The organism is Streptomyces sp. NPDC001020 (genome assembly GCF_053599115.1).
Window position 1 is genome coordinate 55,999 of the sequence record NZ_JBSFLQ010000005.1, and the last position, 57,671, is coordinate 113,669.

Sequence of the window (57,671 nt, forward strand, 5' to 3'; positions counted from 1 at the left end):
CAGGGCGGCGGAGCCACGACGATGCTGCCGCCGATGAACCCGGACGACGGCGGCTACGGCTACGACGACCGCCCGGCCCGCCGCCGCCAGAAGAAGTCGAACCTGTCGACGATCCTGCTCGCCGTCGCGGCCGTGCTGGTGCTGGTCGGTGCGATCCTCATCGGCAAGTGGATCACCAGCGGCAAGAGCCCGAGCAATGACACCCTGCCGACGCCCAACTTCGTCGGCCTCTCGCAGAAGGCTGCCGAGAAGAACGCCGAGAACGCCGAACTGAAGCTCTCCATCTCGAAGAAGCCGTGCGAGGAGCAGCAGAAGGGCTACGTCTGCTCCCAGAACCCCCAGAAGAACACCGACGTCAAGAAGGGCGCCACGATCACTCTGGTGTTGTCCACGGGCGCGCCGAAGGTGACTGTGCCCGACGTCAGCGGGCAGAACGCCGACGACGCGAAGACGAAACTCGAGGGCGACGAGTACCAGTTCAAGGTCGAGCTCAAGTCCCAGGAGTCCACACAGACCCCGAACACGGTTCTGGGGATGGATCCGCCGTCCGGCAAGGAGGTGGAGAAGGGCTCCACCATCACGCTCACCGTGGCGCAGCAGCCGTCGCGGGTGATCGTTCCCAACCTGGCGGGCCAGTCAGTCGAAGGGGCAAAGGCGGCTCTGCAGGCCCAGGGCCTGGTGCTGGGTACCGTGACGGAAGGGGAGTCGGCCGACCAGCCCGAGGGCAAGATCTTCGAGCAGAGCCAGCCCGCCGGCTCGGAGGTAGCCCGAGACACCACGATCAACGTCAAGACCGCCAAGGCACCGCCGCAGGAGGAGAAGTTCGCGATGCCGAAGGTGACTCAGATGACGGTCGCCGACGCCAAGCAAATCCTCGACCAGCAGGGTTTGACACTCAAAAAGGTGCAGGGCCCGAAGGACGACAACGCCACGGTGCTCGGGAGCTACCCGCAGGAGGGCCAAGAGGTCAAGAAGGGCGACGAGGTCATCCTCATCGCCGTCGGCGGCGGCGGCGACCACTAGAACCGGCGACGCGACCACTGCGGGAAGAGTTTATCGAGGGGCCTGGAATCCGGAACGGATTCCAGGCCCCTTGTGCATTGTTCGAGGTCGCTTGTCCGCTCCAACAGGGCTCGGGCGCCCGGCCTGTTATGCGAACTTCGACCATACCTTCATATGCCCTGACTCGTTGTACAGGTCGGGCTGGAAACAGACCTCTGCCCCGGCACACCCACAACGGCACACCTCGAAGGGGCAGTAGAAGTGATCAACGAAGCCGCTCTGCTGGAATCGAAGGCTCTGCGCACCACCGTGCTGGACCGCACGGACGTGCTCGACAGGGTGAAGGCGCTGTCGCTGCTGCCGGACGGGATGCATGTGACGACGGCGATGGTGGCGACGTACTTCGGTGTCACCGTCGAGACTATCCGGCAGTTGGTGAAACGCCACCGTGAAGAACTGGAAGTCAACGGCCTGGTCGTACTACGGGGCGCTGACCTGCGAAAGTTTGAGAGTGACAACATGTCACTCTCGCTGGGAAGTTATCCACAGTCCCGTCGGAGTCTCACCGTCTACTCCCGCCGAGCCGTCCTCAACATCGCCATGCTCCTACGCGACAGCGACGTCGCCCGTCAGGTGCGTACTTACCTCCTGGACATGGAGTACCTGGCCCGTACTAAGCCTGTGAAAACTGCCCCGACCGACGTCCTCGCCCTGGACGACCACATCGACCAGCGCATCGCCCTCATCCTGGGCAAGACCGTCGTCCCCATGTTCAACACCTTGATCGAGAGCTCCGGCGAACACCGCCGCGAACTCATCAGCCTCCGCGAGGACATCGAGAACGTCGAGCGCAGGCTCTGCTGGCATCACCAGCGGATCAGCACGCTGGAGGGCGCTGAGCCGAGGAACCCGATCAGCGCATCCATCAGCAAGATGGACTGGCAGTCGTTCGAACGCCACGTCGCCGACCTGCTGCGGCGCGACGGCTGCACCAAGGTCGTCGTACGGAAAGCGCAGAGCGACCGAGGTATCGACGTCACCGCGCGCACGGCCGACGGACGCACGGTTGCCGTCCAGTGCAAGAAGCACAATCACCGGCAGTACGTCTCGAGCGCCGACATGCAGAAGTTCGCCGGCGCCGCACGGACCGTCGAGCCCGCGGACATCGCCCTCTTCGTCGCCACCTGCAACTTCACCCATGAAGCACAGGCGATCGCCAGGCTGAGCGGCATCGTCCTCGTGGACCGCGGCGATCTGGAAGCCTGGACCGCCGGAGTACGCCTCAAGGCTCTCGGCTAGTACGGCACGGCAAAGACCCGAAGTCGCAAGTCGAAGTTGCGGCTTCGGGCCCTAGGCATCCTACTCAGCGCAGCTCCTTCGGCGGCGTCCGCTTGCCGTCCACCTTCTCCACCCGCTCCAGTTCGCCCCACACGATGTACCGGTACTGCGACGTGTAGACGGGCGTGCACGTCGTCAGCGTGATGTAGTGGCCCGGCTTCTTCACGCCCGCTTCCTTCGGGACGGCGGTGAGGACCTCCACGTTGTACTTCGAGGTCTCCGGAAGGATCGCGAAGACCTTGTAGACGTACCAGTCGTCCTTCGTCTCGAAGACGATCGGATCGCCGTCCTTCAGCTTGTGGATGTTGTGGAACTTCGCGCCGTGCCCGTCCCGGTGCGCGGCCAGCGTGAAGTTGCCGTTCTTTCCCGTCATCGGCAGCGTCGCCTTGACCGGGTCGGTGTAGTAGCCGGCCACGCCGTCGTTGAGGATGCTCGTCGACGTGCCCTTCTCGACCAGCACCTCGCCGTTGCCCATCGCCGGCACATGCAGGAAGCCGATGCCGTCCCCCGTGTCCAGGGCACCCGGACCGCTGTCCTTCTCGGCCGCCCAATGGTCACGCACCTTGTCACCCTGCCGGTCGGCCTTGCGGTCCGCGAGGACGTTCGTCCACCACAGCGAGTACACGACGAACAGGCCGAGCACCAGGCCCGCCGTGATCAGCAGCTCCCCGAAGACACTGATCGCCAACGCGATCCGGCCGCGCCCGCGGCGGCGCGATGCCGAAGGGGAGGCGAAGCCCGGCGCCGACGCATCGGTCTGCTCGCCCTGGTCGGTCGTCACTCCCACTGCATCTGCCCCGTCTGTTCCACGTGCCCGTGCATCCACGTGCCCTACTGAATGAGCGCGTCCGGTTTTCCCTTGCTGCGCGGCCGTTCCTCGACCATCTTGCCCCAGACGATCAGCCGGTACTTGCTGGTGAATTCCGGCGTGCAGGTGGTCAGTGTGATGTAGCGGCCCGGTTTGGCGAAACCCGACCCCTTCGGAACGGGATCGAGGACACTCGTGTTCGACGGCGAGGTCACCGGAAGGGTCGACGCCGTCTTGTAGACGTAGTACGCGTCCTGCGTCTCCACCACGATCGTGTCACCCGGCTGAAGACGGTTGATGCGGCGGAACGGCTCACCGTGCGTGTTGCGGTGGCCCGCGAGCCCGAAGTTGCCCGTCTTGGCGTCCGGCATCGCCGTCTTCAGACTCCCCTCCCCGTAGTGCCCGACCATGCCCTTGTCGAGCACCGCCGACTTACTGGTGCCCTCCGCGATCGGCACCGCCACGTCCAGCTTCGGTATGTGCAGGATGGCGAAACCCTGCCCTGGCGCGAACTCCCCCGGTTCGCGCTTGCCGCTCGCCCAGTCCTGCTGGAGGTGCTTGGCGGCGTCGCCCGCCACCTGGTGCGCCCGCACGTTCGACCACCACAACTGGTAGGTCACGAACAGCAACATCACCACACCGGTGGTGATGAACAGCTCACCGATCACCCGGCTCGCGATGACCGCCACACCGGGCTTCCGCGCCCGCGCGGCCCGCCGGGCCTCCACACGGGACAGAGGCGCCTCCCCGGCGCTCCCAGCGGGCTTCTCGGCCGTCTGCGGCCTGCCTGCATGCCGTCCGTGCCTCCTGGCCGCCTTGCGTCGCGCGGCACGGCCCCCGGGCGCGGGTACAGAGGACTCACCGGCCCCGTCCGCGGCCCGCAGTCCCCCCGTGACGTCCGAGGCGCGCAACGCGACGGTCTCGCTGTCCACGGAAGCCTCCGCGGGCGCGAAGCCGCCCAGCTGAGCGGGCACGTCGTACGCCGCCGTGGCCGCGGGGTCCTCGTACGAAGGAACGGCCTCGGGCCGCTCGTACACGGGGAGCACCGCCGTCGCCTCGTACGACGGCTGCGGCACCTGCTGCCCGTACGGCTGGCCACCGTGCCCCGCGCCCTCATGCCACTGCTGCCCCTGCCACGCACCGGCGCCCTCGTACGGCTGCTGCCCGTACGAGGCCCCGTCGTCAGCGGCGTCCCCATAGGGGGCGCCGGTCTCGCGCTCGGGGCGCAGCGCGGTCACGCCGTGGACCTGCCCACCACCGGGGCGAGCCCCGCCGACCTCGCCACGGCCCCCTGGTCACCACACTCCACCAGCCAGTTGGCCAGCATCCGGTGACCGTGCTCGGTGAGCACCGACTCGGGGTGGAACTGCACGCCCTCGACGGGAAGTTCACGATGCCTGAGGCCCATGATGATCCCGTCGTGCGTACGCGCCGTGACCTCCAGCTCGGCCGGCACCGTCTCCGGCGCGGCGGCCAGGGAGTGGTAGCGCGTCGCGGTGAAGGGGGAGGGCAGCCCGGCGAAGACGCCCTTGCCCTCGTGCTCGACCAACGAGGTCTTGCCGTGCAGCAGCTCGGGCGCACGGTCGACGACACCGCCGTAGGCCACCTGCATCGACTGCATGCCGAGGCAGACGCCGAAGACGGGGATACCGGTCGTGGCACAGTGCCGCACCATCTCGACGCAGACGCCCGCCTCCTCCGGGGTGCCAGGACCGGGAGACAGCAGCACACCGTCGAAGCCTCCCCCGTCGGCGTGCGCGGTCGACACCTCGTCGTTGCGCAGCACCTCGCACTCGGCGCCCAGCTGGTACAGGTACTGCACCAGGTTGAAGACGAAGCTGTCGTAGTTGTCGACGACGAGAATGCGCGCGCTCACTGGTTGTCCACCGTCACATCATTGAAGGGCAGCAGCGGTTCGGCCCACGGGAAGACGTACTGGAACAGGACGTAGACCACGGCCAGGACCAGCACGACCGACATCAGCGCCCTCACCCAAACGTTCCCCGGCAGATGCCGCCAGATCCAGCCGTACATGCCGTCCCTTCCGTCTCCACCACGGCATCGCACACACGCCGTACACCACCAGACTAACGGCGCGGTGCCCCCGATTTCCCGGCCTCCACAGGCTGTGTGGAATCGAGACGCGCCCAGACGACCAGCCGGTGACTGCGCCCCGCTTCCGGACCGCGCGTGGTCGACGTCGAACAGCGGCCCGGACGTGGATACCCGGACTTACGGGGCACAGCGTCGATCACCTCGATGTCCGTGGACACGGTTTTTCAAAGGCCTTTGTCGATCCGATACGCGAACCAGGATTTCCGTCGGTGCGCCCACGTCGCCGGGGGGCTTGTTCCACGTGAAACCGAGGCGTGGGAGGTGCGTGACGGAGAAGGCACCCGGACACGGCGACCGGACTCACCGGGTCCCCCCGGCGGCCACTGCTCCGGGCCTTCTACTTCACGGGCTCGGCGTAATGCAGATCCACGGCGCCCGAGTAGCCGGGAAGAGTCGCCGTCCCGTCCTCGGTGACTTTCCAGCCCAGGCCGTAGACGTTGACGTACACCATGTAGTTCTGGATCGCCGGCGAGGCGGCGAGAGCCTTCTGGAGCTCGTCCGGGTCCCCGACCGCGGTGATCGTGTACGGGGGCGAGTAGACGCGGCCCTGGAGGATCAGGGTGTTGCCGACGCAGCGCACCGCGCTGGTGGAGATCAGCCGCTGGTCCATGACCTTGATGCCCTGGGCTCCGCCCTGCCACAGGGCGTTCACCACGGCCTGCAGGTCCTGCTGGTGAATCACCAGGTAATCGGGCTGAGGCTCGGGGTAGCCGGGGAGCTTGGCAGTGGCGTTCGGCGGGGCGTCGTTCAGGGTGACGGTGACGGCCTTGCCCGTGAGCTTATGAGTGCCCGCGTTCTTCTGGAGCGCAGCAAGCCGCGCTCGATCGGCCTTGCTGGTGCCGCCGCCGGTGCTTTTGGCCAGGGCCTCGACGTCATCGCGCAGCGCGGCGTTCGCCCCGTCGAGCCGGGCGTTCTTGTGGCTGCGCTCGTGCACGAGGTCGGAGAGCTTCAGCAGCGAGGAGTCCGTGCGGATGTTGGTGCCCTTGGCCGTGTTGAAGCTCGTGAAGAAGATGAGCCCGGCGAGGGCGAAGACACCCACCGTGAGCACACGCACGGGCCGGAACCGACGCGTGGGCGAGGACGCGGGCCCCGTTTCCGAAAAATCGGACGTACCGGAACCCCCCTGGGGCGAGTCGGCCGTTTCGCTCACGTACCCTTATCTCCTTCGGCGCCTCGGAAGCACTACGCTAACGGACGCCCGGGGGAGCGCTAATGTCCCCTTGTACGCTGCCCCGGAGCCCGCCCCGTTCCCTGCGCGGCCACGCAGCGCATCGACAGGAGAGACTCTCGTGCCGAAGTCACGTATCCGCAAGAAGGCCGACTACACGCCGCCGCCGTCGAAGCAAGCGGCGACTGTCAAGCTGGGCAGCCGCGGCTGGGTCGTACCGGTCATGCTGGCCATGTTCCTCATCGGTCTCGCCTGGATCGTCGTCTTCTACGTGACCGATGGCTCCCTACCGATCCACGCCCTGCGCAACTGGAACATCGTGGTCGGCTTCGGATTCATCGCGGCGGGGTTCGGCGTCTCCACACAGTGGAAGTAGCAGGTCCGGTCCGTCCGCGGCCGGTTCTGCCCACACGCCGTACCCCGAGTTATCCACAGCACTGTCCACAGGACGCCAGGTCAGTGGAAAAAGAACGACGATCTGTGGATAACTCATCGAGGCCTTGACACCGGTATGACGGAATCACCGGGCCCCGCAAAAACGTTCGCCCCCTGTCTCACCTGGGAAATCTCCGGTCGGTGACAGGGGGCACGCGTGTTCCCGGGGACACACACAAGATCCACCGGTGGCCTGTGGACAACGCTGGGTACAACCTCGGGCTACGGCCTGTGCATACCTGCCACTCAGGTGAGCTGGGCAGTCCTCAGCACTGTCATGACGACCACCGCGAGCAGCACCACCGCACACACCCCGTACTGGACGAGGGCCCGCCGCTCGCGTGGCGCGTGAACCATCGCGTAGCCGACCACGACACCGCCGACGAGTCCGCCGACGTGCGCCTGCCAGGCGATGTTGCTCAGCCCGAAGGTGAAGATCAGGTTGATCACCAGTACGGCGATGACCGGACGCATGTCGTAGTTGAGCCGGCGCATCAGTACGGCGGTGGCGCCGAGGAGCCCGAAGATCGCGCCGGAGGCGCCGAGCGAGGGCTGGTTGGGCGCGGCGATCAGATAGGTGAACGCGCTGCCCGCCAGCCCGGCGGAGAAGTACAGCGCGAGAAAGCGGGCGCGGCCCAGGGCCGCCTCCAGCGGGGCGCCGATCCACCACAGGCTGAGCATGTTGAACAGGATGTGGAGAAAGCTGTGGCTGTCGTGCAGGAACATCGCGGTCAGCAGCCGGTACCACTGGCCCTCGGCGACGCCCTCTATCGAGCCGAGCAGCGGGACGTAGGCCTGGCCGAGGAGTTCGAACCGCTCGGTGAAGCGGTCACCCACGGAGAGCTGGACCAGGAAGACGGCCAGATTGATGCCGATCAGCAGCTTGGTGAGCAGCCGGGGGTCGGCGGTGACGGTGCCGCCCGCGAGCGTACGCGGCCGGGAGGCGGCCGGGGAGTGGCCCGTGCCGGAGCCACCGCGGACGCACTGTGGGCACTGGAAGCCCACCGATGCGTTGACCATGCACTCCGGGCAGATGGGGCGCTCGCAGCGGGCGCAGCGGATGCCGGTCTCTCGGTCCGGGTGCTGGTAGCACACCGGCAGTTCCCTAGCGCCGTGCGGTCCCTGGTTCTGCGGGTCCTGCGGGCTGCGTGGCGCCTGGTCCATGCGGTTCCCTCACTTCTCCGTACGACGGGGTGCCCCGCCCCTCCTTGTACGGATGGGCGGGGCGCTTTTGTTCCCTCGTGCGGTGTGGCCCGTGGGGCTCAGCCCTCGCGGGTCTCGATGACGACGGATTCGATCACGACGTCGTTGACCGGGCGGTCCGTGCGCGGGTTGGTCTGGGTGGTGGCGATGGAGTCCACGACCTTCTTGCCGGCCGCGCTGGTGACCTCGCCGAAGATGGTGTGCTTGCGGGTCAGCCAGGCCGTCGGCGCGACCGTGATGAAGAACTGCGAGCCGTTGGTGCCGGGGCCGGCGTTGGCCATGGCCAGCAGGTAGGGCTTGTCGAAGGCGAGGTCCGGGTGGAACTCGTCCTCGAACTGGTACCCCGGGCCGCCGGTGCCGTTGCCCAGCGGGTCGCCGCCCTGGATCATGAAGCCGCTGATCACCCGGTGGAAGACCGTGCCGTCGTAGAGCTTCTTCGTGGACTTCTCGCCGGTGGCGGGGTCGGTCCACTCACGCTCGCCCTTGGCGAGCTCGACGAAGTTACGGACCGTCTTGGGCGCGTGGTTCGGCAGGAGCCGGATCTCGATGTCGCCGTGGTTGGTCTTCAGGGTGGCGTAAAGCTGCTCAGCCACGATCTGCCTTCCGTTGTCCTCTGTGACTCCCAGATCCTCGCACGGGACGGGCGGTGCGTCGCCCGGCCACGGCAGCTCGGCACGTATCCGACGGGGATCCCGTGGTGCACAGGGAGGTGGATACCGGTTCTGGGCTCGTTGGAGGCCTGGTCATGGACTCCGGGCGCGCGGAAATCCGGTCGAGTGCTGCTGTCACGCGGCGCGGCGCGACGATCCGTGGCATTGTCGTCGGCGAAGCTCCTGTTGCCCCGTATTCGTCTGCTTTTACACGTGATCAGGCATTGTGCCTGATCGTCCCGATCGTCGCTCACCTGGATTCGGAGCGGATTCGCCCCTGGTCGGAGTGGATTCGCCCCCGGAAGACCCCGTGACCCGGATGCCTGGCCTCGCATGCCTGGTAGCCCTGTGCGAGGCATGATCCGTAAGAGGCTGGAAAGTCGAAATACCGTACGCCACCGAGGAGGAGGAAGCCGTGACCCGCATCGACAGCGTGCGCGCCGCGACCGGCTCGGCGAAGGACAGCGTGCTGCACGCCGCGGAAGTGGTGGCGCCGTACGCCGACACGGCCAAGGACATGGCGGCGCATTATGCGCACGAGGCACGTGTCCGTCTCGCGCCGAAGATGTCGCAGGCCGCCGAACAGGCCCGCGTCCAGTATGGCGCCCGTCTCGCCCCCCGCCTGGTACAGGCCCGCACTCATGTGCCGCCCAGGATGGACCAGGCGGCCCAGGAAGCTGCCGCCTATACCCGTAAGGCCGCCCGGCAGGCAGCGGAGTATTCCCGCCCGAAGATCGAGCAGGCGGTTGCCGTCGCCGGTCCTGTACGGGAGGAGGCCGCGGCCCGTAGTGCCGCGGCGCTGGCGGCGCTGCGCGGCCAGGTCTCGCCGCAGCAGATCCAGAAGCTGGTGCGCCGGCAGGAGCGGCGGGCCCGAGCGGCTCGCGTCGCGAAGGGTCTGGCGGTGCTGGGCGTGGTGGTCGGCGGTGCCTTCGCCGCCTGGAAGTGGTGGGACAAGCAGGCCAACCCTGACTGGCTGGTCGAGCCGCCCGCCGCGACCGAGGTCCCGCAAGGCGACCGTCTGGCGTCGGTGGACGGCAGCGGGCCGAGCGCGCTGGACCCTGAGGTGCAGGCGAAGCAGGCCGACGACGAGGGGGAGGACGACGACCGCCTCTGAGCCCGTTCCGGACACCCTGGCCGGGTTCCAACCACGTCGTGGGGCAGGAGACTTGAGGTCTTCTGCCCCACGGCGTCGTTTCACGTGGAACACCGCGGGCCTCGTGGGCGACGGCCACTGTCGCGGGGGCGTTTACGCCTTACTGTCTCGATGACGTTTGCAACGCACTTCCTGTGCGAGTTCCGTGGAGACTTCCTTTACGGAATGCATCCTTCTGCTTACACATCCTCGGACATACCAGCCCGCACAAGGCTCGTCGCGCCACCCTGCATCGCCCTCCGCCCCCGCCGGACACTCGTGCGAGCGCTGCGGACCTCCCGGCCGCCCCTGGCCGTTTGCGCAAAGAATGGCAACGACTGCAAAGGGTTTTGTGTGACACGGATCACCGCACACGAAAAACCGGTCAGCCGCCGCGAAGGGCACCTGACCGGTCCGAGGTGTGGAGCCTAGGGGAGTCGAACCCCTGACATCTGCCATGCAAAGACAGCGCTCTACCAACTGAGCTAAGGCCCCGGAGGAGATGCGTCCGGCCGGTGCTGACGCGGACCGGCAGGCGCTGCGGACCAGCGTACCGGGTCTTCCCCTGGATCTCACAAAAAGAGGGGGGGTCCCCGTGGACAACCACTCTCCGTAAGATGCTCGTCGTGGTTCGCTACAGCGAACCACGGTATTTGGGGAAGCGATGGGGAGACGCAATGGACGCCGCACAGCAGGAAGCCACCGCAAGAGCGCGGGAGCTGCAGCGGAACTGGTACGGGGAGCCGTTGGGGGTGCTCTTCCGTAAGCTCATCGACGATCTCGGTCTCAACCAGGCCCGTCTTGCCGGTGTGCTGGGGCTGTCCGCTCCGATGCTGTCGCAGCTGATGAGCGGTCAGCGCGCCAAGATCGGCAATCCCGCGGTGGTCCAGCGGGTGCAGCTGCTGCAGGACCTGGCGGGGCAGGTGGCGGACGGCAGTGTGAGCGCGGCCGAGGCGACCGAGCGGATGGACGAGATCAAAAAGTCGCAGGGGGGTTCGGTGCTCAACAACACCACGCATTCGACGAACAGTTCGGGCGCGCCCACGGTCAAGCGGGTGGTCCGCGAGATTCAGTCGCTGCTGCGCTCGGTGGCGGCGGCTGGGGACATCATCGAGGCGGCGGACACCCTCGCCCCGACCCACCCGGAACTGGCAGAGTTCCTCCGGGTGTACGGCGCCGGCCGCACGTCCGACGCGGTCACCCACTACCAGTCCCACCAGAACTGATCCGGCGTCTCGGCCGCCGGGGGCTCTCGCGCCGGGGGTGCGCGGGAGTCCTCACCGCCGTCCGGAAGGGGGAGCGACGCACGACCATGGGTGAGGTCTTCGCCGGACGGTACGAACTGGTCGACCCGATCGGGCGCGGGGGAGTCGGGGCGGTCTGGCGCGCATGGGACCACCGCAGGCGCCGCTATGTGGCCGCGAAGGTCCTTCAGCAGAGCGACGCCCACGCGCTGCTGCGGTTCGTACGCGAGCAGGCGTTACGGATCGACCATCCTCATGTGCTCGCGCCCGCCAGTTGGGCCGCGGACGACGACAAGGTCCTGTTCACCATGGACCTGGTCGCCGGGGGCTCGCTTGTCCATCTCGTCGGGGACTACGGCCCGCTTCCTCCGTCCCTCGTGTGCGCTTTGCTCGACCAGCTGCTGTCCGGGCTCGCCGCCGTGCACGCGGAAGGGGTCGTGCACCGGGACGTCAAGCCCGCCAACGTGCTCCTGGAGGCCACCGGCACCGGCCGGCCCCGGCTGCGGCTGTCGGACTTCGGCATCGCCATGCGCCTGGGCGAGCCGCGGCTGACGGATACCGACTACGTGGTGGGAACGCCCGGTTATCTCGCGCCCGAGCAACTGATGGGCGCGGAACCGGACTTCTCTGCCGACCTGTTCGCCGTGGGGCTGGTCGCGCTGTATCTGCTCGAGGGCGCCAAACCGGACGCCAGGGCACTGGTCGAGTACTTCGTGGCCAACGGCACGCCAGGGGCTCCGCGCGGCGTTCCCGGGCCGTTGTGGGAGGTCGTGGCGACTCTGTTGCAGCCGGACCCGGCCGCGCGGTTCCGCACCACCACGGGGGCGCGCAAGGCGCTCGCCGCGGCCGCGGAGCTGTTGCCGGAGCCGGGCCCCGTCGACGAGCAGGTGGAGATCTTCGACCAACTCGGTCCGCTGCCGCCCGGGTTCGGCCCCGAGGGTCCTTCGCGTACGGCGTCGGGGGTGACGGACGGCCCCGCACCGACCCCACTCCAATCGTCGGGCACGGTCGCGGGCCGGGCGGAGGCGATACCGCCCGGTGGGGCGAGTGACGTTCCCCGCCCTCCGCACGCCGCCCCTTCGACGGCAGGCACATCCGGCGCCGCGACCAGCCACTCGAACGCGGCGGTACCGGCTACCGCTCCGCCGCCGCACACCCCGTGGACGGGCAGCGGCCCGGCACGGCTCGCGGCCGGCCCGGTGCCACCGCCGCCGGCCACCGCTCCTTCGCCCCCCGGCACCGGCGCGTCCACCCCGACAGTCCCCCGTCCCGGCACGTCCGCAGCCGTACCCCCGCCTCCCGCGGGCCGACCACAGCCCGCGCCCGTCGTCGTACCGCCCAGGCCCGTCGTCGATCCCCCGCCACCCACGCAGCCACCCACGACGCAGCACACCGGGAGCTTCCCCCTGCCGCCGCGCGAGGCGCTCCCTACGTCGCCTCACCCGCCCGAGCAGCCTCCCGTACCGCCCGCCGGTGTCGTTGCCCATCCGGCTCCCACGGCGGCCTCCCACCCCTCGCGGCACGACCCCGCGCGCATGCCCTCCGCCGGTCCGCCCACGGCGCCGGCGGCAGCCGTACAGCGATCCGCCCACGCGGCCGCCGTTCCGTCCCCACAGGCCCACACGCGGCCGCAGGAGACCGCGCGGCACCGCCGCAGACCCGTCGCCCGGCGCCCGGGGCCACCGGCGAAGCTCGCCGTCCCCGTCCTGCTCCTCGCGCTGGCCTGCTTCGCGGTGGGGTTCTGGGCTCTCGCCCGGATCTGAGCGGCGGTCAGCCGGCCCACCGGCGCGCCCGCCGCCGGGCGGCCGCCGTCCATGCCCCGAGCCACAGGACGAGAACGCTCCCGGTGCCGATCCCGCACACGGCGACCAGCTTCATCGTGCGACTGTCCCCGCCCACGCCTGCGGCATCGGCCCGCGGTGCGTGGCCCGCCGACGTCGCGGAGCCGTCCTCCGCGCCGCCCCGCGCCGTCCCGGCCGCCGCCTCCTCCCGGTCCGCCGCCGTCACCTCGAACGCGTCGCCCGGCACGGGCCGCCCCGCGTACGCCGGGCCGGACTGCGGTGTCCCGCTCACCCGCACCCGCAGCGTCAGCCCGTACGGCCGGTCCCCGAACCTGTCCGCGACGGGTGCGCCAAGGTGCACGACGAGGTAGTACCAGCCCGCGAACCGCATACCGCTCGTCCGGTTTCCCGGGACTTCGCGGTTGGCGTGGTCTACGGGGGGCAGCGGGTCGAGCACGGCCGAGGTCTGGGCGCCGCTGTAACCGGCGCCGGCATCGTCCACCTCGGCACGGACCGGGTTGTACAGCGACATGGCCAGGGCAGTGCCCACATAACCCTCGCCGCCGGTGGAGCTGCCCATCTCGGCGGTGGCGGACAGTCGCTGGCCCCAGTCGACGGGGACCTTGTAGAAGAGGGTCTGCCCGGGGCTGATCGTGTCCTGCCAGACGCCCTGCCCCAGGGCGCTCGCCGAGGCGAAGCCCGCCCCGCCCGCGCGGCGCGTGGCGTCGCCCAGGACGGACTCGGGAGTCGCGGAGTCCCAGGCGGGTGGCGTGGTCGTGGCGGCCTGCCGTAGGGCTGGTTCGGAGACATAGTCCAGCTCCAGGTCCCAGTCGCCATGGGCGGCGCCCAGGCCGCGCCGCTCGACGACCATGTAGTACGACCCCGCCCCCTTGCACACATAGGTGCCGGGGCCAGTACCGCGGGAAGCCCAGGCGGCGACGGGGTGCGGACTGCGGGTGGGGCCGACGTAGGTGGTCCCGGAGGAGCAGGTGGTGCCGCGGGCGTCCTGGACGGACACCTTCAGGCCGTCGGAGGAGGACACCGTCGCCCCCGCCCGGGGGACGGCCGTCGCGGAGACGTACACGGTGGCGGTGGCGTCCAGTTCGAGGCGGTAATAGCGCTTGCCGTCGGCGGGCAGGGCGCTCCTGTAGGTGTGTCCGGGATCCAGGCGTACGGCGTCCGCGGTCCCTGGGGCGCCTTCGACCGCCCTGGCGTCACGGGCGAAGGCGTACGGGAACGGTGTGCCGTCCACAGTCGCGGAGACAGGCGCGGCACGCGCCGGAAGCGCCATGGTCGCGCCGACCGTCGCCACCGCGCCCAGGGCCACCGCCACGCGTGCCGGCGTCCGGCGGCGCCACCGCGCCCCGCGTCCCGCCTCCGTGCGCCGCCCCCTCACACTCCACCCCCTACGGCCTACGTCCCGGGCCCGGCCCGCCGCCCATCCTGCCCCGCGCACCACGACGGCACCGGTGCTTTGCGTACGTGCGGCCGAAACTTCTCCTCCACGGCGCTTGCGCCCCGCGTCTGAGAGACAACACAAAGCCCCGACCGCCGCTGCGGTCGGGGCCTGCTCTGAACCTTTTGTCTGTCGGAACTCACGAACCCGTGGGCACGGAGTCAGTCGCCTCCGTCCACAGATCCTGCTCGGCGCGATCCGCCTGGATCTGGCGGTACACGAGGAGCCCGCCGATGGCGGCCAGTGCGACCAGGAGAAGCTTCTTCACCGCGCGACCTCGTCTTTCCTTGACGTAGGGGACCTCTGGCGCCCGACTATACACACCGATCGATATCGATCGGTGACCTGCATCGTCTCCCCAACTCCGGTCCGGCACAGCGCTTTACGGCGTATGACGACCGGACGGTGCCGCTCCGGACTCCAGGTGATCGCAGGCGACAGACTGTGATCTTCGCCGCTCTCCCCGCCTTTTCCTGAGTTTTCCGGGTCTTTTGCGCCCATCAGAGTGGTGTTCATCCGAAGATCGATACGCCGCGGGCGTCGGTCCACCACTTCGGAACCCTCATACACATCATGAGGAAAGTACGCAAATCGCCCGACCCGAAAGTGAGGGGCCATGACCAGGAACAAGGTCATGACGCTGTGGACCGCCTTCGTCACCGCCTTCCTTGCACTGTGCACCGCGCTCGGACTCATCACCACGGCCGCCGCGGCGGCGGTACCCCAGCCCCAGCCGGAGCACAACAGCAGCACGCGTCTGACGCCACCGAGGCCGAAGCCGCCACTGCAACGCAGAACGGCCCGTGAACGGTCCCTGCCCCCCACAATGAAGCAACGCATCCACGCGGAAGCCCACAACACCATCCCGGCCTGTCGCCACCGCCCACTCATGGACATCACCGCAGGGGAACCGCTTCCCCCCTCGGTGCCCCGGCCCCGCAGCGAGCCCCCCAACCCTTTCAGGCGGACGGCGCGCCTCCAACTGTGATCCACCCCCCCTCCCCCTGCGGGAGGCCCTGAAGGCTCCAGCGGCGAACTTGCGTACCAAGCCCCGCACGGTGAACGGCCCGGCACCTGTTTCCAGGTGCCGGGCCGTTGTTGTCGGCCTTCGCCGACGTCACCAGCACATCAAGATCCGCGACCGCCACGGTTCCACCACTCCGGGCGGCCTGCCCGGCACCGCGGCCGCGCGGTCCCGGGCTCTGCCCTGCGCACCGTTCACTGATCGCCTGTCGCGGTCACGCGGGCCCGGTGTCGTCCATCCGCTCGCCCTCCGCCTGGGACGGCTCGGTCCTGGGCACGTCCGGGTGCTGTTCCACAGCCGAACGCTCGGCCGGCTCGTCGCGCTCGCCCTCGGCCTGGGACGGGGTGTGGGAGTAGAGCCAGGTGTCGTAGTCCGAGGCTCCGGTTTTCATGATGGCCTCCCTCGGTCGCTCACCTCCCATGGTCCTCCCTGGACGGCCGCCCGGCGAGACCAGGACGCCGCGTCGCGCCGGGGACCGGGCCTTGCTCGGTTCTCCACCGTGGTCGCCACCCCTTTGATCAGGATCGGTTACACAGGGCGTGGTCGATCAGTGCGTTGGTCGCCTTGTTGAGGGTGGGCAGGTCCGGCATGGTCGAGGTACTGGTGATGGAGACGGTTACGGCGCGACGGCCGTCTGCTGTGACGGCGGGCCGGGTGTAGACGCCGATTCCGTCGCCCTCGTGTGCGTAGGAGTAGCCCCCGCACGACAGCGGGATCTTTCGCAACCCGAGGCCGTAGTCGCCCAAGGGCTGTTCCTTGACATCCTCGGGGTCGTCGGTGCGTACGACCGTCTGTCGCATCTCGCGCCACTGCTCGGCCGGCAGGAGTTCTCCGCTCGCGAGAGCGCGGAAGAACGTGTTGAGGTCCTCGGTGGTGCTGACGATGCCGGAGTCGGCGGTGTGCATGTAACTGTTGTCGGTGATGTCCAGCGAGGTGCCGGGTCCGGTGCTGAGGGAGACGCGTACGTGCGGTGCGGGCAGGAACGGGTTCGCTCCGGGTATCACGGTGTGACGCAGGCCCAGCCGCGCGATGATGCGGTGCTCGACCAGCTCGCGCCAGTCCGCACCGCCCGCCTTCTGCGCGATCATCGCCGCCAGCAGGTAGTTGGTGTTGGAGTAGGACCAGCGGGTACGGCCACCGGGCTGCGGGACGAACAGGGGCCGGTGCCGCATCGCGATGGCTACAAGTTCGGCGGGCGGAGTGGCGTTGTAACGGTTGGCGTCGAAGTCCTGCAGCATCCCTTGTACGCCGGGGTCATCGGTGTAGTTGAACAGACCGCTGGACTGCCGCAGCAGATCCCGCACGGTGATACGCCGTCCGTCGTTGCCGTGACCTGCCACCACTCCGGGCAGCCAGTGTTCGACGGAGTCGTCGAGCGACAGCCGTTTCTCGGCGGCGAGTTGGAGGACCACGGTGGCAACGAACGTCTTGGTGGTGCTAGCGATACGGAACTCCGAGCCCCATGGCACAGGCGCCGTCGAACCGGCGGCAGCGGAACCGGCTCGGGCTTGCAAGGGCCCACCCGGCGTATCGACCCGTGCCACCACGTTCACCTCTCCTCCGCCCGCCTGCCGGACGGCGGCGACATCGTGCCGCAGCTGGGCAGCGGAGTAGCCGGTCGAGCCCGACCGGGCCGACGCCGCCGGTGCGAGGACCGCTGCCGCCAGCGAGCCGACGACCAGCAGGGCAGTGGCGGTAAGTGAGGTGCTGCCGAACGACTTTGCGCGTGTGGCCATGTGCCGTCTCCTCCGTGGGCTTCTTCAGTGCGACCGGTGATCAGTCAACTCGGCGTCGGCGTGCTGGGACATACGGGAGACCACCATGCGGGGAGTGGGGAAAACCCCCACCGGAGCCTCGGCGCCGGGGGACGGAGACGTGCTGCGACCTTGCCGAGCCGTTCGGCGTCGGGCGGGCCGCCACCACCGCGGGCGGGAAGTACGGCACACACTCACGGCGAAGAGGAAACGTACAGATGGCGCGCCCGGTGGGGAGCCGCCTTCTGGGCGATCAACGCCGACGACACCTGAAGCCCGGCCCGGGCCACGCAAAAGCAGAGCAGGCACCGCCCGGGTGGGAAGCGCCTGCTCTTTGCGATCTTCATCTGTGGGGCTAACAGGATTTGAACCTGTGGCCTCATCCTTATCAGGTCGATCACAGGGGACCGTCGAGGTCGGTTAACCGGGCCTGCGCCTCGGCCGATCGTCCACTGAGGTCCGGCGCCGACCGTTGCCGTTCGCGCTTGTTGGTGTCAGCCGCTGGTGTCAGCCGCCCCACGTGGCCTTGACAAGCAGCTAGCGCGCTCCCCTTGATACGGGCACGCAACGGGTACGCGGCCAGGGATCTCTTGGCGCTGTGCCACTTCAGCAGGACTCGTCAATCAGCAGCAGGATTCGTCCATCCTCTGAGGCGAACTTGAAGGCGCAGTAGAGCGGTTCCTTCGGCCACTCGGGACCTTCGACCTTGCCGCCGGGACCCTCGTAGCGTCGGCTGGCCGTCTCCCAGACTGCGGCGCGCTGCTCGGCGGACACATCCTCCAGCTGAGTACTGCCTCCGCGTCCCAACACCATGAGGTCGGCACTGACCGCCAGTCGTCGGGCGACTCGTACATCCAGTTCTTTTCCGGTCAGGTGCCAGGTACCCCCGGCCCAATCGTCGATCACGCCGGTGTTCACGACGGAGAGCCAGACCTCATGAGTGCTCCCGGGGTCCAGAGAATCCATGATCTCTTTGAAGGTTGCGCGATGCTCGCCCTTAGCCATGGACCTAGTCTGGACTGCATCCATGGCTAAGGGCGGGTTGGTCCCCCATTGCTGCACCCGCATCCTTCCGCTACCCACCACCCGCCCCAGCTCCCATCCCGTCCGCCGTCGACCCACACACCGTGGAGCGGGCGTGGTTCAGGGCGTCCAGGTGGAGCGCGCCACTGTACGAACGACCTGGACGCCCTGGGCCGCGTCTGCTCGGCTCTGCCTGGGTCGACGGTGGACGGGATGGGAGCTCCCCGCGCACGCCACCACGGACCCGCAGTCGGCGGCGGCGCCCCCGCTATCCCGGTGCCGGCCGATCCCCCGCCGGAGGCATTGCCTTGACCGCGGGCCGCTCTATGCGGTGATTGACTCATGGCCACCGGCCCTATCCACACGTGGGCGCGCGTCGGCGCAGCGCGCGCGGAGCGGGCCGAAGGCAGGAGCGCAGCGCGGAGCGCAGCCGGGCGCCTTGAGCACATCGTGGAGCCGGAACGCGAGCACAACACGTACGTAAAGTACGAGTCCAAGGTCCGGCTGTACTTGCTGCCGCATCTGGGCAAGAAGCCCTTGGTGAAGCTCACGCCTGCCCAGCTCCGCACGTTCATGGCGGCGCTGAAGCGTGAGAAGGTCGGCGCGGCCACCCGCTTCGAGGTGCTCCGCGTCCTCCGGAACGCGCTCAACCGGGCCATCCGTGAGGAGCTGCTGACGCGCAACGTCGCGCTCCTGGTTGACATGCCCAAGGTCGCCAAGGACAAGGGCAAGGCGTGGAGCGCGCAGGAGGCCGTCACGTTCCTTCGCTCGGTCCGCGCTCACCGCCTCTACGCGGCCTGTGTGCTCGTCCTCGTCCTTGGGCTCCGCCGCAGTGAGGTCCTGGGCCTGCGCTGGCAGGACATCGACTTTGGGGCGGGTCAGTTCACCCCGGTCAAGCAGGTGCAGCGGGTCAAGGGCGCCGGCCTGGTCCTCAAAGACCTCAAGACCGAGTCCTCACAGGCCGTGCTCCCTCTACCGGAGTTCTGCGCCCGCGCGCTGGAAGAACGGCGGGAGCTGCAAGAGCTGGAACGGAAGATCGCCGGTGACAACTGGTTGCAGGAGCCGGGCCATGACCTGATCTTCTCCTCAGAGCATGGCGGCATGATCGATCCGGTGGGCTTCTCCCGCACATTCGATCGCCTCGTCAAGCGGGCCGGCGTCCGCCGCATCACGGTCCGGCTCGCCCGGCACACATGCGGCACTCTGCTGGCCTTCCTGAAGGTGCACCCCAAGGTGGCCCAAGCGATCCTTCGCCACAGCCAGATCAGCATGACCATGGACGTCTACACGCACGTGGTCGGCGAGAGTGAGCGGGAAGCCGTCGCGATGCTCGCCGAGCTGCTGGAGGACCCGCTCATCGGCTGATTCGGCGCTGTTGGTGTCAATCGTGGGTGTCAAAAGACCCCCGGCCCTAGTGGGCCGGGGGTCTTTTCGCTGGTGGGGCTAACAGGATTTGAACCTGTGGCCTCATCCTTATCAGGGATGCGCTCTAACCAACTGAGCTATAGCCCCGCCGCGCTTTGCGGTGTGTCCCGCGCGCTGACTCCTGAAGATTAGCGCACGACGTGGGAAGTCCCAAAATCGATAGTCGGCGCCGGGCTCCTGGCACCCGGACGTCAAAAGAGCGCACCCCTGACCGGGATGCGCTCCGGCCGCCCGAAGGGCCGCCCCCGGCCGGCTACTCGTCCTCCGCCAGGGTCAGCTCGACACCGCCCACGAAGCCTGCCGAGATGTTGTAGATGAACGCGCCGAGCGTCGCGAGAGCGGTGGCCAGGACGACATCGATGACCGCGATGATCGTCGTGAAAGTCAGGACGCGCGGCAGCGACAGGAACGACTGGAGATCGAAGCCGTTCGACTCGCTCGAGCCGGTGGCCTCCGAGATCGTGCTGCCGACCGTCGAGAAGACGCCCATCGCGTTCATGACCATCCACAGCACCGCCGCCGCCACGATCGTGCAGATGCCCAGCGCGATGGAGAGCAGGAAGCTGACCTTCATCACCGACCACGGGTCGGCCTTCGCCACCCTCAGGCGGGCCTTGCGGGTGCGGGGCGTGGTGCGCGCACCGGTCCGCGGACGGCGCACGGCGCCCGCCGGCTCCGCCTGGTAGGCCTGCGGCGGGTGATAGGCCCCCCTGGGCTGCGGCTGACGCTCCCCCGGCAGTGGGGAGGCGTGCTGCGCCTCGCCCGCCGGGGCCGCGTACCGCTGGGCCTGCGGGCCTCGGGTGTCCGTCACAGTTCCCCCCTGGGATCCATGAAAGTCATGGGAGCTTGTCGAGTCCGTGGCGGAGCCACGGCCGCCGCCGTCCGTGTCCATACCGGTCGATCCGGCGCCCGTGGCTCCGCTCACGCTGACTCACTTCCTCGTGCTACTCGGCCGAGGGCGCCTCGCCCTCGTCCGTGCCGGTGCTCGCGGCACCTTCGGCGGTCTCGTCCACGGCCTCGTCGCCGTCGACTTCCTCCGCCTCGCGTCCCGCCTCGGCGTTACGAGCGATACCGACCACGGCATCGCGCTTGCCCAGGTTGATCAGTTGGACGCCCATGGTGTCACGGCCCGTCTCCCTGACCTCATTGACTCGCGTACGAATCACACCGCCGGACAACGTGATGGCGAGGATCTCGTCGTTCTCCTCGACCACCAGCGCGCCGACGAGCGAACCGCGGTCCTCGACGATCTTGGCGGCCTTGATACCGAGGCCACCACGCCCCTGGACGCGGTACTCGTCGACGACGGTCCGCTTCGCGTACCCGCCGTCGGTGGCAGTGAACACGAACGTACCGGGTCGGACAACATTCATCGAGAGGAGTTCATCGCCCTCGCGGAAGCTCATCCCCTTCACACCCGAGGTGGCGCGGCCCATCGGGCGCAGGGACTCGTCGGTCGCGGTGAACCGGATCGACTGGGCCTTCTTGCTGATCAGAAGCAGATCGTCGTCGGCCGAGACCAGCTCGGCCCCGATCAGTTCGTCGTCCGAACCGTCCGGCATCTCCCGGAGGTTGATCGCGATGACACCGCCGGAGCGCGGCGAATCGTAATCCTTCAGAGGCGTCTTCTTGACCAGGCCGCCCTTGGTGGCGAGCACCAGGTACGGCGCTGCCTCGTAGTCGCGGATCGCGAGGATCTGGGCGATCGCCTCGTCCGGCTGGAAGGCGAGCAGGTTCGCGACGTGCTGGCCGCGCGCGTCCCGGCCGGCGTCGGGCAGCTCGTAGGCCTTCGCCCGGTAGACACGGCCCTTGTTGGTGAAGAACAGCAGCCAGTGGTGCGTGGTGGACACGAAGAAGTGGTCGACGATGTCGTCTTCCTTGAGCTTCGTGCCGCGCACGCCCTTGCCGCCGCGCTTCTGTGCGCGGTAGTCGTCGGTCTTGGTGCGCTTGATGTAGCCACCTCGGGTGACCGTGACGACGATGTCCTCCTCGGCGATCAGGTCCTCGATGGACATGTCGCCCTCGAAGGGCACCAGCTGGGTACGGCGGTCCTCGCCGTACTTCTCGACGATCGCGGCGAGCTCCTCGCTGACGATGCCGCGCTGGCGGACCGGGGAGGCGAGGATCTCGTTGTACTCGGTGATCTTCGCCTGGAGCTCGTCGTGCTCCTGGACGATCTTCTGCCGCTCCAGGGCCGCAAGGCGCCGCAGCTGCATCTCGAGGATCGCGTTGGCCTGGATCTCGTCGATCTCCAGGAGGCCCATCAGGCCCGTGCGCGCGACGTCGACGGTCGCACTGCTCCGGATCAGCGCGATGACCTCGTCGATGGCGTCCAGGGCCTTCAGCAGACCGCGCAGGATGTGGGCGCGCTCCTCGGCCTTGCGCAGCCGGAAGCGGGTCCGGCGGACGATGACCTCGATCTGGTGGGTCACCCAGTGGCGGATGAACGCGTCCAGCGACAGCGTGCGCGGCACGCCGTCCACCAGCGCCAGCATGTTGGCGCCGAAGTTCGTCTGCAGATCGGTGTGCTTGTACAGGTTGTTCAGGACGACCTTGGCGACCGCGTCCCGCTTGAGGACGATCACCAGGCGCTGGCCCGTACGGGAGGACGTCTCGTCGCGGACGTCCGCGATGCCGCCGATCCTGCCGTCCTTCACCAGGTCGGCGATCTTCTGCGCCAGGTTGTCCGGGTTCACCTGGTAGGGGAGCTCGGTGACCACCAGGCACTGGCGGTTCTGGATCTCCTCGACCTCGACCACCGCACGCATCGTGATGGAGCCACGGCCGGTGCGGTAGGCCTCCTCGATGCCCTTGCGGCCCACCACCAGGGCGCCGGTCGGGAAGTCCGGGCCCTTGATGCGCTCGATGAGCGCGTCCAGCAGCTCCTCGTGCGAGGCCTCGGGGTTCTCCAGGCACCACTGGGCACCGGCCGCGACCTCGCGCAGGTTGTGCGGCGGGATGTTGGTCGCCATACCGACCGCGATACCGGCCGAGCCGTTGATCAGCAGGTTCGGGAAGCGGGAGGGCAGGACGGTCGGCTCCTGGGAGCGGCCGTCGTAGTTGTCCGTGAAGTCGACGGTCTCCTCGTCGATGTCGCGGACCATCTCCATCGACAGCGGCGCCATCTTGCACTCGGTGTAGCGCATGGCCGCCGCCGGGTCGTTGCCCGGAGAGCCGAAGTTGCCGTTGGAGTCCACCAGCGGCATCCGCATCGACCACGGCTGCGCGAGGCGCACCAGGGCGTCGTAGATCGAGGAGTCGCCGTGCGGGTGGTAGTTACCCATGACGTCACCGACGACACGGGCGCACTTGTAGAAGCCGCGCTCGGGGCGGTAGCCACCGTCGTACATCGCGTACAGGACGCGGCGGTGGACGGGCTTGAGGCCGTCCCGGACGTCGGGCAGCGCACGGGACACGATGACGGACATCGCGTAGTCCAGGTACGAGCGCTGCATCTCCGTCTCGAGCCCGACAGGCTCGACACGCATCGCGAGTTCGCCGCCCTCTTCGGGGGTGACGGGGGTGTTCTCGTCGGTCATTGCTGGTGAAGATCCTTCCTGGTGCGGTCAGCTGAGACCGACTCAGATGTCGAGGAAGCGGACGTCCTTGGCGTTGCGCTGGATGAACTGGCGGCGCGCCTCGACGTCCTCGCCCATCAGGACCGAGAACAGGTCGTCGGCCTGCGCGGCGTCGTCCAGGGTGACCTGGCCGAGGACCCGGTGGTCCTGGTCCATCGTGGTCACGCGCAGCTCCTCGGCGTTCATCTCGCCGAGGCCCTTGAAGCGCTGGATGGAGTCGTCCTTGATGCGCTTGCCCTGCTGTCGGCCCTGTTCGACAAGGGCGTCCCGCTCACGGTTGGAGTAGGCGTACTGGAAGTCGTCCCTGCCCCACTTGATCTTGAACAGCGGAGGGCGGGAGAGGAACACATGCCCCGCCTCGACCAGCGGCCGCATGAAGCGGAACAGGAAGGTCAGCAGCAGGGTGTTGATGTGCTGGCCGTCGACGTCGGCGTCCGCCATCAGGATGATCTTGTGGTAGCGGAGCTTCTCGATGTCGAAGTCCTCGTGCACGCCCGTACCGAAGGCGGAGATCAGCGCCTGGATCTCCTGGTTCTGCAGGATCTTGTCGATCCTGGCCTTCTCGACGTTGAGGATCTTGCCGCGGATCGGGAGGATCGCCTGGTACTCCGGGTTGCGGCCGGACTTGGCCGAGCCACCGGCGGAGTCACCCTCGACGATGAAGATCTCGCACTTGGTGGGGTCGTTGGACTGGCAGTCCGACAGCTTGCCGGGCAGGGACGCCGTCTCCAGCAGGCCCTTGCGGCGGGTGAGGTCGCGGGCCTTGCGGGCCGCCACGCGCGCGGTGGCCGCCTGGATGCCCTTGCGGACGATGTCCGCGGCCTCCACCGGATTGCGGTCCAGCCAGTCACTGAGGTGTTCGTAGACCGCCTTCTGCACGAAGGTCTTGGCCTCCGTGTTGCCGAGCTTGGTCTTCGTCTGGCCCTCGAACTGCGGCTCGCTCAGCTTGACCGAGATGATCGCCGTCAGACCCTCACGGATGTCGTCACCGGTGAGGTTGTCATCCTTGTCGCGCAGCAACTTCTTGTCCCGCGCGTACTTGTTGATCAGGGAGGTCAGCGCTGCGCGGAAGCCCTCTTCGTGGGTACCGCCCTCGTGGGTGTGGATGATGTTCGCGAAGGAGTACACGCCCTCGCTGTAACCACTGTTCCACTGCATCGCGACCTCGAGGGACAGGCTCTTGTCCTTGTCCTCGGCCTCGAGGTCGATGACCGTGGGGTGTACCACCTCTCCCTTGCGGGAGTTGAGGTACTTCACGAAGTCGACGATGCCGCCCTCGTAGTGGTACGTGACGGTCTTGACTTCGCCCTTCTCGTCCGCCCCGGCCTCGTCCGCCCCGGTGACGGCCTTGGCCTCCTCACGCTCGTCGGTGAGCCGGATCGTCAGGCCCTTGTTGAGGAACGCCATCTCCTGGAAGCGCCGGGACAGCGTCTCGAAGGAGTACTCGGTGGTCTCGAAGATCTCCGAGTCCGCCCAGAAGGTGACCGACGTGCCAGTCTCCTCGATCGCCTCGTGCTGGGCCAGCGGTGCCGTCGGGACGCCCATTTTGTAGTCCTGCGTCCAGCGGTGACCATCGGTCTTGACCTCGACGGAGACCTTGGACGAAAGAGCGTTCACGACGGAGACGCCGACACCGTGCAGACCGCCGGACACGGCGTAGCCGCCGCCGCCGAACTTGCCGCCCGCATGCAGCACGGTCAACACGACCTCGAGGGCCGGCTTGCCCTCGGAGGGCACGATGCCCACGGGGATGCCACGGCCGTTGTCGACGACGCGTACACCGCCGTCGGCGAGGATCGTCACGTCGATGGTGTCCGCGTAACCGGCCAGCGCCTCGTCGACCGAGTTGTCGACGACCTCGTACACCAGGTGGTGCAGACCGCGCTCACCGGTCGAGCCGATGTACATACCGGGTCGCTTGCGGACCGCGTCCAGACCCTCGAGGACGGTGATGGCGCTGGCGTCGTACGAGGCTGCCACCTCGCCGTTCGAGGCGATGGCGTCGTTCACGTCGGCGTCGGTGGACGGGATGTTCTCGTTGGGGTTGCCGGAATCGGCCACGAAGCGCCCTTTCTGGCACAGCACGAGCCAGGCTCCTGGGGTGCCCCCTCGGGGGAGGGTTGCCGGAGCGGCTGCGGCATGTTGCGTTGGTAAGCCTTGATCAGCGTTGCTCAGCTTTTCCCGGACGGTCCCCACGTATGGGGCGGGATTGCCTTCCAGTCTACCGGTAGCGCCGACAGTGATGGGGGTTTGCCGGTACCTGAGTACGCATGTGCCGCCCTCAACCGGTCTCGGCCGACTCCCCATATGCGGAACGGGGCTCCAAGAGCCCCTGAGCGGCACTCAGCGCTTCCAGCTGTCAACCCTTGGCTACTTCGGAGTCAGGTCGATCTTCGTGACCACGCGCCGGCACGGTGAAAGGACCGCCGATGCCCGGTCCGGCGGCCTTTTCGTGATGTCGGTCACCCGTAGGTGTCACCCGGTCCCGTGCTCCCGGGGGCGCGCAAGCGGCCGAAGCGCTGGGCGGGGCCGCCGGGGCCGTGGACCTTGATCAGCCGGACCGTGCCGTGTCCGAGGTCCTCATTGAGGCGCGCGACCAACTGCGGAGCCAGCAGCCGCAGCTGCGTCGCCCAAGCCGTGGAATCACACGTCACGGTCAGGACGCGTTCGTCCTCGTCGTACCGCTGAGGAACGCAGTGCTTGGCGAGATCCTCGCCGACGATCTGCGGCCAGCGGCCCATCACACCGCCCACCGCGGCCGGGGTCTCCCAGCCGCGCTCGGTGATCAACCGGTTGATGGCCGCACCGAGCGCCATCGGATCGCGGCGGTCAGCGCGTGCGCCGGAGCGCAGTCCGCCGCGCCGTGCCTGTTTCTTCTGCTGCGCCGCGTCCCCACGCGCGCGTGCCTGTTCCTTCGCGGCCCTGAGCGCCACCCGCGCGAGGTCCACACCCGAGAGCTCCGGGGTCTTCTTCGGGGCGGGTTCGTCGGTGCTCATGCGCGCTCCACCGTGCCGTCGGACACTGCGTACCGCGTCCCCGTCAGGACATGCGGTACGTCGTCGTCGACCGCCGCGGTCACCAGGACCTGCTCACCGGGTGCTACCAGCTCCGCCAGACGCTCGCGGCGGCGGGCGTCCAGCTCGGCGAAGACGTCGTCGAGAACGAGCACCGGCTCATTGCCCTCCGCACGCAGGAGGTCGTACGACGCCAGGCGCAGCGCCAGCGCGTAGGACCAGGACTCGCCGTGGGAGGCGTACCCCTTGGCGGGCAGCCGGCCGAGGCCCAGCAGCAGATCGTCCCGGTGCGGTCCCACGAGGGTGACACCTCGCTCGATCTCCTGCTTCCGGGCGTCGGCGAGAGCGGTCATCAACTGCTCGTAGAGGGCCTCGCGCGTGTGGGCCTCACCGGGCGCGGACGGCTTGTACTCCAGGACGACCGGGCCGCCGCCGGGAGCGAGTTGCTCGTACGCCTTCTCGGCGAGCGGCTGGATCGCGTCGATCAGATCGAGGCGCTGCGCGAGCAGCTCGGCACCCGCGCGCGCGAGGTGCTGGTCCCAGATGTCGAGCGTCGACAGGTCTGCCCCCACGCTCGAATCCGTTCGCGCGGGAGGTGCCCCCCTGCGCCCCCCGTGCCGGCGGGCCAGCGCGGCCGTTTTGAGAAGGGTGTTGCGCTGCTTGAGGACCCGGTCGTAGTCGGAGCGGACACCGGCCATGCGCGGGGAGCGGGCGGTGATCAGTTCGTCCAGGAAGCGGCGGCGCTCGCCGGGGTCGCCCTTGACCAGGGCGAGGTCTTCCGGCGCGAACAGCACGGTCCGCACTATGCCCAGCACGTCACGTGGTCTGACCTGCGAGGACCTGTTGATGCGGGCACGGTTGGCCTTGCCGGGATTCAGCTCGAGTTCGATCAGTTGCTGGCGGTCGCCCTGACGGACGGCGGCCCTGATGACGGCGCGGTCGGCGCCCATGCGGACGAGGGGGGCGTCGGAGGAGACGCGGTGGCTGCCGAGGGTGGCGAGATAGCCGACCGCCTCGACGAGGTTCGTCTTGCCCTGGCCGTTGGGGCCGACGAAAGCGGTGACGCCCGGGTCGAGCGGCACTTCGACCCGGGCGTACGAGCGGAAGTCGGCCAGCGACAGGTGCGTGACATGCATGGTCGTTCGCCGACCTCCCCGAGGGTTGTGGACCGCCGGGCGGTCCTGTGGATTACTTCTTCTCGACCGCGTGGCCGCCGAACTGGTTGCGCAGGGCGGCGATCATCTTCATCTGCGGGGAGTCGTCCTGCCGGGAGGCGAACCGGGCGAACAGCGACGCCGTGATGGCCGGCAGCGGCACGGCGTGGTCGATGGCCGCCTCGACGGTCCAGCGGCCCTCGCCGGAGTCCTGCGCGTAGCCGCGCAGCCCGTGCAGGTGCTCGTCCTCGTCGAGCGCGTTGACCGCCAGGTCCAGCAGCCAGGAACGGATGACCGTGCCCTCCTGCCAGGAGCGGAAGACCTCGCGGACGTTCTCCACCGAGTCGACCTTCTCCAGCAGCTCCCAGCCCTCGGCGTAGGCCTGCATCATCGCGTACTCGATGCCGTTGTGGACCATCTTCGCGAAGTGACCCGCGCCCACCTTGCCCGCGTGCACCGCGCCGAACTCGCCCTCGGGCTTGAGGGCGTCAAAGATCGGCTGGACCCTGGCGACGTGCTCGGCGTCGCCGCCGTACATCAACGCGTAACCGTTCTCCAGGCCCCAGACGCCACCGGAGACACCGCAGTCGACGAAACCGATGCCCTTGGCCGCCAGCTCCTCGGCATGCTTCTCGTCGTCCGTCCAGCGCGAGTTTCCGCCGTCCACGACGATGTCACCGGGCTCCAGCAGCTCGGCCAGCTCGTCGATCGTGGACTGCGTGGCGGCACCGGCCGGGACCATCAGCCACACCACGCGAGGGCCTTCGAGCTTGCCCACAAGCTCTCCCAGGCTGTGGACATCGGCGAGGTCCGGGTTGCGGTCGTATCCGATGACGGTGTGGCCCGCGCGGCGGATCCGCTCGCGCATGTTGCCGCCCATCTTGCCGAGGCCGACGAGACCGAGCTCCATCAAGTGTTCCTTAGGTTGCGATGTGGCATGAGGGCACTTTCGTACCTGTGTCCGAGCGTAAACCCGGTCGGTCATGCACATCTGAGGGCACACACGCTCGTCCGTACGCCCCGGCCCGCGGCTTCGTTCCCGGGCTCGGTCTGGCCGGACCCGGGAACGCCGTGGCCGGTCGTCAGCCGCTCAGCCGCACCGGCATGATCAGGTACTTGTAGGTCTCGTCCGCCTCTGCGTCCAGAGCAGGCTTGCCACCCAGCAGCGCGGGCTTCGTGGACGTCGTGAAGGACAGCTGTGCCACCGGCGAGTCGATCGCGCTCAGGCCGTCCAGCAGGAAGGTGGGGTTGAAGGCGATCGAGATGTCATCGCCCTCCAGTTGGGCGTCGACCCTTTCCACAGCCTGTGCGTCATCGCTGGAGCCCGCCTCCAGGATCAGCACGCCCTGCTCGAAGCTGAGCCTCACCGGGGTGTTGCGCTCGGCCACCAGCGCGACGCGCTTGACGGCCTCCACGAACGGGGCGGTCTCGATGGTGGCGACCGAGTTGAACTCCGTCGGGAACAGCGTGCGGTACTTCGGGAGGTCGCCCTCCAGAAGGCGGGTCGTCGTACGCCGACCGGCGCCCTCGAAGCCGATCAGGCCCTCACCCGCGCCCGAGCCGGACAGCGCCAGGGTCACGGTGTCACCGCTGGTCAGCGCCTTGGCGGTGTCCAAAAGCGTCTTCGCGGGCACCAGGGCGACCGCGGACGCGTCCGGGTTCTCCGGCTTCCACAGGAACTCGCGGACCGCGAAGCGGTAGCGGTCGGTGGACGCCAGGGTCACCGTGTCGCCCTCGATCTCGATGCGCACACCGGTGAGGACGGGCAGCGTGTCGTCACGGCCGGCAGCGATGGCGACCTGGGCGGCGGCCGCGGCGAACACCTCGCCGGGGACCGTACCCGTCGCGTTCGGCATCTGCGGCAGCGCCGGGTACTCCTCCACAGGGAGGGTGTGGAGGGTGAACCGCGAGGAGCCGCAGACCACCGTCGCCCGTACACCGTCTGTGGAGATTTCCACCGGCCGGTTGGGGAGGGCACGGGAGATGTCGGCGAGGAGACGGCCGGACACGAGAACCGTGCCCTCCTCCTCGACCTCCGCGTCCACGGACACGCGCGCCGAGACCTCGTAGTCGAAGCTGGACAGGCTCAGCTGGCCGTCCTCGGCCTTCAGCAGCAGGCCGGCGAGGACAGGCGCCGGCGGACGGGCCGGAAGGCTGCGCGCCGCCCAGGCCACTGCCTCCGCGAGTACGTCGCGTTCCACCCGGATCTTCACCGTAAGCCGCCTCCTGCTGTTGCCGGCGCTCTCGCCCTGCCTGGCCTTCGTCGTCTGACTCGGTGTCGCGGCTCCCTGTGAGGGGGAGGACACCAGGAACCAGTCTGACGCACCGCACCGACAGTAGGTGCCTCTCGGGGTCAAGTCGTGACGAGGGGCAGCCGGGAACCGGAGAGCGAGTTGTGCACAGGCCCCACTTCGAGGTGGATCCCCTGCTCTCTCTGAGTGGGAGTAGTAGTAGGGCCTGTGGATACCGTGGATAACCACGTTTTCCCAGCTCAGGGGCGAGATTTTGTCCACTGGGCCTGTGGGTGGGAGCGGTGGACAACCGGGGGTATCTGTGGAGAACGGAAAGTTCTGCACACCCCATGCACAGCCTCGGGGCACTTCTCCCCAGCACTGTCCCCAGTTTTACCCGCCTTTCCCACAGCCCAGTCCGGCACCTCAGTGTGACGCCTTTCACTCGTCCCGGTGAGAGGAGCTGTCGCGTTGTCGAACAGTGGACAAGTATGTGGAGAAGCCGGAGATCACTGGGGACAACCGGCCCCGGCCTGTGGGTCGTCAGTGGACAACGTGCCGCACAGCCTGTGGCTCTTCACTTTGTCCACAGGCTGTGGAGACCGTTAATCCACCAATCCACAAGTGGCTGAGCTGGGCTGATCGTCGTTCAACAGGACAGCCTGTGGATGCGATCTGGACAACTCCGCAGTCCCCAGGATGTGGACGGAAGAAAGTCAGCAGATCTGTGGAGGATGACCGTAACGCGGCAAGTATTCGAACACCGGGGAGCGCCGGGGCGGCCTGGCGAGGTGTGCGGGGACGCGCGGGCATGGGCCGCCCGAGGACTCCCGGCGCGTGTGGGGAAGCCGTGGCCTGCCCCGACTTCAGCCGGCAGCGCCTCCGCCGGACGCCCACCGGCCCCGGCGGCCGGCGCCCAGTGTCGTACGGGCACGCGGCCCGTGACTGTGGGAGCGCATTTCGCGGGCCGGAGCGGCGAAAGCGCCCCCGGGAAGTCGTCCCGGGGGCGCTCGTGGTGGTCTACAACCGGTTCGCCGTCAGCCGTTCTTGATGCGGTTCGTCAGCTCGGTGACCTGGTTGTAGATGGAGCGCCGCTCGGCCATCAGCGCGCGGATCTTGCGGTCGGCGTGCATCACCGTCGTGTGGTCGCGGCCGCCGAACTGGGCGCCGATCTTCGGCAGCGACAGGTCGGTCAGCTCACGGCACAAGTACATCGCGATCTGGCGTGCGGTCACCAGGGCGCGGCCACGCGAGGTGCCGCACAGATCCTCCACCGTCAGCCCGAAGTAGTCGGCTGTGGCGGCCATGATGGCGGGCGCGGTGATCTCGGGCGCCGTGTCCTCGCCGCCGGGGATCAGGTCCTTGAGGACGATCTCCGTCAGTCCGAGGTCCACCGGCTGGCGGTTGAGCGACGCGAACGCCGTCACCCGGATCAGCGCGCCCTCCAGCTCGCGGATGTTGCGCGAGATGCGGGAGGCGATGAACTCCAGCACCTCCGGCGGCGCGTTGAGCTGCTCCTGCACCGCCTTCTTGCGCAGGATCGCGATGCGCGTCTCCAGCTCGGGCGGCTGGACGTCGGTGATCAGACCCCACTCGAAGCGGTTGCGCAGCCGGTCCTCCAGGGTGACCAGCTGCTTCGGTGGCCGGTCCGAGGACAGCACGATCTGCTTGTTGGCGTTGTGGAGGGTGTTGAAGGTGTGGAAGAACTCCTCCTGGGTCGATTCCTTCTGCGCCAGGAACTGGATGTCGTCGACCAGCAGGATGTCCATGTCGCGGTAGCGCTTGCGGAACGCGTCCGCCTTGCCGTCGCGGATGGAGTTGATGAACTCGTTGGTGAACTCCTCGGAGCTCACGTACCGCACGCGTGTGCCGGGGTAGAGGCTGCGCGCGTAGTGCCCGATCGCGTGCAGCAGGTGCGTCTTGCCGAGCCCCGACTCCCCGTAGATGAAGAGGGGGTTGTACGCCTTCGCCGGCGCCTCGGCGACGGCGACCGCGGCCGCGTGCGCGAATCGGTTCGAGGCGCCGATGACGAAGGTGTCGAAGAGGTACTTCGGATTCAGGCGCGCGGTGGGCTCACCCGGACCGGTCGCCGGCGCGGGCTTCGCGGCCAGCGGGCCGGGCGAGTGGGGGGCCGGTCCGGGGCCGGCTGGACCGGCCCGGTGCACCTGGCCGTCGTTGGAGGGAGGCTCCGGGAGTTCGCGCCGGTCGGAACGGTGCTGGTCGAAGTCGGGGCGTGCGCTCTCGTACTCTGGGCGCTGCTGCTCGTACGGGGGCCGCTCCAGCGACTGCGCACGGTAGTCCGGCGCGGGCGTGGCGTACGGGTCGCGCTCGGGGAAACCGAGCCGCTGCTGCTGCCAGCCGTAGTCGTCCTGGGACGGGCGCGGCCAGGCGCCGGGCTCAGGGCGCTGGTATTCGCCCGGGTAGGCGGGGCGGACACCAGGGAGCTGGTCGCCGGAGCCGGTGGGCAACTGGTCGGGGCGCGTCGTGCGGTGGTCGTCGGCGCGGTGGCGACCGTATCCCTCGTAGCCGCCCTGGGAGTCATACGCGTCACGCCGCTGGGGCGAGGAGCGTTCGGGCTCCTCGTAGCGCGGCTGGGCCGGGGGCTCGCCGACGGAGTCGTCGACGGTGATCGCGATGCGGATAGGACGGCCGCACTCGCGGCTCAGGGTCTCGCTGACGACCGGCGCGAGCCGGCCTTCGAGGACGCCTTTCGCGAATTCGTTAGGAACGGCGAGCAGGGCGGTGTCGGCAACCAGCGCGAGCGGTTGGCAGCGCTTGATCCAATGCTCGTCCTTGGCCTCGACACCCGGCCCGCGCCCCTCACCGAGGAGCTGCTCGAGTACTCGTGGCCACACTGCGGCAAGATCGGCAGGTACGTCAGCCACAGGGCACGCTCTCTCACAGGTCCCACGAACGTGTGGTTGCGGGACGGGTCGGGGTGTACTTCGGGTGGGGCGAGGCGGGGCAGAACCGCCGGGGTGGGGGGAAGGGAACGAATCGGAGTTCAGCCACGGTAGTCAGGGCGACCGGCGCGGTTCAAGTCGTTGTCCCCAGCCTGTGGACAAGTGTCCCTCACCGGCCACTGGTTTGACCGGATGGCTCAGCCCCGCGTACCGTAACCAGGTCGAGTTGTCGATGGCTGCTGCCGCCTGCCTCCGATGGGCACAGATCACGCACCAGTGTCCCTACCAGGGCGCATTTCGGTGATCGGAAAGCGGTGCACTCGGGCGTAATGCGAGCTACTCGTGGGCGCACGGTGACAGCCAGACGACACCCCGCCAACCACCGAGTCATTACTGGAGCCCCCGAGTGAGCAAGCGCACCTTCCAGCCGAACAACCGTCGTCGCGCGAAGACCCACGGCTTCCGGCTGCGTATGCGCACCCGTGCCGGCCGCGCCATCCTGGCGTCCCGCCGCAGCAAGGGTCGCGCCCGTCTGTCCGCCTGATCTCGTACAGGTCATGACGTGCTGCCTACCGAGCATCGGCTGAGGCGGCGCGAGGACTTCGCGACCGCGGTACGCCGGGGACGCCGGGCTGGACGCCCGCTTCTCGTCGTCCACCTTCGTAGCGGTGTCACGGACCCGCACGCGCCTGGGGAGAGCGCTCCCCCGACGCGTGCGGGTTTCGTCGTGAGCAAGGCCGTGGGGGGAGCGGTCGTACGCAACAAGGTGAAGCGCAGGCTTCGCCATCTGATGCGTGACCGAGTGGCCTTGGTGCCCCCCGGTAGCCTGGTAGTCGTACGAGCGCTGCCCGGTGCGGGCGACGCCGACCATGCACAGCTGGCCCGAGACCTGGATGCCGCTCTCCAGCGGCTGACGGGAGGAGGGGGCGCGCGATGAAGTATCCGCTGCTGGCTCTGATCAAGCTCTATCAGTGGACGATCAGTCCACTGCTCGGACCGGTATGCAAGTACTACCCGTCGTGTTCCCATTACGGCTACACGGCCATCGACCGGCACGGTGCGATCAAGGGAACGGCGCTCACCGCCTGGCGGATCCTACGGTGCAATCCGTGGTCGCTCGGTGGCGTGGACCATGTCCCGCCGCGCAAGCGTCCGCGGTGGCACGAAATGTTGCGTGACGCCTGGCGTGCACGTAAGGGCGGGTCCTCCACCGCCGAACCGGCCACCGAGGGGAACGTTCCTTCGAGCCCGGCCGCCGAGACCTCGTCCCATGCCCAAGGAGCATGATTAGTGGACACGATTGCCAGCCTCTTCAGTTTCATCACCTGGCCCGTCTCCTGGGTCATCGTCCAGTTCCACAAGGTGTACGGGGCGATCTTCGGACCTGACACCGGGTGGGCCTGGGGCCTGTCCATCGTGTCCCTGGTGATCCTGATCCGGATCTGCCTGATTCCGCTTTTCGTGAAGCAGATCAAGGCGACCCGGGCCATGCAGACGCTCCAGCCCGAGATGAAGAAGATCCAGGAGCGCTACAAGAACGACAAGCAGCGTCAGTCCGAAGAGATGATGAAGCTGTACAAGGAGTCGGGCACCAACCCGCTCTCCTCGTGCCTTCCCATCCTGGCGCAGTCCCCGTTCTTCTTCGCCCTGTACCACGTGCTCAATGGCATCGCGTCGGGCAAGACCATCGGTGTCATCGACGACAAGCTGCTTGCCAGCGCCCAGAAGGCCCACATCGTCGGCGCCCCGCTGGCCGCCAAGTTCACGGACAGCGCTGACAAGGTCACCCAGCTCGGCGCCTCGCTGATGGACGTCCGGGTCATCACCGCGATCATGATCGTCCTGATGTCGGCGTCGCAGTTCTACACGCAGCGTCAGCTGATGACCAAGAACGTCGACACGACGGTGAAGACGCCGTTCATGCAGCAGCAGAAGATGCTGATGTACGTCTTCCCCATCATGTTCGCCGTGTTCGGCATCAACTTCCCGGTCGGTGTCCTCGTCTACTGGCTGACCACCAACGTGTGGACCATGGGTCAGCAGATGTACGTCATCCACAACAATCCGACACCGGGTTCCAAGGCGCAGGCGGCCTATCTGGAGCGTCTGCACAAGCACGTCACGCACCATGGCAAGATCCGCAAGCGTGGCGAGAAGGCCATCGTCAAGGCCATCGTCGCCAAGGGCCGTGACCGTAACGAGTTCGAGCGCAAGTTCATCAACGGTCTGAGCAAGGCGGGTCTCGCGGCCCAGGCAGACGGCACCGTGGTGAAGAGCGAAGCTGCGGCCGTTGCCACCGTCGAAGACGGTACGACGACCACGGGTGCCCCGAAGCGCCAGCAGCCCAAGCGGCAGACCAAGGCGCAGCGCCAGTCCGGCGGTCCCAAGCCCGCGGGTGGCACCGACTCCTCGTCGCTGAGCGACTCCGACGAGCCCCAGGACGCCAAGCCGGCCGGCCCCGCCAAGAAGGCGACGCCTCAGCCCGGTAGCGGCAGCCGCAGCAAGGCTCAGTCCGGCCAGCGCAAGGGTCCGCAGCGGCCCAAGTCCCCGTCCAAGAAGTAAGAAGGAGTCCATCCCGTGACGGAAGGCACCACCTCCGCCGCTGCCGAGGGCGCAGACACCCTGACTCGCCTGGAGCAGGAGGGCGAGATCGCGGCGGACTACCTGGAGGGTCTGCTCGACATCGCCGATCTCGATGGCGACATCGACATGGATGTCGAGGCCGACCGCGCGTCCGTGTCGATCATCAGTGACACGGGCAGCCGAGACCTGCAGAAGCTGGTCGGCCGGGACGGTGAGGTGCTGGAGGCGCTCCAGGAGCTCACGCGTCTTGCCGTGCACCGGGAGACCGGCGACCGTAGTCGGCTGATGCTGGACATCGCGGACTACCGCGCCAAGAAGCGCACCGAGCTCTCGGAGCTCGGTGCCAAGGCGGCGGCCGAGGCCAAGAGCACCGGTGAGCCCGTGAAGCTCAAGCCGATGACGCCCTTCGAGCGCAAGGTCGTGCACGATGCGGTCAAGGCTGCGGGCCTGCGCAGCGAGTCCGAGGGCGAAGAGCCGGAGCGCTTCGTCGTCGTGTTGCCCGCCTGATTCGGCCTGTACGTTTCTCCGGCCCCGTCTGTAGCGCAGACGGGGCCGAACTTTGTCAGCCTGGTAGTCCCTCACGGCTGTGGTCATGGCAGCCGGTAGCCCTGAATGGTCCTGGTTCTGCGCTCAGTGCGCTCATGCGGTACGGAAGGACGGTCCCCGTGACGGAAGCAGCAGAGCTTCCCCCTGCTCCTGAGCAGGCGCGCGAGGTGTTCGGCGATCGCTTCGCGGACGCGGTCCGCTACGCGGAGCTGCTTGCCGAGGCAGGTGTACAGCGCGGTCTGATCGGACCGCGGGAAGTGCCCCGCCTGTGGGAGCGGCACCTGCTGAACTGCGCGGTGCTCTCGGAGGCCGTGCCCGAGGGGGTGACCGTGTGCGATGTCGGTTCTGGTGCCGGGCTGCCCGGCATCCCGCTCGCGCTCGTCCGTGACGACCTGAAGATCACGCTGCTTGAGCCGCTGCTGCGACGGACCAACTTCCTCACCGAGGCCGTCGAGCTGCTGGGCCTTGACCATGTGACTGTTGTCCGCGGCCGTGCAGAGGAGGTCATGGGTAAAATCCCGCCGGTCCATGTCGTGACCGCACGTGCCGTGGCTCCGCTGGATCGTCTGGCCACCTGGGGCATCCCGTTGCTGCGTCCCTACGGGGAGATGCTGGCACTCAAGGGCGACACCGCGGAGGAGGAGCTGAAGAGCGCCGCCTCGGCTCTGAGCAAGCTCGGTGCCGTGGAAACGTCCATCCTGCATGTCGGCGAGGGGATCGTGGAACCTCTGTCGACCGTTGTGCGTGTGGAGGTCGGGGAGAGCCCAGGCGGTGTGCGCTTCGCGGCGAAGCGGGCGAAGGCGGCCCGGACGGGGCGGGCGCGTCGGCGTCGCTGAGGGTGCGCGTCCGGGGATGGAGCCAGGCGCCGACGTGAGGGTGCGGCGGTTGACTGATCCGTCCTGAGGGCTGGTCGTACTCCACACAAGCAGCCAAACCTGCTCAACCCGGAGTGTCGCGGCGGTCCGGCCAGAGCTGCTGTGCATCGTGTTTCACGTGAAACGTCGCTCACTGCTGCACGGCATCATCAGTCGCGGCCGGGCTGCGGCCGAACCCCGCGACCGTAGGCCTCTCGGATCCCTCGGAGAACCATCCCCCCGCGGGGTCTTGTCCCCCGCGGGGGGCACGGAGTTGTCCACAGAGGTGGATTTCTCCACAGAAGACCGGACCTCTCTGGTTCACGACCCCGCAGACATGGGAGGCTCTGTTCATTGCGAGCCTGAAGTCGAGGAGAGTGAATCCTTGCGGTCCGACGCCAACATCGCGGGACCGATGACCGATCCGGTCCCCGGTCCCCGTACCGAGTCGACAGGGGAGGATGTTTCACGTGAAACACCGCCCCCGATGGACGACACTCCCATCGGTCGCGCTGCCCAACTTGCGGTGGAGGCGCTGGGCCGGGCTGATGAGGGCCTGCCACGGCCTGGCCAGACCCGTGTCATCGTGGTGGCCAACCAGAAGGGCGGGGTGGGTAAGACTACGACGACGGTCAATCTTGCTGCCTCCCTTGCCCTGCACGGTGGTCGCGTCCTGGTGATCGATCTCGACCCTCAAGGCAATGCGTCCACTGCGCTGGGGATCGACCATCATGCGGACGTCCCTTCCATCTATGACGTGTTGGTCGAGAGCAAGCCTCTCGCAGAGGTCGTCCAGCCGGTCTCTGATGTCGAGGGTCTCTTCTGCGCACCCGCCACGATCGATCTTGCTGGTGCGGAGATCGAGCTGGTCTCCCTGGTAGCGCGGGAGAGCCGGCTGGAGCGGGCGATCCAGTCATATGAGCAGCCGCTGGACTACATCCTCATTGACTGCCCACCCTCACTCGGCCTGCTGACAGTCAATGCGCTGGTCGCCGGCCAGGAGGTTCTCATCCCGATCCAGTGCGAGTACTACGCGCTGGAGGGTCTGGGACAACTGCTGCGCAATGTCGACCTGGTCCGGGGGCACCTCAATCCCGCTCTGCATGTGTCGACCATTCTGCTCACCATGTACGACGGCCGGACGCGTCTGGCGTCCCAGGTGGCGGAAGAGGTGCGCAGCCACTTCGGCGACGAGGTGCTGAGGACGAGCATTCCGCGCTCGGTCCGCATCTCCGAGGCGCCGAGCTACGGACAGACGGTGCTGACCTACGATCCAGGGTCGAGTGGCGCTCTCTCCTACCTTGAGGCAGCACGTGAAATCGCGCTGAAGGGTGTCGGCGTCCGGTATGACGCACAGGCCCACATCGGCGCCCAGGCGGAACAGAGCATGGTGGAGGGGATCCAGTGAGTGAGCGACGGAGAGGGTTGGGTCGTGGGCTCAGCGCACTGATTCCTGCCGCCCCGACGGGGGAGAAAGCAGCAACCCCCGCTGGGCTGGGCGGTGGTGCGTCCGTCTCCCCGTCGACGGCACCCGTGCTGACGACGGACCGGGGAGTGGCGGCCGGGAAGTTGGCTACGCTCCCGCCTGTTTCACGTGAAACCGAGGAGTCATCGCCGAACGGCCCCGCGGGGTCTCCCACGCCGCCGCTCGGTGCCTACTTCGCCGAGTTGCCTCTCGACTCCATCACCCCGAACCCGCAGCAGCCTCGTGAGGTGTTCGACGAGGACGCGCTCGCCGAACTGGTCACCTCCATCAAGGAGGTCGGGCTTCTTCAGCCCATCGTGGTACGGCAAGTAGGTCCGTCGCGCTACGAACTCATCATGGGCGAACGGCGCTTGCGCGCCTGCCGAGAGGCCGAACTGGATGCCATCCCGGCGATCGTGCGGGCGACGGAGGACGAGAAGCTTCTTCTGGACGCCCTTCTGGAGAACCTGCATCGGGTCCAGCTGAACCCCATCGAAGAGGCGAACGCCTACGACCAGCTCCTCAAGGACTTCAACTGCACCCATGATCAGCTGGCGGACCGTATCGGCCGGTCGCGTCCGCAGGTCTCCAATACCCTGCGCCTGCTGAAGCTGTCGCTTGCGGTGCAGCGTCGGGTGGCCGCTGGCATCCTGTCTGCGGGCCACGCCCGGGCGCTGCTGTCCGTCGAGGACTCGGATGAGCAGGACAAGCTGGCGCATCGCATCGTGGCCGAGGGGCTGTCCGTGCGGGCCGTCGAGGAGATCGTCACCCTCATGGGGTCAGGACCGCAGAGTGGTCCTCGATCCAAGGGGCCGCGTGCCGGGGGTCGGGTCTCTCCCGCGCTCAGTGACCTGGCGACCCGTCTCTCGGATCGTTTCGAGACCCGGGTAAAGGTCGCCCTCGGCCAGAAGAAGGGAAAGATCACCGTCGAGTTCGCCTCGATGGAGGACCTGGAGAGGATCTTGGACACGCTCGCTCCGGGCGAGGGGCCGGTCGTCCAGAAGAGCCTTCTGGACGAGCCGTCCGAGGAATCGGAGGGCTGAGCCCGCGGGCTCGACGATCCCCGATCGACCGTCAGGGCGGGTCGTGTCCGGTGCGTTCCGGACACGACCCGTTCTTTGCTTTCAGGCGGTATCGGTGGAATCGCATCATGGATACGATGCGATCAGGTATGGCGCATCCACCTGGCGGACCTGTATCGGGAGGCGGGGGCCATGCGAACCATGAGCCGTAGTGGCCTGGTGACCGCGGGCCTGAGCCTGGGAGCGATTGGTGGGTTCGTCGGCAGTCTGCTCAGCGAGCGGAGCGCTCTGACAGCCGCCCGCGATGCTGTGGGCGAAGGAAGCGAGGAACTGCCTTCATGGGGCGTCGGCTCGTTCCGCTTACGCTGGACAACCTTCCGGACCTTCCCAAGCGCTGCCGCTCGTGTGTCTTCTGGGAGCTGGACCCAGTCAGTGGTGAGGCCGCGGTAAAGGCCGGCAGACCTGCCCTGGAGAAGGAGGCCTGGATCTCCGCCGTGCTGCTGGACTGGGGGTCCTGCGGCCGGGTGGTCTACGTGGACGACGTACCGGTGGGCTTTGTGCTGTATGCACCGCCCGCCTACGTCCCACGCTCCACGGCGTTCCCCACAAGTCCGGTGTCGCCGGACGCGGTCCAGTTGATGACTGCCTTCATCATGCCGGGCTACCAGGGGCAGGGGCTCGGCCGTGTGATGGTCCAGACCGTCGCCAAGGACCTGTTGCGCCGCGGCTTCAAGGCGATCGAGGCCTTCGGTGACGCGCGCTGGAAGGAGCCTGCGTGTCTGTTGCCCGCCGACCACCTTCTAGCGGTGGGGTTCAAGACCGTTCGCCCGCACTCCACGTTCCCGAGACTGCGGCTTGAGCTGCGCTCGACGCTCTCCTGGAAGGAGGACGTGGAGCTCGCGCTGGACCGTCTCTTCGGAGCAGTGCAGAAGGAACCGGCGCTGCGGCCGCTGTGACCGTTCCTCTGTCCACTCGCATCATGCGAATGGGCCAGCCCCTGAGGGCTGGCCCATTCGTGTTTCACGTGAAACATCGCCGCCTTGTTCGGGCAGCGTTGCCGATCACTTGGTGATGAAGTCCTCGAGGTCGCGGACGATCGCGGCCTTCGGCTTGGCACCGACGATGGTCTTGGCCACCTCGCCGCCCTGGTAGACGTTCAGGGTCGGGATCGACATGACGCCGTACTTGGCGGCCGTGGAGGGGTTCTCGTCAATGTTGAGCTTGACGACCTCGATCTTGTCGCCGTACTCCGCGGCGATGGCCTCGAGCGACGGGGCGATCTGGCGGCACGGACCGCACCAGGCGGCCCAGAAGTCCACCAGGACAGGCTTGTCGCTCTTGAGGACGTCCTGCTCGAAGGAGTCGTCGGTCACGTTCTTCAGGGTGCCGGCCACAGCGGGCTCCTTAACTCGGTGATGCGGTGGAGGAAGGGGGGTCAGACAGTGGTCTTCTCGGGTTCGGCCTGCTGCTCGCTGTCGGCGAGAGCGGCGAGGAAGCGCTCAGCGTCGAGAGCGGCGGAGCAGCCAGTGCCAGCCGCAGTGATCGCCTGGCGGTACGTGTGGTCGACCACGTCGCCGGCGCCGAAGACACCGGTGAGGTTGGTGCGAGTGGAAGGGGCGTCCACCTTGAGGTAGCCCTCCTCGTCGAGGTCGAGCTGGCCCTTGAAGAGCTCGGTGCGCGGGTCGTGACCGATGGCGATGAACAGGCCGGTCACCGGCAGCTCGGTGAGTTCTCCGGTCTTCAGGTTGCGCAGGGTCAGGCTCTCCAGCTTCGGATCGCCCTTGATCTCCGCGACCTCGCTGTCCCATACGAACTTGATCTTCTGGTCGGTGAAAGCACGGTCCTGCATCGCCTTCGAGGCACGCAGGGTGTCACGACGATGGACGATCGTCACGGACTTGGCGAAGCGGGAGAGGAAGGTGGCTTCCTCCATCGCGGTGTCGCCGCCGCCGATCACGGCGATGTCCTGGTCCTTGAAGAAGAAGCCGTCGCAGGTGGCGCACCAGGAGACGCCGCGACCGGAGAGGGCGTCCTCGTTCGGCAGGCCCAGCTTGCGGTGCTGAGAGCCAGTGGTGATGATGACGGCCTTCGCCTGGTGGACCGTGCCAGCGGTGTCCGTGACGGTCTTGATCTCACCGGCGAGGTCGACGGAGACGACGTCGTCCGGAACCAGCTCAGCACCGAAGCGCTCGGCCTGCGCACGCATGTTGTCCATGAGCTCGGGGCCCATGATGCCGTCCTGAAAGCCGGGGAAGTTCTCCACCTCGGTGGTGTTCATCAGCGCGCCACCGGCGGTGACAGCGCCCTCGAACACCAGCGGCTTCAGCGACGCGCGCGCGGTGTAGAGCGCCGCCGTGTATCCGGCGGGCCCGGAGCCGATGATGATCACGTTACGAACGTCGCTCACGGCTTGATTCCTCGTCTCTGGAGACTGCTGCTACTGCCGGTGGGAGCTTTCCCGGTGCTCTCACCCCACCCAACGGATCCTAAGCGGCCCGCATTCCCCGGTGTGTCGGGGCACACGGAGACAGCAACACCCCAGGCAGATGCCAAGCGGCACCTGGCCAGTATTCGTCCGGTGGGGGCTGCTTCAGGAGCGGGCGTACGACTGGGTCAGCAGTACCTTGCCAGGCGACGCCGAGGCCTGCTTCAAACATGCGGCATCGACGATGTAGGCCGTGACCTTCGAGGCGTCGGAGGCGTCGGGCATGACCAGGAGATAAACCGTCGTCCCTCGGTACACACCCTTGTCCGCGGCGATCACCGTCTCACTGCTGTGGATTCCCTGTTCTATGCAATCCGGCACTTGGACGCCGGTGTCCTGAGACGTCGTATTCCGCTGCCCGGTGGCCCCCGTCGTGCCGGAATCGGACTCGATGCCCCAGGGCTTGGCGCTGTTGGAATGGCCCTCGCTCGTCTTGCTCGAGGCAAGCAGCTCCGCCACCTGGCCCGGCAGAGTGCCCTCGGAGTAGGTGTGCGCGGCGTCGGTGTGCGCGGCGTCGGTGTGCTGCCGCGTCGCCGTCGGTGGTGCAGTGCCCGTGTCATCGCCCAGCGTCTGCACCAGTAGTGTGCCGAGCCCCAGGGCCGCGGCGGTGAAGACGGCTCCCAGGGCCACGGTCCTGCGACTGTTCCGTCGTGTGCGGTTCGTACGACCTGGCCCGGTGGCCGCACGGGCGTACCCTGAGGGGCGGCTGGACGGGGAAGAGGGCGATGTTTCACGTGAAACATGCGCGGCTGTGGGCTCGGGGAAGGTAACGCCCGAGGTATCGGGGTCGGGGGTGGGCGGGGTCACTTCCGGGAGAGTCTCTGAGGCGAGAGCGGCGTCGATACGCGCTGCCACGTCGTCGGGCATGCGCTCCGGGCCCGTAAGCGTGCCCAGAAGGCCCCGGATCTCCTCCAGGGAGCCGTACACGTCGGCACAGAGGACGCAGCCGTCCAGATGCTGTCGCACGTCTGCGGTGCGGGAAGGGGAAAGAAGACCTTCGCTGAGGTCGGAGAGCTCCTCGGCCTCCGGATGCCCGGCCGTGTCGGTCGTGGATGTCACGTTCGCCCACCTCCGCCCTTCACAGCAGCTGAATCGCTCGCCCCCGTGTCATGTGGTCCTGCCGCGGGTGGGACGGATGCCCTTGGCGTCCGGTTCCGCCTTCCACCCGACGTCTTGCCTTCCTCGCCGCCGCCCTCCGTACGCAGATGCGTGAGCAGCGGCAGCAGTCTGGCTCTGCCCCGGGCGCAGCGGCTCTTCACCGTTCCGGTCGGTACGCCGAGGATGCGGGCGGCTTCCGCTACCGGGTAGCCCTGCATGTCCACAAGGACGAGGGCGGCCCGCTGGTCGGCGGGGAGGGTGCCTAGGGCTTCCAGTAACTCGCGGTGCAGATCGTTGCGCTCGGCCGGTGCGGACGCCGACTCGTGCGGCTCCAGGAGTTGCTCCAGCCGTTCCGCGTCATCGACGGGCGAGGTCCTTCTGGACGCCGCTTTGCGGGCGCGGTCCAGACAGGCGTTCACCGTGATCCGGTGGAGCCACGTGGTGACGGCCGACTGACCACGAAAGGTGTGGGCGGCCCGGTAAGCCGAGACAAGGGCGTCCTGAACGGCGTCGGCGGCCTCCTCACGGTCCCCCAGCGTCCGCAGCGCCACCGCCCAGAGCCGGTCGCGATGCCGCCGTACGAGTTCACCGAAGGCGTCGGGGTCGCCTTCTACGTGGCGGGCGAGGAGGTCCCGATCACTTGCTTCGCCGTGCATGGTGTCATCGGCCATCGGACCCCCTCCCCTCGGCGTGTGCTCAGCCCGTGAACTTCACGTCGGTGACGGCTTGCTTGTAGCCCGCGCCACTGTAGCCATCGTCGTTCGCGTACGGCAGCGCGGTGAACCACATCAGCACATACCGGCTCTTCTTCGGCTTGGCGACCTTGACCTGCGCGGTGGTGCCGGTCGTCGTCACGGACCCCAGTTTCGTCATCGAGGACAGCGGCACCGACGAGCTCATCGAATCCGTCGCGTACAGCGTGACGGTCGTGTGGTCGTTGCCGAACAGGAGCCCTATGGAAGCGCTGGAGACCTCCTGTTCCGAGCCGAGGTCGTAGACGATGCCGACGCCGGGCTTGTAGACCGGGTTCAAGTCCGGCCCTTCCTTGTAGCTGGCGGTACGCCAGTACGTCGAGCTGTCGCCGTCGTACGTCTTGGCGACGTCACCGGGGTGCTGGGCGTCGCCCTTCGCGACGTACTCCTGCGCGCCGTGGATCTTGAGAGTGGTGGGCGGCTTCTTCTTGTCGCCTGGCTTGTCGTTGCCGTTTGTCGTCTGTGTCTGGTTCGTGTCGTCCGACTTCTTGCCCTGGTCCATGAGTGCTTCCGCCAGCTGCCAGCTGCCGAGGCCGAGCGCGGCGATGAGCAGCGCCGAGACGGCCCACTTGAGGGCCTTGCCGGTACGGCTCTGCAGCGGCGGCGGCGGGGTCGGCACCGGCTGTGTGACACCCGAGTGGGGCGCGGGACGGCCGTATGTGCCCTGCTGGTACGTCGTGCGCTGGTACTCGGGCGGCGCGGTGAACGTGGGCTCCGGCGGGCGGATGCGGGGCATCTCGCCGATAGCCTTCACCAGCTCCTCGGGCGTGGTGCACGGGGATTCATGGCGGGAGGCGGTGGCGCCGTCGTTGGCGAGCGCGCGCATGGCCAGCTCGGACAGACCACGGTGGACGCCGGCGCGCACCTGGTCGGGAGCGATCAGCCCCACGCCCTTGGGCAGCCCGGACATGCCGTAGGCGTCGCTCTCGTACGGCCAGCGCTGGGTGAGGGCGGCGTACAGGAGCGCGCCGATGGACTCCGTGTCCGTGCGCTGCGGGGTGTCGGAGCTGGTGCCGCGCAGCGCGGCGTTCACGGCAAGGCCGCGGATGCGCCACTGACCCGAGGAGGTGCGCAAGACGGTGCCGGGATTCAGACGCAGATGGGAGAGGCCCTCACGGTGGGCGGCGGCCATCGCCTGAGAGACCTGGGTGACCATCTGGTAGGCGTCGTGGGCCTCCAGCGGTCCGGAAGCGAGCAGCGTGGTCAACTCGGCGGCGTCGGGCAGCCACTCGTGGACGACATAGACAAGGTCGTCCTCCTCGACTGCGTCAAGAACCTGCACGAAGCGGGGATCACCGAGCAGCGCGGACGAACGGGCCGCGGCCAGCACCGAACGGGCCCGCGCGTGGTTCGCCGGCAGGAGGTGCACCCCGACAGCGCGGCGGAGTTTCTCGTCCACCGCACGCCAGCTGCTGAATCCGTCCAGACGGGTGACGCACTCTTCGAGGCGGTAGCGTCTGGCGAGCTTGTGGCCGCTGTGCAGCTCGGGCGATGAGGCCTTCTCGGGCCGCTCGGGCCCGCCGCTCCCCGTCTCGTCGCTGTCCGTTTCCCGCTCCCGGTTCTGGGCCACCCCGTCGGACGTGGACTGGTCCGCCTGGGCGGTCAGCGGCTCGTTGCCGCTGTTGTCTGCCACGTCGACGGCAGCCCTACTCCGTTCCGCCACCGTCGTTCCTGCCTCCCCATCCATTGCGTGCTCCGACGCAGAAACCAATTGTGCCCACAGTCCGCCGCTATGCACGACACGCGGCGGCGGACGATGGTTGTGCGCCTACCCCCGCCTCAGCGCCCCAGTCGCCCGCGGACCATGCCGACCATTGAGTTGAGCTCCTCGATGCGCATCTTCCGTGCGGCGACGTAGAAGACACCGAGGAGGATGGCGCCACCGCCGAGCAGGGCGGCGAACGAGCCGCCGACGCCCTGGCCCAGCGTGTGACCGATTCCGTAGCAGGCCGCCCCGCTCAGCAGAGCTGCCGGTACCGACGCGATCCCGAGCCGCGCGTATGTGCGCAGCACGCGGGTGCCGTCCAGGTCGCCTCCCAGCCGCTTGCGGAGCCGGGCCCAGGCGACACCGACGCCGGTCGCGTACGCGACGCCGTACGCGCCTGCCATGCCGATCACGGCCCAGCGGGCCGGGAGCATGAAGTAGCAGAGGGCCGAGACACCCGCGTTCACGGCGGCCACGATCACCGTGTTGTAGAAGGGAGTGCGGGTGTCCTCGTAGGCATAGAAGGCGCGAAGCACGACGTACTGCACGGAGTACGGGATGAGGCCGAGGCCGAATGCCATCAGCATGTAGCCCATGTTGGTGGCCTCGCTGGTGCCGGAGGACCCGAAGATCAGGGTGCACATCGGGATACCGAGCGAGACGAATCCGAAGGCGACCGGCACGATCGCGACCGCGGTCGTGCGCAGCCCCTGGGAGATGTCGTCGCGGACGGCACCGCCGTCGTCCTCGGCGGCCGAGCGCGAGATGCGCGGCAGCAGGGCCGCCATGAGGGAGACGGTGATGATCGCCTGCGGGAGACCCCAGATCAGCTGAGCATTGGCATAGGCGGAGAAACCGGTGCCGTCGACCGGGGAGTGCTTGCCCGCCGCGGTGGAGAGCTGCGTGACGACAATCGCGCCGGCCTGGTTGGCGAGGACGAAGAGGATGGTCCACTTGGCGAGCGTCACGGCCTTGCCGAGACCGTGGCCCTTGAAGTCGAAGCGCAGTCGAAGACGGAACCCGGTTTCCCGCAGGTACGGGATCATCGCGAGAGCCTGGACGACGAGGCCCAGCAGGATGCCGATGCCGAGCAGTCGCTGGCCTTCGGGCGGGATACTCGACACCTTCATCCCGGAGTCGGCCGCAGTGCCGTAGACCCAGATGAACATGCCCAGCGTCACGATGATGACGATGTTGTTCAGGACCGGGGTCCACATCATCGCGCCGAACTTCCCGCGGGCGTTGAGGACCTGCCCCATGACCACATGGATGCCCATGAAGAAGATCGAGGGCACGAAGTAGTGGACGAAGGTGATGCCGACCTGGTCGGCCGCCGGGTCGGCCGCCACTGACGGGGACAGCAGGTGGACCAGGAGCGGCGCTGCGACGATCGCGAGGACGGTGAGCGCGCCCAGTGCCAGCATGACCAGGGTCAGCAGCCGGTTGGCGTACGCCTCGCCGCCGTCCTCGTCCTCCTTCATGGCCCGCACGAGTTGTGGCACGAAGACGGAGTTGAGGCCGCCACCGACGGTGAGGATGTAGATCATCGTCGGCAGCTGGTAGGCGACCTGGAAGGTGTCACCGAGCAGACCGACGCCCAGCGCGGAGACGATCAGCGCGGAGCGGATGAAGCCAGTGAGGCGTGAGACCATCGTGCCCGCCGCCATCACGGCACTGGACTTCAGCAGGCCTGAAGCACGCCCACCCTGCTTCGCCGCAGGCGCGGGAGCGGCGGCCGCTACGGCGTCGGCCGCCGACGGAGGTGCGGGAGCGGACGCCCCGGCCGGCGGAGGCGCGGGTGCGTAGGCCGGGTCGGCGTACGGCCCCGAACCCTGACCCGCAGCCGGTACGGGAGCCGGGCCAGGGACGGACGGCGACTGCATGTAGGGCTGCCCGCCGCCCTGCTGCTGGTCCCGGAAGAGATGGGCGAAGGCGTCCGGCTCGTGGTTCCCCTCACCGGCCTGGGTGATCAGGTCGTCGACGCCCACGAACTGCGTCGTACGGGGATCGTCCCCGTACGGCAGGCGCTGTGTGGGACCGGCTGGCTCGGGCGCCGGTGGCTGGGCCCATACCCGTGGGTCGGGGGCGTACTGGGGCGTCGGCGGCTGCCCGTACAGCGGCTGCTGCGGCTGGTACCCGTCCGGGGCCGGTGGCGGGTGCGCGGCACGGTCGTAGCGCGCTTCGGTCACCGGATTCACCGGATCCTGCGCGGACAGATCCTGCGCCCGGTAAGCGTCCTGGTCGTAGGCTCCCTGGACAAACGCGTCCGCCGGGGGCTGCCACGGCGCTTGACCGGGCCCGTGCGGCGGCGGGCCCTCGGGGTAGCCCGAGCTGCCCGCGGCGTCCTGCCCGCGGTCACCGTCGTACGGCGCGTTCATGGTTACCCCACCTCATCGTCCCTGGCCACCGGCCACGACATCGCTCAACGGTCCACTTTCTCACCCGTGCCGGACGGGTCGGGGCTCTCCGGTGTGGTGTCCGGTGCCGGGTCACTCGGGTGGTCCGGGTCTTCTTCCCCGGCCTGCGCGGCCTTCCCGGGGGCGGTCGCGGAATCTGCGCTGTCCTCAGCGTCTACGGCAGCGTCCGCGGCCTCGTCCTGCCCCTCGTCCTCCGGGGTGGAGTCGGGGGTGGAGTCCGGGTCCTGCGGGTCCTCCTCGGCCTGCCGAGCGGCCACACGCTTGCGCTGGGTGTACATGCGGAACCCGGCGAGCACCAGCAGCAGGACACCACCCGCGATGACGAGCATCACCGTCGGCGTGATCTCGGTGACGTTCACGTCGAAGGTGACGGCGGGGCCGTAGGCCTGGCCGTCTTCCGTGAAGAGCTGGGCCTCCACAGCGGCCCGGCCGTTGGCGTTGGCCGTTGTGGTGAACTTCACCGACTGGCTGTGCCCACCCGCGATGGTGATCGGCTGCTCCTTGTACGGCGCATCCCCGATCTTCAGCCGGGTCGGCTGCTTCGAGGTGAGGCGCAGCACCAGGTGGCTGACCCCCTGCATGAGGTTGTTCTGCACCGTCACGGGAATCGTGGCACTGCGGCCCGAGAGCTTCGTCTCGGACTTCTCGATCAGCCGGACCCGGTCGGCCAGCACATCGAGGTACGACTCCACACCTTGGCGGAAGGTGGACGCCTCAGTGACTCGCCCACGCCAGGAGGTGGACATGGAGCGGTTTATGGCCCGCCCGAAGGGGGTGACGACCCGGGCGGGGTCGGTGAGGATCACCTTGAGGTTGTCGAGCTTTTCCTGCGTGTCCTCGATCTGCTGGAACGCCGATTGCGGCAGTTGCACCTTGCGCAGCGAGGAGGGGTAGGCGGACGCGCTGGGCACCTTCGTCGTGGCATTCGGGTCCGGCTTGGCCTTGACGGCCGCGGACAGCTCCTCCGACCGTGACCAGCTGCTGTTCTGGAGCGCGGTGAGCGCGTGCGCCATCGACTGGGCTTGCCCGGCGGACGGCATCCGCTGCGGCGCGACCACGATGCTGCGCTGCTTCTGCGGTTCCTCCAGGTTGATCATCAGGCTCTGGGCCAGGAACTTCTGTACGGCGAGCGTGGACTTGCCGGCCGAGGTCATGTCGCCCTCGAACGCGGTCGAGAGTCCGTAATCCGCGACCACCGCCGTGGTACCGGCGCCAATGGGGCGCGCCGCGGTGGGCGTGTAGAACAGGCCGCCCGTCTCCTTGAGACTGTCGCTGCGGGCGATCACCTTGTCGGCGCCCGCGGAAGTGGCGACCTTGATGATCGAAGGATCGATCGCACCGTCCACAGGCCAGGCGAAGTCTGTGGCGGGCTTCACATGGAGAATGATTTCCACGGTGCTCGCGGCGACCTCGGTGGCGTCCTTGAGATGACTCAGGGAGCCGGTGACTTTCCTGCCGTTGTGAGCGAGCGAGGCCAGGTCGGGGTCGGCGAAGGGGAGGGCGACGACCTCCTTGTTCCGCACGGTCTTCTCAAGATCGGAGAGCCATCGCTTGGCGACTGCCTGGTTCTTGCCCGCCGTGACGGAGTCGCCGTCCCCCTTGATGCTGTAACTGCGCGTCATCGCGTCCACGGAGGCGAGCAAGTCCGGGTCGATCACCCAAGTGACATCGAGGTCCTTGCCCAACGACAGGAGCTGGGAGAGGCGGCCGCCGGGAGCGATCTCCTTGGCCAGGTCGTCGTTCTGGAAGACAGGCGTCTGCTCGTGGTTGGGAAGGGTTTCCGAAGCCAGGTGGACCGAGGAGATCAGCGGCCAAAGGTATGCCGTCTTGGTCTTGGTGGTGGCGCCGTCGGATTGCCAGGGCAGGAACGTCCGCTGGATGCCGAGTACCTGCTCGTAGCGCTGCGCGGCGGTCTGGCCGGAGAGTGAGACGCCGAGCTCGTAGACCCCGTCGGAGCCCAGGTCCAGCTCCTTGACGGGCACGGAGATGCTGAAGTCCTGAGCGACGCCCGGGGCGAGCCGGGCGAAGTCATCGACGTACTTGCCGCCGATCTCGGAGCCGTCGACACCCGGTAGGTATCCGGTGCGCCGGGCGGCGTCGTCGATGGACCCGCGACTGGTCAGGTGCGGACCCACCCGCAGGCCCACATGAGCGTCCGTGATCACCTGCTTGCTGTTGTTGGTGACCGTCCCCGAGACGGTGAGCGTGTCGCCGTCGCCCGGCATGCTGGGGCTGAGCGAGTCGACGGAGACGGCGACCGTGCGGGAACCACCGGCCTCCACCGCGGCGCCCTTCTCGGCGGCGTGGGCTGCCGGGCCGGCGGGCAACTGCAGCAGACCGACCAGCAGGGGCGCGCCCGCGAGCAGTGCTCCGGTGCGCCGCAGCCACCGGCGGGCAGGTGAGGGACTCATCCCCTGGAAGTCTGCCGCCTCGGCCACGCGCTCGCCCGTCCCTCGTCGTCAGTGGTCGTCGGAATGTGCGTCCCCGCATCGTAACGATGCGCGCGAAGGGGAAGTGCCGCGGTCCGCACCACAAGATCGAAACCGAAAGCACGACTGTCCTTTATCTCCGCGTATCGAGAGAAAGGTAGACACGGCATGCTTATGAACGTGTACGGAGCGCTTGTGCATTTTTAATGCAGGCGGCCACCCTCGCCCGGGCCACGTACCCTTTTCTGTTGTGCCGAACGCCAACGAAGACAATCCCAGTGCCCTGAGTCAGGTGCAGCACCGCGCGGTGACGGAACTGCTGCGGGTGTCACCTGTCGCTGACGACCTCGCCCGCCGTTTCCGCGACGCAGGCTTCTCGCTCGCCCTGGTCGGCGGCTCGGTGCGGGACGCCCTCCTCGGCCGGCTCGGCAACGACCTGGACTTCACGACCGACGCCCGCCCCGAGGACGTCCTGAAGATCGTGCGGCCGTGGGCGGACGCCACGTGGGAGGTCGGGATCGCCTTCGGGACCGTCGCCGCTCAGAAGGACGCACGCGTCGGGGACGCTGTTCAGCGCTTTCAGATCGAGGTGACGACCTACCGGTCAGAGGCCTACGATCGCACCTCGCGCAAGCCCGAGGTCTCGTACGGCGATTCCATCGAGGAGGACCTGGTCCGTCGCGACTTCACGGTCAACGCGATGGCTGTCACGCTGCCCGAGAAGGAATTCATCGACCCTCACGGTGGGCTCAGTGATCTCGCCGCCCAGGTTCTGCGTACGCCGAGTACCCCCGAGGAATCGTTCTCGGACGACCCACTGCGGATGATGCGAGCTGCACGCTTCGCGGCTCAGCTGGACTTCGAGGTCGCTCCCGAGGTCGTCACGGCCATGAAAGAAATGGCCGGCCGCCTTGAGATCGTGTCCGCTGAGCGTGTGCGGGACGAACTGAACAAGCTGATCCTGTCCGCGCATCCGCGCAAGGGACTGACGCTGCTGGTCGACAGCGGCCTCGCCGACCATGTTCTGCCGGAGCTCCCCGCGCTGCGGCTGGAGCGCGACGAGCATCACCGGCACAAGGACGTCTACGACCACACGCTGATCGTGCTGGAGCAGGCGATGGCGCTGGAGGCCGGCGGCCCCGACCTGACCCTGCGGCTTGCCGCACTGCTGCACGACATCGGCAAGCCGAGGACGCGCCGCTTCGAGAAGGACGGTCGGGTCTCCTTCCACCACCACGAGATGGTGGGCGCCAAGATGACCAAGAAGCGGATGACAGCGCTGAAGTACTCCAACGACATGGTGAAGGACGTCTCACGTCTGGTCGAACTCCATCTGCGCTTCCATGGCTATGGAACGGGTGAGTGGACGGACTCCGCAGTACGTCGTTACGTCCGTGACGCGGGCCCGCTCCTCGACCGCCTCCACAAGCTGACTCGCTCCGACTGCACGACCCGCAACAAGCGCAAGGCGGCGGCGCTCTCCCGCGCGTACGACGGCCTGGAGAAGCGCATCGCCCACCTGAAGGAGCAGGAGGAACTGGACGCGATCCGCCCCGACCTGGACGGCAACGAGATCATGGAGATCCTCGGCGTTCGTCCTGGCCCTGTCGTCGGCCAGGCGTACAAGTTCCTTCTGGAACTTCGCTTGGAACACGGTCCTATTGGGCACGAGGCGGCGGTGGCGGCGCTCAAGGAGTGGTGGACCGAGCAGGGCTCCTAAGACGAAAGCGGGGCGATGTTTCACATGAAACATCGCCCCGGGAACAGCGAAGGGGCGATGTTTCACGTGAAACACCGCCCCTTCGTCATGGGCAGAGCCAGGTGTTACTTGGCTTCCTTCAGGCAAAGCACCACGTCGTGGCCGTTGCCGTACTGGACGTAGGAGATCTGTGCGCCCGTGACGCCCTCACACTTGTCCATGTCCTTGCTGCCGTCGAACTTCTCGACGACCTTGTACTGGGCGTCGCCGGACGAGCAGTCGACCTCCTTGAGCTTGGGATCGGAGTTCGAACCGTCGTTGTGCATACAGGCGCCCACCGACGTGGTCTCCGCGTCATTGCGGTTCAGGTACCAGCCCACGCCGAACTTCAGACCGATGACGATGACGGCGACGACGAGCGTGCCTATGAGACGCACCGCCTTCTTGCCGGAACGCTTGCTCGGCTCGGTCTGCGGTGGTACCGGAGCGGGCGCACCCTGGTTGGGGAACGGCGCATAGGGGGCCTGAGGAGGTACTCCGGGGCCGCCGGCCTGCTGCGGCGGAACTCCCGGCTGGCCGGGTTGCTGCCCCACGGGCACGGTGGGCTGCTGGGCATAGGGATTCTGGCCCTGGGGCGGCGGAGTGGTCACTTTTGGGAGGTCCCCCCTCAAACGGGATGCGCATGGCGCGAAATAAGACGCCCGTAAGCTACCGGCCCGCACTGACAACTCTGAAGCTCCCTGAGACTCCGTATCACTGATGTGACACTTACTGGCGCTCGAAGCGGGACATAGCCGCAGCAATCGCTGCGTAGATGACGGCGACCGCGATGACCAACGGAGTTGAGCGCCCGTCAGGAGGCAGCATCAGGGCGGCGACCCCGGCCGCGCCGACGAATGCGACGTTGAAGAGTACGTCGTAGACCGAGAAGATCCGGCCGCGGAAACCGTCGTCGACCGCGGACTGGACGATCGTGTCCGTGGAGATCTTCGCGCCCTGTGTGATCAGTCCCAGCACGAATGCTGCGACCAGCATGGGAGCGGTGGCGAACGGCAGTCCGAGGGCGGGCTCCAGGACCGCGGCGACGGCGGCGCACACAGCGATCCAGCGAATGGGACCGAGCCGCCCCACTGCCCACGGGGTCACCACGGCCGCGGCGAAGAAGCCGGCACCGGAGATCCCCAACGCCAGCCCCAGCAGAGCGAGGCCCTGACTCGGGGTGGAGGACAGTGCGTACCGGCACAGCATGAGCACCAGAACCAGCAGCGCGCCGTAGCAGAACCGCATCAGCGTCATTGCGGTGAGCGCCCAGGCGGCCTCCCGTCGCGGAGGCTCCGCGAGATGCCGTATGCCCGCCACCAGGTCGCGCGTGGTGCCGATGAGGGCCGTACCCAGCCGCGGTGGCGCAGCCCCCGGATCGGGACCCAGCAGTTGCGGTGCCAGGCTCAGCGACATGAGGGCCGCGCCGAGATACAAGACCGCGCCCAGCAGCACCACCGGCGCGTCGGAGTCCGCGGCAACCAGGCGCACAGCGAAGGCGAGCCCGCCGCCCGCGGACGCGGCGAGCGTACCGGCCGTCGGGGAGAGCGAGTTGGCCATCACCAGACGTTCGCTGTCGACGACCCGGGGCAGCGCCGCAGACAGTCCCGCGAGGACGAAACGGTTGACCGCGGTGACGCACAGCGCGGAGACGTAGAAGAGCCAGTTCGGGACATGGCTCACCATCAGGACGGCCGTCGCGCAGGCCAGCAGGGTGCGCAGCAGGTTGCCGTAGAGAAAGACCTGACGGCGCCGCCAGCGATCCAGCAGTACGCCCGCGAAGGGACCGATGAGGGAGTACGGCAGGAGCAGCACGGCCATCGCGGAGGCGATGGCCGTGGCCGAGGTCTCCTTCTCCGGTGAGAAGACGACGTATGTGGCGAGTGCGACCTGGTAGACGCCGTCGGCCCCCTGGGACAGCAGCCGTACGGTGAGTAGGCGTCTGAAGCCCCGGAAGCGCAGGAGGACGCGCAGATCACGCACGACGGACATGGGGCACAGCCTCACATACGCGTGGGGTCCCCGGGCGCACGGCCCGGGGACCCGTCAGGACCAGGGAACGATGGTCCTAGCGCTCGACCTCACCGCTGATGAACTTCTCGACGTTCTCACGGGCCTCGTCGTCGAAGTACTGGACCGGCGGGGACTTCATGAAGTAGGACGACGCCGACAGGATCGGGCCGCCGATGCCGCGGTCCTTGGCGATCTTCGCGGCGCGCAGGGCGTCGATGATGACGCCCGCGGAGTTCGGGGAGTCCCAGACCTCGAGCTTGTACTCCAGGTTCAGCGGGACGTCACCGAAGGCGCGACCCTCGAGGCGAACGTAGGCCCACTTGCGGTCGTCCAGCCAGGCCACGTAGTCGGACGGGCCGATGTGGACGTTCTTCTCGCCGAGGTCCCGGTCGGGGATCTGGGAGGTGACGGCCTGCGTCTTGGAGATCTTCTTGGACTCCAGGCGCTCACGCTCGAGCATGTTCTTGAAGTCCATGTTGCCGCCGACGTTCAGCTGCATCGTGCGGTCCAGGATGACACCCCGGTCCTCGAACAGCTTCGCCATGACGCGGTGCGTGATGGTGGCGCCGACCTGCGACTTGATGTCGTCACCGACGATCGGGACGCCCGCCTCGGTGAACTTGTCGGCCCACTCCTTGGTGCCGGCGATGAAGACCGGAAGGGCGTTGACGAAGGCGACCTTGGCGTCGATGGCGCACTGGGCGTAGAACTTCGCCGCGTCCTCGGAGCCGACGGGCAGGTAGCAGACGAGGACGTCGACCTGCTTGTCCTTCAGGACCTGGACGACATCGACCGGGGCCTCGGCGGACTCCTCAATGGTTTCGCGGTAGTACTTACCGAGACCGTCGAGGGTGTGGCCGCGCTGGACCGTCACGCCGGTGGACGGGACGTCGCAGATCTTGATGGTGTTGTTCTCCGAGGCGCCGATGGCGTCGGCCAGGTCGAGTCCGACCTTCTTGGCGTCCACGTCGAAGGCGGCGACGAACTCGACGTCACGGACGTGGTAGTCGCCGAACTGGACGTGCATCAGGCCCGGGACCTTGGACGCCGGGTCGGCGTCCTTGTAGTACTCGACTCCCTGCACCAGCGATGCGGCGCAGTTGCCCACGCCGACGATGGCTACGCGAACCGAACCCATTCCGGTTGCTCCCTGTGTGTGCGAGGTGAAGCCCCGACTGGACCTCACGCGGTGGTGTCGTCGGACGGATCCGGCCGGGTGCTGTCCCGGTGCCGGGGCAGGCCGCCCGTCTCTCCAGATGTGCTGTTTCGAGCGGAGTCGTCGGCGGCGGAACCCCTGAGGTCCCGACCGGCCCGCTCGCTCTCGATGAGCTCGTTCAGCCAGCGCACTTCGCGCTCCACGGACTCCATCCCGTGGCGCTGGAGCTCGAGGGTGTAGTCATCGAGGCGCTCCCGGGTGCGTGCCAGAGAGGCGCGCATCTTCTCCAGGCGTTCCTCCAGCCGACTACGGCGGCCCTCCAGTACGCGCATGCGCACGTCGCGGGAGGTCTGTCCGAAGAAGGCGAAGCGAGCAGCGAAGTGCTCGTCCTCATACGCGTCAGGACCTGTCTGTGAGAGCAGCTCCTCGAAGCGTTCCTTACCTTCCGCCGTCAACCGGTAGACGATTTTGGCGCGGCGCCCCGTGAGTGGGGCAGCGAGGGCGTCCTCGGTGGTGTTGCCCGACTCCTCGATCAACCAGCCGTTGGCGACCAGCGTCTTGAGGCACGGGTAGAGCGTCCCGTAGCTGAACGCGCGGAAAACACCCAGCGATGTATTGAGTCGTTTGCGCAGTTCGTAGCCGTGCATCGGGGACTCACGGAGCAGGCCGAGGACGGCGAACTCAAGGATCCCGGAACGCCGGTTCATGTGCGCCTCCTTCCTGCTGCTGTCTCGTCCTCACGGTCTTTATGTCGAGCTGATGTATCGACTCGATACATCAAGACGATAGAGCGCGTCTCCGGGTGCGACAAGAGGGAACACGGTGAACGGGGTCACATCACTGATTCGTAGGAAGCAAGTTGCCCTTTTTAAGGTGAAGTTCGGATCTAGGTGCGCTTTGACGGTGCGTAGTCTGTGCGCCATGCACACCACCGGGAACCGGAGTGGCGCCTGGGAACGTCCTCGTCCCCGGTGCAGTACGGGTGAATGCGGATGCGACCGCATCCGTACGTCGGGGGGACCGGAAGCCAGCCGCCGTTTCCAGGCGCGCGAGGATGCGCCTGCCCGAGGAGTAATCGTTCGATGAGCGAGCACCGTCGCAAACCGCCACAGCCGCAGGGAGGCGGACGTGCCGCGGCCCGACGCGGACAGTCGACATCCCCCGGTCGCCGTGCGGCACCGCGAGGCGACACTGGGTCACCTGCCGATTCCTACGGAGCCGGAGGTGAGGACCGCCCGTACGGTGGCCGTGCCGAGGCCCGGCGGGCGGCACAGAGAAATGGAGGCGGCCGGCGCAGGGCGCCCGACGGCGCGGGGCGCGGTCGCGGGCAGGGCAGAGGGCGAGGCGCCCCTCCCGCCAAGAAGCGCTTCATCGACTACCCGCGTGCGGGCAAGTACGGAGTCGGACGCTGGTTGCCCTCCTGGAAGCTGGTGACGGCGCTGTTCGTCGGCTTCATAGGAAGTCTCGTGGCGGTTGCGGGCATCGGGTACGCCATGGTGAACGTCCCGGACCTCGCCAAGACCGCGACCGCGCAGAACAACGTCTACTACTGGTCCGACGGCTCCCAGATGGTCGCTACCGGTAGTGAGTTCAACCGCCAGATCATCAACTACTCCCAGATCCCCAAGGACATGCGATACGCCGTCATCTCGCAGGAGAACAAGACCTTCGAGACCGACAGCGGTATCGACCCCAAGGGCATCGCGCGGGCCTTCTTCAACATGGCCACGGGCGGTCAGACACAGGGTGGTTCCACCATCACCCAGCAGTACGTCAAGAACGCGATGCTGGACGACCGGTCGCAGACGATCTCGCGGAAGTTCAAGGAGATCTTCGTCTCGATCAAGGTCAGCTCCAAGGTCTCCAAGGAAAAGATCATGGAGGGCTACCTGAACTCCGCACCCTATGGCCGCGGGGCCTACGGCCTCCAGGCGGCCGCGCACGCGTATTTCGACAAGGACGCCACTGACCTCAACCCGGGCGAGTGCGCCTTCCTGGCAGCGATGCTCAAGGGCGCCGTGTTCTACGACCCGGCGGGTGCGACGTCCGTCAACGCCGCCGCCACACCGGAAGACAACCAGCGGCGAGCCCTGCGGCAGATGCAGGACACTCTCAACAAGATGGTCGAGTACGGCCATCTGAGCACCCAGGTGCGGGAGAAGTACACCACCCTGCCCAAGACCAAGAGCCCGCGGTCGAACGGCCGGCTGAGCGGCCAGGTCGGCTATCTCGTCGACCTCGCCAAGGGGTACCTGATCCACAACACGAATATCACCGACCTCGATCTGCAACGGGGTGGGTACTCGATCTACACGACCTTCGACAAGAAGAAGGTCAACGCGCTCGAGGCCGCGGTCAAGAAGGTCCGGAAGGCCAACATCAAGCCCAAGGAAGATCCGGAGCACGACACACACGTCCAGTTCGGCGGGGCCTCGGTGGACACGAAGACGGGTGCCATCAAGGCCATCTACGGCGGTGAGGACGCCACCAAGCACTTCAACAACAACGCCGACGTGACCGGCGCCCAGGTCGGTTCGACGTTCAAGCCGTTCGTGCTCGCGGCGGCGATGAACTGGGGTGTCCGTAACCCCGATCTCGAGGCGGACCAGTCGCTGGAAGAGCGCACCATCGTCTCCCCCAAGAGTCTGTACAGCGGCAAGAACAGGCTCAAGATCAAGCTGTACAACGGGGACGTCTGGAAGAACGAGAAGGGCAAGGAGTGGCTGCAGCCCAATGACGGCAATGCGTCGGTGGGCTCTCCGCCGGACTACCAGATCGACCTCCGTGAGGCGATGAGGGAGTCCGTGAACTCCGCCTTTGTGCAACTGGGCATGGACGTCGGTCTGGACAAGGTCAAGGAAGCGGCGACCCTGGCTGGTCTGAAGGACGAACAGCTGGAAGGTGCCAGCTTCCCGGCGTTCTCCATCGGTATCTCCGACCCCAGCGCGATCCGCATGGCCGGCGCGTACG

At 67.8% G+C, this 57,671-nt stretch carries 49 protein-coding genes, 2 tRNA genes and 2 pseudogenes (2 of these 53 only partly in view); 19 read left to right on the forward strand and 34 right to left on the reverse strand.

Going from position 1 to position 57,671, the window contains the following annotated elements; translation table 11 throughout:
* Positions 1-1,023 carry the 3' portion of a Stk1 family PASTA domain-containing Ser/Thr kinase gene (gene pknB, locus ACWDEX_RS05875; protein ID WP_450461961.1) on the forward strand. Its footprint begins 933 nt before the window's first position, so only the last 1,023 of its 1,956 coding nucleotides appear in the window; its start codon lies off the left edge, out of view; its stop codon occupies positions 1,021-1,023.
* Positions 1,024-1,263: 240 nt separating this feature from the next.
* Positions 1,264-2,301 carry a restriction endonuclease gene (locus ACWDEX_RS05880; protein WP_450461962.1) on the forward strand — a complete coding sequence of 346 codons (1,038 nt, stop codon included), beginning with the start codon at positions 1,264-1,266 and terminating at the stop codon, positions 2,299-2,301.
* Positions 2,302-2,365: 64 nt separating this feature from the next.
* On the opposite strand, the gene ACWDEX_RS05885 is transcribed toward ACWDEX_RS05880, so the two are convergent.
* From ACWDEX_RS05885 to ACWDEX_RS05910, 6 genes and pseudogenes are all read right to left on the reverse strand, one after another.
* Positions 2,366-3,127, reverse strand: coding sequence for a class E sortase (locus tag ACWDEX_RS05885; protein WP_450461964.1), 762 nt, complete (start codon positions 3,125-3,127; stop codon positions 2,366-2,368).
* 44 nt (positions 3,128-3,171) lie between these two features.
* Positions 3,172-4,386, reverse strand: coding sequence for a class E sortase (locus tag ACWDEX_RS05890; RefSeq protein WP_450461965.1), 1,215 nt, complete (start codon positions 4,384-4,386; stop codon positions 3,172-3,174).
* The gene (locus tag ACWDEX_RS05895; RefSeq protein ID WP_450461966.1) at positions 4,383-5,024 is read right to left on the reverse strand and encodes an aminodeoxychorismate/anthranilate synthase component II; all 642 of its coding nucleotides are present in this window, start codon (positions 5,022-5,024) and stop codon (positions 4,383-4,385) included. The genes ACWDEX_RS05890 and ACWDEX_RS05895 overlap by 4 nt, the downstream gene beginning before the upstream one ends.
* Positions 5,021-5,210: pseudogene (locus ACWDEX_RS05900) on the reverse strand (hypothetical protein). Before ACWDEX_RS05900 ends, ACWDEX_RS05895 begins: the two are co-directional and overlap by 4 nt.
* A 25-nt stretch (positions 5,211-5,235) precedes the next feature.
* Positions 5,236-5,463: pseudogene (locus ACWDEX_RS05905) on the reverse strand (class E sortase); the annotation flags it as partial.
* Between the two features lie 137 nt (positions 5,464-5,600).
* Positions 5,601-6,413 (reverse strand): DUF881 domain-containing protein, encoded by an 813-nt coding sequence (locus tag ACWDEX_RS05910; RefSeq protein WP_450461967.1) that lies wholly within the window; start codon positions 6,411-6,413, stop codon positions 5,601-5,603.
* Between the two features lie 139 nt (positions 6,414-6,552).
* Between ACWDEX_RS05910 and crgA the strand changes: the two genes are divergently transcribed.
* Positions 6,553-6,807, forward strand: coding sequence for a cell division protein CrgA (crgA, locus tag ACWDEX_RS05915; protein WP_450461968.1), 255 nt, complete (start codon positions 6,553-6,555; stop codon positions 6,805-6,807).
* 305 nt (positions 6,808-7,112) lie between these two features.
* On the opposite strand, the gene ACWDEX_RS05920 is transcribed toward crgA, so the two are convergent.
* Positions 7,113-8,030 carry a rhomboid family intramembrane serine protease gene (locus tag ACWDEX_RS05920; RefSeq protein WP_450461969.1) on the reverse strand — a complete coding sequence of 306 codons (918 nt, stop codon included), beginning with the start codon at positions 8,028-8,030 and terminating at the stop codon, positions 7,113-7,115.
* Between the two features lie 98 nt (positions 8,031-8,128).
* Positions 8,129-8,662, reverse strand: a complete 534-nt coding sequence (locus ACWDEX_RS05925) for a peptidylprolyl isomerase (protein WP_450461970.1) — start codon at positions 8,660-8,662, stop codon at positions 8,129-8,131.
* Positions 8,663-9,134: 472 nt separating this feature from the next.
* Between ACWDEX_RS05925 and ACWDEX_RS05930 the strand changes: the two genes are divergently transcribed.
* A complete protein-coding gene (locus ACWDEX_RS05930) occupies positions 9,135-9,833 on the forward strand; it encodes a DUF5324 family protein (protein WP_450461971.1) in 699 nt (232 codons plus the stop codon).
* A 440-nt stretch (positions 9,834-10,273) separates the two neighbouring features.
* Here the strand turns inward: ACWDEX_RS05930 and ACWDEX_RS05935 are convergent.
* A tRNA-Ala gene (locus ACWDEX_RS05935) sits at positions 10,274-10,346 on the reverse strand.
* 182 nt (positions 10,347-10,528) lie between these two features.
* Between ACWDEX_RS05935 and ACWDEX_RS05940 the strand changes: the two genes are divergently transcribed.
* Complete coding sequence (locus tag ACWDEX_RS05940; protein WP_450461972.1) at positions 10,529-11,077, forward strand: DNA-binding protein; 549 nt, start codon at positions 10,529-10,531, stop codon at positions 11,075-11,077.
* 86 nt (positions 11,078-11,163) lie between these two features.
* A complete protein-coding gene (locus ACWDEX_RS05945; RefSeq protein WP_450461973.1) occupies positions 11,164-12,858 on the forward strand; it encodes a serine/threonine-protein kinase in 1,695 nt (564 codons plus the stop codon).
* 7 nt (positions 12,859-12,865) lie between these two features.
* Here ACWDEX_RS05945 and ACWDEX_RS05950 read toward each other — a convergent pair whose 3' ends face one another.
* Positions 12,866-14,209, reverse strand: a complete 1,344-nt coding sequence (locus tag ACWDEX_RS05950; protein WP_450461974.1) for a hypothetical protein — start codon at positions 14,207-14,209, stop codon at positions 12,866-12,868.
* A gap of 262 nt (positions 14,210-14,471) precedes the next feature.
* Positions 14,472-14,600, reverse strand: coding sequence for a DLW-39 family protein (locus ACWDEX_RS05955; RefSeq protein WP_003999697.1), 129 nt, complete (start codon positions 14,598-14,600; stop codon positions 14,472-14,474).
* Between the two features lie 348 nt (positions 14,601-14,948).
* Here ACWDEX_RS05955 and ACWDEX_RS05960 point away from each other — a divergent pair, with 348 nt between their 5' ends.
* Positions 14,949-15,320, forward strand: a complete 372-nt coding sequence (locus ACWDEX_RS05960; protein WP_450461975.1) for a DUF6344 domain-containing protein — start codon at positions 14,949-14,951, stop codon at positions 15,318-15,320.
* A gap of 250 nt (positions 15,321-15,570) precedes the next feature.
* On the opposite strand, the gene ACWDEX_RS05965 is transcribed toward ACWDEX_RS05960, so the two are convergent.
* The 3 genes from ACWDEX_RS05965 to ACWDEX_RS05975 form a co-directional block, all read right to left on the reverse strand.
* Complete coding sequence (locus tag ACWDEX_RS05965; RefSeq protein ID WP_450461976.1) at positions 15,571-15,747, reverse strand: hypothetical protein; 177 nt, start codon at positions 15,745-15,747, stop codon at positions 15,571-15,573.
* Positions 15,748-15,874: 127 nt separating this feature from the next.
* Positions 15,875-17,092, reverse strand: coding sequence for a serine hydrolase domain-containing protein (locus tag ACWDEX_RS05970; protein ID WP_450461977.1), 1,218 nt, complete (start codon positions 17,090-17,092; stop codon positions 15,875-15,877).
* Between the two features lie 624 nt (positions 17,093-17,716).
* Positions 17,717-18,115, reverse strand: coding sequence for a hypothetical protein (locus tag ACWDEX_RS05975; protein WP_450461978.1), 399 nt, complete (start codon positions 18,113-18,115; stop codon positions 17,717-17,719).
* A 360-nt stretch (positions 18,116-18,475) separates the two neighbouring features.
* Here ACWDEX_RS05975 and ACWDEX_RS05980 point away from each other — a divergent pair, with 360 nt between their 5' ends.
* Complete coding sequence (locus ACWDEX_RS05980) at positions 18,476-19,498, forward strand: tyrosine-type recombinase/integrase (protein WP_450461979.1); 1,023 nt, start codon at positions 18,476-18,478, stop codon at positions 19,496-19,498.
* 70 nt (positions 19,499-19,568) lie between these two features.
* Here the strand turns inward: ACWDEX_RS05980 and ACWDEX_RS05985 are convergent.
* The 9 genes from ACWDEX_RS05985 to dnaA form a co-directional block, all read right to left on the reverse strand.
* Positions 19,569-19,645, reverse strand: a tRNA-Ile gene (locus ACWDEX_RS05985).
* Positions 19,646-19,811: 166 nt separating this feature from the next.
* Positions 19,812-20,483 (reverse strand): DUF3566 domain-containing protein, encoded by a 672-nt coding sequence (locus ACWDEX_RS05990; protein ID WP_450461980.1) that lies wholly within the window; start codon positions 20,481-20,483, stop codon positions 19,812-19,814.
* Between the two features lie 19 nt (positions 20,484-20,502).
* The gene (gyrA, locus tag ACWDEX_RS05995) at positions 20,503-23,097 is read right to left on the reverse strand and encodes a DNA gyrase subunit A (protein ID WP_450461981.1); all 2,595 of its coding nucleotides are present in this window, start codon (positions 23,095-23,097) and stop codon (positions 20,503-20,505) included.
* Positions 23,098-23,139: 42 nt separating this feature from the next.
* Positions 23,140-25,221, reverse strand: coding sequence for a DNA topoisomerase (ATP-hydrolyzing) subunit B (gene gyrB / locus ACWDEX_RS06000; RefSeq protein WP_450461982.1), 2,082 nt, complete (start codon positions 25,219-25,221; stop codon positions 23,140-23,142).
* A 377-nt stretch (positions 25,222-25,598) separates the two neighbouring features.
* A complete protein-coding gene (locus ACWDEX_RS06005) occupies positions 25,599-26,132 on the reverse strand; it encodes a DUF721 domain-containing protein (RefSeq protein ID WP_450461983.1) in 534 nt (177 codons plus the stop codon).
* Complete coding sequence (gene recF / locus ACWDEX_RS06010; RefSeq protein WP_450461984.1) at positions 26,129-27,286, reverse strand: DNA replication/repair protein RecF; 1,158 nt, start codon at positions 27,284-27,286, stop codon at positions 26,129-26,131. Before recF ends, ACWDEX_RS06005 begins: the two co-directional genes overlap by 4 nt.
* A gap of 52 nt (positions 27,287-27,338) precedes the next feature.
* Positions 27,339-28,214 (reverse strand): phosphogluconate dehydrogenase (NAD(+)-dependent, decarboxylating), encoded by an 876-nt coding sequence (gene gnd, locus ACWDEX_RS06015; protein ID WP_450461985.1) that lies wholly within the window; start codon positions 28,212-28,214, stop codon positions 27,339-27,341.
* Positions 28,215-28,386: 172 nt separating this feature from the next.
* Positions 28,387-29,517 (reverse strand): DNA polymerase III subunit beta, encoded by a 1,131-nt coding sequence (gene dnaN / locus ACWDEX_RS06020; RefSeq protein ID WP_450461986.1) that lies wholly within the window; start codon positions 29,515-29,517, stop codon positions 28,387-28,389.
* Positions 29,518-30,572: 1,055 nt separating this feature from the next.
* On the reverse strand, positions 30,573-32,420 hold the full coding sequence (gene dnaA, locus ACWDEX_RS06025) for a chromosomal replication initiator protein DnaA (protein WP_450461987.1): 1,848 nt from the start codon (positions 32,418-32,420) through the stop codon (positions 30,573-30,575).
* A gap of 424 nt (positions 32,421-32,844) precedes the next feature.
* Between dnaA and rpmH the strand changes: the two genes are divergently transcribed.
* The 9 genes from rpmH (at position 32,845) to ACWDEX_RS06070 (ending at position 39,864) form a co-directional block, all read left to right on the forward strand.
* Positions 32,845-32,982, forward strand: a complete 138-nt coding sequence (rpmH, locus tag ACWDEX_RS06030; protein WP_003956500.1) for a 50S ribosomal protein L34 — start codon at positions 32,845-32,847, stop codon at positions 32,980-32,982.
* Positions 32,983-33,000: 18 nt separating this feature from the next.
* Positions 33,001-33,375: a ribonuclease P protein component gene (gene rnpA, locus ACWDEX_RS06035; RefSeq protein WP_450461988.1), complete on the forward strand. Its 375-nt coding sequence runs from the start codon at positions 33,001-33,003 to the stop codon at positions 33,373-33,375.
* Positions 33,372-33,725, forward strand: coding sequence for a membrane protein insertion efficiency factor YidD (yidD, locus tag ACWDEX_RS06040; RefSeq protein ID WP_450461989.1), 354 nt, complete (start codon positions 33,372-33,374; stop codon positions 33,723-33,725). Before rnpA ends, yidD begins: the two co-directional genes overlap by 4 nt.
* 3 nt (positions 33,726-33,728) lie before the next feature.
* Positions 33,729-35,000, forward strand: a complete 1,272-nt coding sequence (gene yidC / locus ACWDEX_RS06045) for a membrane protein insertase YidC (protein ID WP_450461990.1) — start codon at positions 33,729-33,731, stop codon at positions 34,998-35,000.
* Positions 35,001-35,015: 15 nt separating this feature from the next.
* Positions 35,016-35,528 carry a Jag family protein gene (locus ACWDEX_RS06050; RefSeq protein ID WP_450461991.1) on the forward strand — a complete coding sequence of 171 codons (513 nt, stop codon included), beginning with the start codon at positions 35,016-35,018 and terminating at the stop codon, positions 35,526-35,528.
* Positions 35,529-35,686: 158 nt separating this feature from the next.
* On the forward strand, positions 35,687-36,403 hold the full coding sequence (gene rsmG, locus ACWDEX_RS06055) for a 16S rRNA (guanine(527)-N(7))-methyltransferase RsmG (RefSeq protein ID WP_450461992.1): 717 nt from the start codon (positions 35,687-35,689) through the stop codon (positions 36,401-36,403).
* 355 nt (positions 36,404-36,758) lie between these two features.
* A complete protein-coding gene (locus ACWDEX_RS06060) occupies positions 36,759-37,829 on the forward strand; it encodes a ParA family protein (protein WP_450462148.1) in 1,071 nt (356 codons plus the stop codon).
* Positions 37,826-38,929 (forward strand): ParB/RepB/Spo0J family partition protein, encoded by a 1,104-nt coding sequence (locus tag ACWDEX_RS06065; protein WP_450461994.1) that lies wholly within the window; start codon positions 37,826-37,828, stop codon positions 38,927-38,929. Before ACWDEX_RS06060 ends, ACWDEX_RS06065 begins: the two co-directional genes overlap by 4 nt.
* A 317-nt stretch (positions 38,930-39,246) precedes the next feature.
* The gene (locus ACWDEX_RS06070; protein ID WP_450461996.1) at positions 39,247-39,864 is read left to right on the forward strand and encodes a GNAT family N-acetyltransferase; all 618 of its coding nucleotides are present in this window, start codon (positions 39,247-39,249) and stop codon (positions 39,862-39,864) included.
* 105 nt (positions 39,865-39,969) lie between these two features.
* Here ACWDEX_RS06070 and trxA read toward each other — a convergent pair whose 3' ends face one another.
* The 7 genes from trxA to ACWDEX_RS06105 form a co-directional block, all read right to left on the reverse strand.
* Positions 39,970-40,302 (reverse strand): thioredoxin, encoded by a 333-nt coding sequence (gene trxA, locus ACWDEX_RS06075; protein WP_450461997.1) that lies wholly within the window; start codon positions 40,300-40,302, stop codon positions 39,970-39,972.
* 41 nt (positions 40,303-40,343) lie between these two features.
* Positions 40,344-41,315, reverse strand: coding sequence for a thioredoxin-disulfide reductase (gene trxB, locus ACWDEX_RS06080; RefSeq protein ID WP_450461998.1), 972 nt, complete (start codon positions 41,313-41,315; stop codon positions 40,344-40,346).
* A 183-nt stretch (positions 41,316-41,498) separates the two neighbouring features.
* Positions 41,499-42,452: a hypothetical protein gene (locus ACWDEX_RS06085; RefSeq protein ID WP_450461999.1), complete on the reverse strand. Its 954-nt coding sequence runs from the start codon at positions 42,450-42,452 to the stop codon at positions 41,499-41,501.
* Positions 42,449-43,162 carry an RNA polymerase sigma factor SigM gene (sigM, locus tag ACWDEX_RS06090; RefSeq protein ID WP_450462000.1) on the reverse strand — a complete coding sequence of 238 codons (714 nt, stop codon included), beginning with the start codon at positions 43,160-43,162 and terminating at the stop codon, positions 42,449-42,451. The genes ACWDEX_RS06085 and sigM overlap by 4 nt, the downstream gene beginning before the upstream one ends.
* 25 nt (positions 43,163-43,187) lie before the next feature.
* Positions 43,188-44,906, reverse strand: coding sequence for a protein kinase family protein (locus tag ACWDEX_RS06095; protein WP_450462001.1), 1,719 nt, complete (start codon positions 44,904-44,906; stop codon positions 43,188-43,190).
* 116 nt (positions 44,907-45,022) lie between these two features.
* Positions 45,023-47,326, reverse strand: a complete 2,304-nt coding sequence (gene murJ, locus ACWDEX_RS06100; protein WP_450462003.1) for a murein biosynthesis integral membrane protein MurJ — start codon at positions 47,324-47,326, stop codon at positions 45,023-45,025.
* 44 nt (positions 47,327-47,370) lie between these two features.
* Entirely contained in the window at positions 47,371-49,803 is a 2,433-nt protein-coding gene (locus tag ACWDEX_RS06105; protein ID WP_450462004.1) for a DUF6049 family protein, read from the reverse strand.
* A 241-nt stretch (positions 49,804-50,044) separates the two neighbouring features.
* Here ACWDEX_RS06105 and ACWDEX_RS06110 point away from each other — a divergent pair, with 241 nt between their 5' ends.
* Entirely contained in the window at positions 50,045-51,514 is a 1,470-nt protein-coding gene (locus tag ACWDEX_RS06110) for a CCA tRNA nucleotidyltransferase (protein WP_450462005.1), read from the forward strand.
* A gap of 104 nt (positions 51,515-51,618) precedes the next feature.
* Here ACWDEX_RS06110 and ACWDEX_RS06115 read toward each other — a convergent pair whose 3' ends face one another.
* The 4 genes from ACWDEX_RS06115 to ACWDEX_RS06130 all read right to left on the reverse strand — a co-directional run bounded on the left by ACWDEX_RS06115 (position 51,619) and on the right by ACWDEX_RS06130 (position 55,408).
* On the reverse strand, positions 51,619-52,143 hold the full coding sequence (locus ACWDEX_RS06115; RefSeq protein ID WP_450462006.1) for an LppU/SCO3897 family protein: 525 nt from the start codon (positions 52,141-52,143) through the stop codon (positions 51,619-51,621).
* A gap of 118 nt (positions 52,144-52,261) precedes the next feature.
* A complete protein-coding gene (locus ACWDEX_RS06120; RefSeq protein ID WP_450462007.1) occupies positions 52,262-53,524 on the reverse strand; it encodes an MFS transporter in 1,263 nt (420 codons plus the stop codon).
* Between the two features lie 76 nt (positions 53,525-53,600).
* A complete protein-coding gene (locus tag ACWDEX_RS06125; RefSeq protein WP_450462008.1) occupies positions 53,601-54,683 on the reverse strand; it encodes an inositol-3-phosphate synthase in 1,083 nt (360 codons plus the stop codon).
* A 44-nt stretch (positions 54,684-54,727) separates the two neighbouring features.
* The gene (locus tag ACWDEX_RS06130) at positions 54,728-55,408 is read right to left on the reverse strand and encodes a PadR family transcriptional regulator (protein WP_450462010.1); all 681 of its coding nucleotides are present in this window, start codon (positions 55,406-55,408) and stop codon (positions 54,728-54,730) included.
* Positions 55,409-55,783: 375 nt separating this feature from the next.
* Here ACWDEX_RS06130 and ACWDEX_RS06135 point away from each other — a divergent pair, with 375 nt between their 5' ends.
* Positions 55,784-57,671, forward strand: partial view of a transglycosylase domain-containing protein gene (locus ACWDEX_RS06135; protein ID WP_450462011.1) — the 5' portion only. Its footprint extends 821 nt past the window's final position; only the first 1,888 of its 2,709 coding nucleotides appear in the window; it begins with the start codon at positions 55,784-55,786; the stop codon falls past the right edge of the window.

Bases quoted from the DNA above. Each gene is read 5' to 3' on its own strand.
- ACWDEX_RS05975 (WP_450461978.1), bottom strand. From the start codon at position 18,115: ATGGCTAAGGGCGAGCATCGCGCAACCTTCAAAGAGATCATGGATTCT.
- ACWDEX_RS05970 (WP_450461977.1), bottom strand. From the start codon at position 17,092: ATGGCCACACGCGCAAAGTCGTTCGGCAGCACCTCACTTACCGCCACT.
- ACWDEX_RS05960 (WP_450461975.1), top strand. From the start codon at position 14,949: ATGACCAGGAACAAGGTCATGACGCTGTGGACCGCCTTCGTCACCGCC.
- ACWDEX_RS05965 (WP_450461976.1), bottom strand. From the start codon at position 15,747: ATGAAAACCGGAGCCTCGGACTACGACACCTGGCTCTACTCCCACACC.
- gnd (WP_450461985.1), bottom strand. From the start codon at position 28,214: ATGGAGCTCGGTCTCGTCGGCCTCGGCAAGATGGGCGGCAACATGCGC.
- ACWDEX_RS06125 (WP_450462008.1), bottom strand. From the start codon at position 54,683: ATGGGTTCGGTTCGCGTAGCCATCGTCGGCGTGGGCAACTGCGCCGCA.
- ACWDEX_RS06060 (WP_450462148.1), top strand. From the start codon at position 36,759: ATGGGAGGCTCTGTTCATTGCGAGCCTGAAGTCGAGGAGAGTGAATCC.
- ACWDEX_RS06130 (WP_450462010.1), bottom strand. From the start codon at position 55,408: ATGAACCGGCGTTCCGGGATCCTTGAGTTCGCCGTCCTCGGCCTGCTC.
- ACWDEX_RS05940 (WP_450461972.1), top strand. From the start codon at position 10,529: ATGGACGCCGCACAGCAGGAAGCCACCGCAAGAGCGCGGGAGCTGCAG.
- gyrA (WP_450461981.1), bottom strand. From the start codon at position 23,097: ATGACCGACGAGAACACCCCCGTCACCCCCGAAGAGGGCGGCGAACTC.
- ACWDEX_RS05945 (WP_450461973.1), top strand. From the start codon at position 11,164: ATGGGTGAGGTCTTCGCCGGACGGTACGAACTGGTCGACCCGATCGGG.
- ACWDEX_RS06070 (WP_450461996.1), top strand. From the start codon at position 39,247: ATGGGGCGTCGGCTCGTTCCGCTTACGCTGGACAACCTTCCGGACCTT.
- recF (WP_450461984.1), bottom strand. From the start codon at position 27,286: ATGCATGTCACGCACCTGTCGCTGGCCGACTTCCGCTCGTACGCCCGG.
- sigM (WP_450462000.1), bottom strand. From the start codon at position 43,162: ATGGCCGATGACACCATGCACGGCGAAGCAAGTGATCGGGACCTCCTC.
- ACWDEX_RS06005 (WP_450461983.1), bottom strand. From the start codon at position 26,132: ATGAGCACCGACGAACCCGCCCCGAAGAAGACCCCGGAGCTCTCGGGT.
- murJ (WP_450462003.1), bottom strand. From the start codon at position 47,326: ATGAACGCGCCGTACGACGGTGACCGCGGGCAGGACGCCGCGGGCAGC.
- ACWDEX_RS05980 (WP_450461979.1), top strand. From the start codon at position 18,476: ATGGCCACCGGCCCTATCCACACGTGGGCGCGCGTCGGCGCAGCGCGC.
- ACWDEX_RS05920 (WP_450461969.1), bottom strand. From the start codon at position 8,030: ATGGACCAGGCGCCACGCAGCCCGCAGGACCCGCAGAACCAGGGACCG.
- yidD (WP_450461989.1), top strand. From the start codon at position 33,372: ATGAAGTATCCGCTGCTGGCTCTGATCAAGCTCTATCAGTGGACGATC.
- ACWDEX_RS06120 (WP_450462007.1), bottom strand. From the start codon at position 53,524: ATGTCCGTCGTGCGTGATCTGCGCGTCCTCCTGCGCTTCCGGGGCTTC.